The organism is Nocardioides sp. (assembly GCF_014360585.1).
Lineage (GTDB): Bacteria > Actinomycetota > Actinomycetes > Propionibacteriales > Nocardioidaceae > Nocardioides.
The window spans coordinates 1-50989 of record NZ_JACIXG010000036.1 but is presented as its reverse complement, the minus strand read 5'-3'; the positions used below and the strand labels follow the sequence as shown (position 1 = coordinate 50989).

At 69.3% G+C, this 50989-nt stretch carries 41 protein-coding genes and 2 pseudogenes; 29 read left to right on the top strand and 14 right to left on the bottom strand.

Annotated features, from left to right (window positions below; translation table 11 throughout):
- Positions 1-750 precede the first annotated feature (750 nt).
- Complete coding sequence (locus tag H5T77_RS13735) at positions 751-2211, top strand: phospholipid carrier-dependent glycosyltransferase (protein ID WP_292650100.1); 1461 nt, start codon at positions 751-753, stop codon at positions 2209-2211.
- Here the strand turns inward: H5T77_RS13735 and H5T77_RS13730 are convergent.
- From H5T77_RS13730 to H5T77_RS13715, 4 genes are all read right to left on the bottom strand, one after another.
- Complete coding sequence (locus tag H5T77_RS13730; RefSeq protein WP_292650098.1) at positions 2153-3124, bottom strand: lysylphosphatidylglycerol synthase domain-containing protein; 972 nt, start codon at positions 3122-3124, stop codon at positions 2153-2155. The genes H5T77_RS13735 and H5T77_RS13730 overlap by 59 nt on opposite strands.
- Positions 3121-4173, bottom strand: coding sequence for a glycosyltransferase family 2 protein (locus H5T77_RS13725; RefSeq protein WP_292650096.1), 1053 nt, complete (start codon positions 4171-4173; stop codon positions 3121-3123). Before H5T77_RS13725 ends, H5T77_RS13730 begins: the two co-directional genes overlap by 4 nt.
- 203 nt (positions 4174-4376) lie before the next feature.
- Entirely contained in the window at positions 4377-5924 is a 1548-nt protein-coding gene (locus H5T77_RS13720; protein ID WP_292650095.1) for a multicopper oxidase family protein, read from the bottom strand.
- A gap of 47 nt (positions 5925-5971) precedes the next feature.
- Positions 5972-6208 carry a hypothetical protein gene (locus H5T77_RS13715; protein WP_292650093.1) on the bottom strand — a complete coding sequence of 79 codons (237 nt, stop codon included), beginning with the start codon at positions 6206-6208 and terminating at the stop codon, positions 5972-5974.
- 164 nt (positions 6209-6372) lie between these two features.
- On the opposite strand from H5T77_RS13715, the gene pdxR reads away from it, so the two are divergent.
- The 3 genes from pdxR (at position 6373) to H5T77_RS13700 (ending at position 8457) form a co-directional block, all read left to right on the top strand.
- On the top strand, positions 6373-7761 hold the full coding sequence (gene pdxR / locus H5T77_RS13710; RefSeq protein WP_292650092.1) for a MocR-like pyridoxine biosynthesis transcription factor PdxR: 1389 nt from the start codon (positions 6373-6375) through the stop codon (positions 7759-7761).
- Positions 7762-7861: 100 nt separating this feature from the next.
- The gene (locus H5T77_RS13705; RefSeq protein ID WP_292650091.1) at positions 7862-8029 is read left to right on the top strand and encodes a hypothetical protein; all 168 of its coding nucleotides are present in this window, start codon (positions 7862-7864) and stop codon (positions 8027-8029) included.
- A complete protein-coding gene (locus tag H5T77_RS13700) occupies positions 8026-8457 on the top strand; it encodes a PaaI family thioesterase (protein ID WP_292650090.1) in 432 nt (143 codons plus the stop codon). Before H5T77_RS13705 ends, H5T77_RS13700 begins: the two co-directional genes overlap by 4 nt.
- Positions 8458-8584: 127 nt before the next feature.
- Here H5T77_RS13700 and H5T77_RS13695 read toward each other — a convergent pair whose 3' ends face one another.
- From H5T77_RS13695 to H5T77_RS13680, 4 genes are all read right to left on the bottom strand, one after another.
- Complete coding sequence (locus tag H5T77_RS13695; protein WP_292650088.1) at positions 8585-10129, bottom strand: acyl-CoA synthetase; 1545 nt, start codon at positions 10127-10129, stop codon at positions 8585-8587.
- Positions 10130-10195: 66 nt separating this feature from the next.
- Positions 10196-12964: a YfhO family protein gene (locus tag H5T77_RS13690; RefSeq protein WP_292650086.1), complete on the bottom strand. Its 2769-nt coding sequence runs from the start codon at positions 12962-12964 to the stop codon at positions 10196-10198.
- A 69-nt stretch (positions 12965-13033) separates the two neighbouring features.
- Positions 13034-13789, bottom strand: a complete 756-nt coding sequence (locus tag H5T77_RS13685; RefSeq protein WP_292650084.1) for a class I SAM-dependent methyltransferase — start codon at positions 13787-13789, stop codon at positions 13034-13036.
- 53 nt (positions 13790-13842) lie between these two features.
- A complete protein-coding gene (locus tag H5T77_RS13680; protein WP_292650082.1) occupies positions 13843-14943 on the bottom strand; it encodes a glycosyltransferase family protein in 1101 nt (366 codons plus the stop codon).
- Between the two features lie 114 nt (positions 14944-15057).
- Here H5T77_RS13680 and H5T77_RS13675 point away from each other — a divergent pair, with 114 nt between their 5' ends.
- The 21 genes from H5T77_RS13675 to H5T77_RS13575 all read left to right on the top strand — a co-directional run bounded on the left by H5T77_RS13675 (position 15058) and on the right by H5T77_RS13575 (position 43806).
- Positions 15058-15978, top strand: a complete 921-nt coding sequence (locus H5T77_RS13675; protein ID WP_292650081.1) for a lysylphosphatidylglycerol synthase domain-containing protein — start codon at positions 15058-15060, stop codon at positions 15976-15978.
- A 29-nt stretch (positions 15979-16007) separates the two neighbouring features.
- Positions 16008-17390 carry a hypothetical protein gene (locus tag H5T77_RS13670; RefSeq protein WP_292650080.1) on the top strand — a complete coding sequence of 461 codons (1383 nt, stop codon included), beginning with the start codon at positions 16008-16010 and terminating at the stop codon, positions 17388-17390.
- A gap of 40 nt (positions 17391-17430) precedes the next feature.
- Positions 17431-17985 (top strand): YceD family protein, encoded by a 555-nt coding sequence (locus H5T77_RS13665; protein WP_292650079.1) that lies wholly within the window; start codon positions 17431-17433, stop codon positions 17983-17985.
- Between the two features lie 67 nt (positions 17986-18052).
- A complete protein-coding gene (gene rpmF / locus H5T77_RS13660) occupies positions 18053-18238 on the top strand; it encodes a 50S ribosomal protein L32 (protein WP_141781313.1) in 186 nt (61 codons plus the stop codon).
- 20 nt (positions 18239-18258) lie between these two features.
- The gene (gene rnc, locus H5T77_RS13655) at positions 18259-18957 is read left to right on the top strand and encodes a ribonuclease III (protein WP_292650102.1); all 699 of its coding nucleotides are present in this window, start codon (positions 18259-18261) and stop codon (positions 18955-18957) included.
- 10 nt (positions 18958-18967) lie between these two features.
- On the top strand, positions 18968-19852 hold the full coding sequence (gene mutM / locus H5T77_RS13650) for a bifunctional DNA-formamidopyrimidine glycosylase/DNA-(apurinic or apyrimidinic site) lyase (protein ID WP_292650074.1): 885 nt from the start codon (positions 18968-18970) through the stop codon (positions 19850-19852).
- A 108-nt stretch (positions 19853-19960) separates the two neighbouring features.
- Complete coding sequence (locus H5T77_RS13645) at positions 19961-20758, top strand: DUF6576 domain-containing protein (protein WP_292650073.1); 798 nt, start codon at positions 19961-19963, stop codon at positions 20756-20758.
- A gap of 160 nt (positions 20759-20918) precedes the next feature.
- On the top strand, positions 20919-21116 hold the full coding sequence (locus tag H5T77_RS13640; protein ID WP_045548398.1) for a hypothetical protein: 198 nt from the start codon (positions 20919-20921) through the stop codon (positions 21114-21116).
- A gap of 301 nt (positions 21117-21417) precedes the next feature.
- Entirely contained in the window at positions 21418-23538 is a 2121-nt protein-coding gene (locus H5T77_RS13635) for an acyltransferase family protein (protein WP_292650069.1), read from the top strand.
- Between the two features lie 46 nt (positions 23539-23584).
- Positions 23585-25435 (top strand): glycosyltransferase family 2 protein, encoded by a 1851-nt coding sequence (locus tag H5T77_RS13630; protein WP_292650067.1) that lies wholly within the window; start codon positions 23585-23587, stop codon positions 25433-25435.
- A gap of 60 nt (positions 25436-25495) precedes the next feature.
- Positions 25496-27133: a glycosyltransferase family 2 protein gene (locus tag H5T77_RS13625; RefSeq protein ID WP_292650065.1), complete on the top strand. Its 1638-nt coding sequence runs from the start codon at positions 25496-25498 to the stop codon at positions 27131-27133.
- Between the two features lie 79 nt (positions 27134-27212).
- Entirely contained in the window at positions 27213-28247 is a 1035-nt protein-coding gene (locus tag H5T77_RS13620) for a glycosyltransferase family 2 protein (protein ID WP_292650064.1), read from the top strand.
- A complete protein-coding gene (locus H5T77_RS13615; protein ID WP_292650063.1) occupies positions 28240-29370 on the top strand; it encodes a polysaccharide pyruvyl transferase family protein in 1131 nt (376 codons plus the stop codon). Before H5T77_RS13620 ends, H5T77_RS13615 begins: the two co-directional genes overlap by 8 nt.
- A gap of 157 nt (positions 29371-29527) precedes the next feature.
- The gene (gene smc, locus H5T77_RS13610) at positions 29528-33067 is read left to right on the top strand and encodes a chromosome segregation protein SMC (protein ID WP_292650062.1); all 3540 of its coding nucleotides are present in this window, start codon (positions 29528-29530) and stop codon (positions 33065-33067) included.
- Between the two features lie 328 nt (positions 33068-33395).
- Positions 33396-34535 carry a glycosyltransferase gene (locus H5T77_RS13605; RefSeq protein WP_292650060.1) on the top strand — a complete coding sequence of 380 codons (1140 nt, stop codon included), beginning with the start codon at positions 33396-33398 and terminating at the stop codon, positions 34533-34535.
- Positions 34532-36271 carry a glycosyltransferase family 2 protein gene (locus H5T77_RS13600; RefSeq protein WP_292650058.1) on the top strand — a complete coding sequence of 580 codons (1740 nt, stop codon included), beginning with the start codon at positions 34532-34534 and terminating at the stop codon, positions 36269-36271. Before H5T77_RS13605 ends, H5T77_RS13600 begins: the two co-directional genes overlap by 4 nt.
- Positions 36268-38334: an acyltransferase family protein gene (locus H5T77_RS13595; RefSeq protein WP_292650056.1), complete on the top strand. Its 2067-nt coding sequence runs from the start codon at positions 36268-36270 to the stop codon at positions 38332-38334. The genes H5T77_RS13600 and H5T77_RS13595 overlap by 4 nt, the downstream gene beginning before the upstream one ends.
- An 18-nt stretch (positions 38335-38352) precedes the next feature.
- Positions 38353-38805 (top strand): acyl-CoA thioesterase, encoded by a 453-nt coding sequence (locus H5T77_RS13590; RefSeq protein WP_292650054.1) that lies wholly within the window; start codon positions 38353-38355, stop codon positions 38803-38805.
- Positions 38806-38923: 118 nt separating this feature from the next.
- Positions 38924-42079, top strand: a complete 3156-nt coding sequence (locus H5T77_RS13585; protein ID WP_292650052.1) for a glycosyltransferase — start codon at positions 38924-38926, stop codon at positions 42077-42079.
- A gap of 23 nt (positions 42080-42102) precedes the next feature.
- Positions 42103-42723, top strand: coding sequence for a maleylpyruvate isomerase family mycothiol-dependent enzyme (locus tag H5T77_RS13580; protein WP_292650050.1), 621 nt, complete (start codon positions 42103-42105; stop codon positions 42721-42723).
- Positions 42724-42765: 42 nt separating this feature from the next.
- Positions 42766-43806 carry an FUSC family protein gene (locus H5T77_RS13575; protein ID WP_292650048.1) on the top strand — a complete coding sequence of 347 codons (1041 nt, stop codon included), beginning with the start codon at positions 42766-42768 and terminating at the stop codon, positions 43804-43806.
- Between the two features lie 98 nt (positions 43807-43904).
- On the opposite strand, the gene H5T77_RS13570 is transcribed toward H5T77_RS13575, so the two are convergent.
- On the bottom strand, positions 43905-44948 hold the full coding sequence (locus tag H5T77_RS13570; RefSeq protein ID WP_292650047.1) for a methyltransferase domain-containing protein: 1044 nt from the start codon (positions 44946-44948) through the stop codon (positions 43905-43907).
- 23 nt (positions 44949-44971) lie between these two features.
- Positions 44972-45964 (bottom strand): glycosyltransferase family 2 protein, encoded by a 993-nt coding sequence (locus tag H5T77_RS13565; protein ID WP_292650045.1) that lies wholly within the window; start codon positions 45962-45964, stop codon positions 44972-44974.
- 174 nt (positions 45965-46138) lie between these two features.
- Between H5T77_RS13565 and H5T77_RS13560 the strand changes: the two genes are divergently transcribed.
- Together H5T77_RS13560 and ftsY are read left to right on the top strand one after the other, a co-directional pair.
- Positions 46139-46393 carry a hypothetical protein gene (locus tag H5T77_RS13560; RefSeq protein ID WP_292650043.1) on the top strand — a complete coding sequence of 85 codons (255 nt, stop codon included), beginning with the start codon at positions 46139-46141 and terminating at the stop codon, positions 46391-46393.
- 54 nt (positions 46394-46447) lie between these two features.
- A complete protein-coding gene (gene ftsY, locus H5T77_RS13555) occupies positions 46448-47584 on the top strand; it encodes a signal recognition particle-docking protein FtsY (RefSeq protein ID WP_292650042.1) in 1137 nt (378 codons plus the stop codon).
- Between the two features lie 338 nt (positions 47585-47922).
- On the opposite strand, the gene H5T77_RS13550 is transcribed toward ftsY, so the two are convergent.
- The 4 genes and pseudogenes from H5T77_RS13550 to H5T77_RS13540 all read right to left on the bottom strand — a co-directional run bounded on the left by H5T77_RS13550 (position 47923) and on the right by H5T77_RS13540 (position 49485).
- A complete protein-coding gene (locus tag H5T77_RS13550; protein ID WP_292650040.1) occupies positions 47923-48255 on the bottom strand; it encodes a hypothetical protein in 333 nt (110 codons plus the stop codon).
- Positions 48256-48442: 187 nt separating this feature from the next.
- Positions 48443-48579, bottom strand: a pseudogene (locus H5T77_RS25765) (ISL3 family transposase); the annotation flags it as partial.
- Positions 48580-48659: 80 nt separating this feature from the next.
- Positions 48660-48945: pseudogene (locus H5T77_RS13545) on the bottom strand (IS3 family transposase); the annotation flags it as partial.
- A 147-nt stretch (positions 48946-49092) separates the two neighbouring features.
- The gene (locus H5T77_RS13540) at positions 49093-49485 is read right to left on the bottom strand and encodes a hypothetical protein (protein ID WP_292650039.1); all 393 of its coding nucleotides are present in this window, start codon (positions 49483-49485) and stop codon (positions 49093-49095) included.
- Between the two features lie 632 nt (positions 49486-50117).
- Here H5T77_RS13540 and H5T77_RS13535 point away from each other — a divergent pair.
- Both H5T77_RS13535 and H5T77_RS13530 read left to right on the top strand, forming a co-directional pair.
- Positions 50118-50579 (top strand): glycosyltransferase family 2 protein, encoded by a 462-nt coding sequence (locus H5T77_RS13535; RefSeq protein ID WP_292650037.1) that lies wholly within the window; start codon positions 50118-50120, stop codon positions 50577-50579.
- Positions 50471-50989 (top strand): ROK family transcriptional regulator (locus tag H5T77_RS13530; protein WP_292650035.1); only part of this gene is annotated, 519 nt, incomplete at its 3' end. The genes H5T77_RS13535 and H5T77_RS13530, both read left to right, overlap by 109 nt.

Sequence of the window (50989 nt, the reverse complement as noted above, 5' to 3'; positions counted from 1 at the left end):
GCATGATGACCCCAGTAGAGTTCGAAACCGCCCACTACGCGGCCCTCAACCGAGAGCCGCAACCCGTATAGAAGCGGCAGAGAACCTGGGGCGCTTCAGGGTTTGGTGCGGGGGTTTGGGTTGGGCAGGGGCTTGGGCCTGGTGGGCCCGTCGCGTCCGGTTGGAGGGGTTGGTTGGCTGGTGAAAGAAATTTTTCTTTCACCGTCGCGCGCCACTGCCCCGGGGCGAACGAATTTTCGTTCGGGCACCGGGGTCGTTCTCGGCTGGGACTTGGCTGGCGGAGGCGAACGAATTTTCGTTCGCGTAGAAGAGCGCCTTCTCATCAGCTGGTTCTATTGGGCGTAGCGACATAACGGCTATCTCCTGTGGGGCAGTGCTCCGCGGCCACACCCGGGCCGCCGCCCCGATAGCCAGCCAAGTTTTTTCTCGACATGGTCCGGTGTCAAGGATCGCCGAAGGCAACCGGCGTCAGCCGGCGGCCGTAGGCCGTCCTTGATTCCGGGGCAGGTCGAGAAGACCCTCGAAGGAGGGTCGGCGGCCCAGCCCCGAAGCAACAGCCGATTAAGTAGAGATCATGACCACGCAAAGCCCCAAAAGGTCATCAGAACCAAGAAAGACGCCTTCCTCAACGCAAAGAAGAGGTTTCGTGAACTGACATAGGCTCGCACTCGAAAGCAAGCCCGACGGGGGGGGGCGAGGATGCTTCACTCCACCCAAGCGGATCATGTCGACGTCCGCCTTCCGAGGCGTGTGTTCGCAGCGATGGTGCTGCTGGCGATCTTTGCGCTGAGCCTGAGCAGCTACGTCGCGATGACCCGTTCGCTCCAGTACCAGACCCGTGACGAGGGGCCGAACGCCGGCTACGCGGTGGAGCTGGCTTCGGGACGCCTGCCGACGATCGACACGCCCGTGACCACGGACGCGGGTCGACATCCCCTGTTGGTCGGGGGACTGCGGACCATGGAGGACGAGCCACATCGGCACATCTGGACCGCCAACCATCCTCCGCTCTACTACCTGCTGTCGGTGCCGTTCGTGGTCGCGGCCGGTGAACTCGACGCGCCACAGGTGATGGTTGTCGGGATGCGGCTCATCAACGCCGTCGGCTCCGCGCTGGGCGTACTGCTGGTGGGTCTGATCGCCTTCGAGGTGACTCGGCGGGCGGCGATCGCCTTCTTGGCCACGGGGTTCAGCGCCTCGTGTGCGGTGCTGGTGGCGGCCGGCGGGCACATCGCCAACGACGGGTTGGCGGTTGCGGCGTCGTCGCTGACCCTGCTGGCAACCATCCGGATCTTGAACCGTGGCCTGTCCCCGGGGCGCCTGACGCTGGTCGCGCTGGCCGGCGCTGTCGCGGCCGGGACGAAGGCGCCAGGGGTCTTGACCGTCGTCCTGTGCGGCGCGGCCATTGCCATGGCTCTGCTCCTGAGGGACCACTCCCGTCGCGGAGTGATCCGCGCTCTGGCGGCCTCGGCCGTGGCCACCGGTGTTCCGGCACTCGCCACCGGCTGGTTCTACGTCCGCAACATCGTCCTCTACGGCGACCCGACGGCAACCGACGCGCTGCTGGACAAGTTCGACCGGGAGCCGAACGGCTCCTGGTGGCAGATCCTGACCGACGGGTCGCTCTGGGTGGACTGGTACGAGCGCCTGTGGGTGCCGCTGCTGGCGGAGGGGTACGTCGTGGTCGTCGACGTGCTCGCCGTCGTCTCGGCGGCAGGACTTCTCGTGCTGGTCGTGCGGCGAACGGTCGCCGGGCCGGCGGATCAGCCCTCCTCGGCGGCGGGCTGGCTGCTGCTCACGGTCCACGCGGCGGTCATCCTGGCGAACCTGGTCGGGTTCGTCGCGGATGGCGGGAACCCGAACGACCGCTATCTGATGCCGCTCATGCCGCTGCTGGCCACGGCGTTCGCCGTCGGTGTCATGGCGATCGTCGACGTGATCCCGGTCGGCTCGCGCGAGTCGCGAGCCCATCTGGTGGCGGCCGTGACCACCTGCGTGCTGGGCGTCTACGCGTTCTTGATCTTCCATTGGTTCATCAGCTCGGTGACCTACGTGGGGCGACTGCCGAACTCCGAGTCCAGAGGCGCTGAGCTCGTGGTCGCCGCCGGCCTGCTGTGCGGCGTGGTCGCCGTCTTCCTCGCCGCCGGGCCAGTCAGGACGTACGCCGCCCAGCAACCGCCCCGAGGCCGGCCAGCACCACATCAGCGATGAGCAGCAGCACCCGCGAGGCGAGCGCGACGGTGAGCGCCTCGGGGACGCCGATGATCGGCCCCAGGGTGAGAGAGAGCAGGGCCTCGCGGACGCCCGCGCCGGCAGGAGCGGGGATGAACGCGATCCCGGCGGCCCAGGCCAGGGCCATCCCGCCGGTCGCGGCCGCGACCTCGAGCAGTCCCACAGAGGCGTACGAATCCATCATCACGGCCAGGTGGAGACCGAAGGCGACCCAGGCGAGCACGGCCCAGCCGATCGCGGTGGAGAGCCCCCGCGCGGTGAGGCGTACGCCGAGGGATTCTCGGCCGAGCCGGGCGAACATCCAGTCGAGCATCCCCGGGACGACGCGCGGGTGCAGGCAGACGGCGAGGGGGACGAGCAGGAGCAGCAGCCACCAGTAGTGGCTGAGGCCGTCGGGGGAGGACCACGGCAGCAGGAGCGCGCCGACACCGATGCCGCTGGCGACGACGACTCCCATGAAGAGGATGTTGGCGCCGAGCATGGTGCGTCGAGCGACGCCCCAGCGCAGGCCGAACTGCATCTGAGCGACGACCGGCCACACCGAGCCGGGCAGGTACTTGCCCAGCTGGGAGACGTAGAAGACCGAGTGGGAGTCGCGCAGCGACGGCCGGATGCCCATGCCGTGCAGGAGAGCCACCCAGATCTGCCCGATCAGCATGGTGCCGATGACGGCCAGGACCCCGGCGATCGCGACCCGGCCGAGGCTCAGCTCCTGGACGGCGGTGGCCAGGTCCTCGCGTTGACGCCAGACGAGGTAAGCACCACCGAGCACGACGAGGAGGGCGAGGCCGATCTTGAGCAGCCGCTTCGCGAGGCTGGGCTTCGTGAGACCGGGTGTAGCCGACGACCCGGCCTCCACTGCGGAGACCGGGTCGGAGTCGGTCGTCGTCACCGGCTGGTCGTCCACGTCTCGCCGGACGACTGGGCGGTGGTGCGCTTCTGGGCGTGCGGCAGGTCGAACTGCGCCACAGAGGTCTGGTCACGGAGCATCTCGGTGCCGGACTTGCCGAAGCGGGCCTTCTTGGTGTGCTCCAGGTCGTCCTCGATGAGCACGCGGTTGGTGCGGATCAGGTCGGAGATGACGCCGAGCATCGCCGACATGAAGGCCAGGTTGATCAGCACGCCACCGAGCAGCAGCGACTGGATGTGGTTGCCGTTGTCACCGCTCAGCCAGAGCGCGAGATAGCGGACGAACGGGATCGCCCCGAGGACGAAGAAGAACGCGGTGAGCCAGACGAAGATGGCGTACGGCTTGTACATCATGTAGGAGCGCACGATCGCCGCGCCGGACTTCATGATGTGCTCGGGCATCGACTTGAACAGCCGAGACTCACGCGTCTTGGCGTTGGTCTCGATCGGCACCGAGGCGATCTTCATCCGCTTGTTGCCCGCCTGGATGATCGTCTCCATGCAGTAGGAGAAGCGGGTCACGGTGTTGAGCAGCATCAGCGACTCGCGCGAGTAGGCGCGGAAGCCGCTGGCCGCGTCGGGCAGGTCGGTCTCGGCGGCCATGTTGACGACCTTGGAGCCGACCTTCTGCAGCCTCTTCTTCAGTCCGGAGAAGTGCTCGATCCGGTCGACCTGCCGGTCGCCGATGACGATGTCGGCCTGACCGTTGATGATCGGCTGGACGAGATCGGCGATGCGGTCCTGCGGGTACTGGTTGTCGCCGTCGGTGTTGACCACGATGTCGGCGCCCAGCTCCAGCGCGCGGACCACACCGTCGTGGAACGAACGGCCCAGCCCCTGGTTGCGGGAGTGGTGCACGAACTCGCGCACGCCGAGCTCCTTGGCGACCTCGACCGTCCGGTCGGTGCACCCGTCGTCGACGATCAGGATCACGATCTCGTCGATCCCGGGGATCTCCTTCGGGATCGACTCCAGGACGGACGGGAGCGTCTCCTCCTCGTTGAGGCAGGGGACTTGAACGACAAGCTTCACAGGGACCTCAAGGGCAACTAGTGGGACCGAACTGAATCCGGGGTACGTGAAAGGCTTCTGATCGGTCACATTACCGCGTGGATTCTGAGGCTCCACGCCCCCTCGCTGGTGTCACCCGGCGTATGTGCTAGGGCAACCTGGCGTTCAACACCGGTCCACGCCGCCATCACGACGACCCGCCCAGCGGTCGATCCCGCGCCGCGTCAGACGACTTCGAAGTTGCCCATCATCATCATGTCCTCGTGCTCGAGGTTGTGGCAGTGGAAGACGTACTTGCCGCGGAAGCCGTCGAAGCGCACGAGGACGTCGGCACGGCCGCCGTTGCCGAGGTTCACGGTGTCCTTCCACCCGCGGTCGAAGGGGCCTGGCTCGTTGCCGTCGCGCTCGATGATCTGGAAGGGGGAGAGGTGCACGTGGATGGGGTGCTCGACGTTTTTCGCCCTGAACCGCCACCGCTCCACGGTCGCGTGCACGGTCCGGGCGGCGACCGAGTCGGGAGACCACGGTTCGCCGTTGACCGTCCACATCATGGTGCCGTCCTCGGACGTACGCTCGAACACGAACTCGCGCTCGACCTTGACGTCGTCCGTCGAGAGTCGCTCCAGGTCGACGAGGCGATCGGGGACCCGGCTGTCGTCCTCCTCCTCTCGGGTCACCACGAAGCGCATCACCATCTCGGTGCTGTTGTCGCCGTGCTCGTTGACCATGGTGATCTCGTCCCCGACAGAGTGGTCGCTGAAGTCGATGACGACATCGAAGCGTTCGGCTTGGGCGACGTCGAGCTCGTCATGCGTTGCGGGCGCGTCCAGCAGGCCGGCGTCGCTGCCCACCTGCACGAAGCTCGGGCCATCGTCGAGCCGCAGCCGGTACCGCCGAGCGTTGGAGGCGTTGAGGATACGAAAGCGGTATCGGACCGCCGCCACCTCCATCACCGGCCACGGGACGCCGTTGACGAGGATGCAGTCGCCCAGGACCCCGCTGTGGAATTCGTCGGTGACGCCCGGCTGGTCGCGTAGCGCCGGATCCAGTGCGGGATACGGCATCGAGCCGTCGCCGGCAAACGTGCGGTCGGCGATCATCAGAGGTACGTCACGGTCCCCCGTGGGCAGGCCGAGCGCTTCCTCCTCCGCATCGTGGTGGATGTGGAAGCCGGCGAGTCCGCGCCAGACCTGGGGCCCGGTGAAGTCCATTCTGTGGTCGTGGTACCACAGGGTTGCCGCCGGCTGGTCGAGCGGGTAGACGTAGTCGCGCTCGACCTCGGTCACCTCGGCCGGGCTTCCGCTGCCCGGCGTGTGACCCTCGTGCGCCCCTTTACCCTCGTCGCGGGTCGCGTCCCAGCCCGAAGGTACGACGAGGTCCGTCGGGAAGCCATCGTGCTCGGGCGCTGTGACGCCTCCGTGGAGGTGGACGACCGTCGGCACGGGAAGCTCGTTGCGATGCCGAACGACGACCTGGCGACCGCGCTCCGAGACGATGGTGGGCCCTGGGAAGGTTCCGTTGTATCCCCAGATCTCGGTGGTGGCGCCGGGAATGATCTCGGCGTCGGCGACTCGTTGGGTGATCTCGTAGTAGTCGGTCGTGTCGTCCTGCCGAACAGGTTTCAGCACGGCGGGCACTCGGAACGGCAGGGTGAACGGCTCGGGCAGCTCAGCGGTGCTGGCTTGGATCCGTCCGGCGCTGGACTCGGTGGTGGTTGCTGCGCCGCCGTTGTCGACCGCGCAGCCAGTGAACCCTCGGGCCATTCCTGTCATAGCGGCACCGGCAAGCCCGGCGCGAAGAACCGTTCGGCGCGTCGTCGTCACTGCTGCCCCCTGCGGTCCGATTCGCGGCTCCCGCGACGCAGTCGGGCGTCGATCGCCAGGGCCAGACCCACGCAGACGACGACGCTCACGGGCCAGATCAGTCCGAGGCCGATGGCGGTCCCGGTGCCGATCCCTCCCTCCTCGGCAAGTGGGCGGGCCACTGCCTCCTCGATGAGGAGGCCGACGAGCGTGCCGGCGACGGGACCGGCGACGATGACGATGAACGTGCGCATACCTGTTGCCCTTCTGTCGTTCGAGGAGACGCGGGTGAAAGCACCGTGCATAAGCAGATAGCCTACACGTTGCCACGTTATATGTGACTTGTCTACGGCATAGGAACGCGGACGTCGGCTCATGAGCCTGGATCGCGTCTGGATCACGCGTAAGATCCGATCCCGTGCCGGGTTCGTGGACCGATAGCGGGGTCGATCTACACCTCGACCTGCCGCCGGGCCGGGGCCGGCGGGTTGCGCTGGAAGCGGCGCTGCGAGACGCGATCCGGGCAGGCGTCCTGGCTCCGGGGGAACCCCTGCCGCCGTCCCGGGCGCTCGCGGCCGACCTCGGGATGGCGCGCGGCACGGTCGTCGAGGCATACGCGCAGCTGGTCGCCGAAGGCTATCTGCGGTCGCGACAGGGCGTCGGCACCGAGGTGGCGGATGCGCCGGGAGTGAGACCGCGGGCCGGCAGCGAACGGCCGACACAGCGGTTCGAGGCGGACTTCCGGCTCGGCCGTCCCGATCTCAACTCGTTTCCCCGGCAGCAGTGGCAGCGGGCCGTCATCCGGTCGCTCCAGGTCACGCCGCACCTGGATCTGGGCCCTGGTGATCCGCGCGGTTCGCGGCAGCTTCGCGAGGTGCTCGCCGACTACCTGGGCCGGGTCCGAGGAGTGCTCGCCGTTCCCGAGCGGATCGTGATCACCAGCGGCTTCACCCAGGGCCTGCGGTTGGTCTGTGACGCGCTGGTCGGTCTGGGCGCGACCCGGATGGCGCTGGAGGATCCGTGCCTGCCTGACCACCGCGCCACTGCCCGGGCAGCGGGGATGAGCATCGTCCCGGTGCCGGTGAGGCATGACGGGGCCGTCCCCGGGGCGTACGCGGACGCCGTCGTCCTCACGCCCGCTCATCAGGCGATCCTGGGCGCGACGCTGGCCAGTCGCGGGCGCACCGAGTTCGTCCGGATCGCGGCTGAGGGCGGTGGCTACATCCTGGAGGACGACTACGACGGTGAGTTCCGGTACGACGGTCCTCCGATCGGGGCGATGCAGGGGCTCGCGCCGGAGCACGTCGTGTACGCCGGCACTGCGAGCAAGAGCCTGGCCCCGGGACTCCGGTTCGGCTGGCTGGTGGTGCCTGCGGCGCTGCTCGACCCCGTCGTCGAGGCCAAGCGTCGGGCAGACCGGGGCACCGACGTGCTCGCCCAGCTCGCGTTCGCGGATCTCGTCAGCACCGGCGCGTTCGACCGGCACATCCGACGGATGCGGCTCCGCTACCGCCGGCGCCGCGACCTCCTCGTCGAAACACTGGCAGCGGCTCTGCCCGGAATGACTCCGCTGGGAGTGGCCGCCGGGCTGCACCTGGTGGCCGAGCTCCCTGCTTCAGGCGGTTGCACCGAGGCAGACATCGAGGCCGCCGCGCTACGGAGCTCGGTCGGCCTGGTCGGCCTCGAGCGGTTCTGGCACGCGCGGCCCGAGGCCAGCGGGGTCGTCCTGGGTTACGGCACGCCGGCTGAGAACGACTTCGCCCCGGCGGTCGCCCGTCTGGTCGCGATGCTCCGCGACCTGGCTTGATTGGTCCACGAAAGCCGCGCTCGATTGGCACTGCCTGCCAGGCCAACCGGCCCCTACCTTGGAGGTGACCCCGAGGACCGAGACGAAGAGGGACGACGAGATGACCAGCACGCACCCGACGCCGAGGATCGCTCCCGAAGGGGATGAAGGCCTCCGAGAAGCAGATGTCGCCTACTTCAACCCGCTGCCGCTCGTGCTCGCGGTCGTCACCCGGCCGCGGGCCTGGCTCGCGTACCTGGCGGCACAACGGCAGTTGGCGAGGTCATGACCGGCCAGGCAGGCCAGGACGCACCAGTGGATGGCGCCGAGGTCATGCGCGACTTCCTGCCCTCCTCACCGTTCGTGCAGCATCTCGGAGTCCGTCTCGCCGATCTGGGTGCGGGAACCGCGCGGCTCGTCCTTCCGTACGACGAACGGTTGGTCACCATCGGCACCACCATCCACGGAGGTGCGGTCGCCACGCTGGCGGACACGGCAGCGATGGCCGCCGCCTGGTCCGGCGCGCCGGCCCCGGAGTCGCTGCGGGGCAGTACGGTCGACCTCACCGTGCACTACCTCGCGCCGGCGACGGAGACAGACCTGGTCGCCGAGGCACGAGTGCTGCGCCGAGGCCGCAGCATCGTTCACATCGCCGTCGACGTGAGTGCCGGCGACGCGCCTGTCGCGCACGCGGTGGCGACGTACAAGCTGGGATGACACGCCCGGCCTGGAGGCTCAGATGACAGCTCACCACGGCCGGACCGCGTGCCCATCGCTCAGCTCGCCTCGTCGGCGCGGATGGCGTCGGAGACCTCCCGGGCGCGGCGATAGTCGGCCTTGCCGGTCACGTGCCGCGGAACCTTCTCGACGACGTGCACGGTGCGCGGGACCTTGTAGCCCGAGAGCCGGGGCGCAGGTGCGCTCGGACGTCCTCGACATCGAGATCGAGACCCGCCCGTGGCTCGATGAGCGCTGCGACCTGCTGGCCGTAGGTCGGGTCGGGAAGCGCGAAGACCAGGGCGTCGAAGACTCCCGGGTGCGACTTGAGGGCGACCTCGACCTCCTCGGGATAGACCTTCTCGCCGCCGGTGTTGATGCATCCCGATCCGCGCCCGAGCAGCGTCAGCCGGTGGCCCTCCTCGATCTGGACGTAGTCGCCGGGCACGGCGTACCGGGTGCCGTCGATCTCGACGAACGTGCGCGCGGTCTTCTCCGGATCGTTCAGATAGCCGAGCGGGATGGTGCCCGAGCGTGCCATCAGCCCGATCGCGCCGACCTCGTCGGGATCGATGATGCGGTGCTGCTCGTCGATCACGGCGGTTCCGGGTCCGAGGTGCACCAGGGACCCCTTGTCCGAGATCGTCGCGTGCTCGATCCGCCCGTTGCCGGTCATCCCGGTCTCCGAGGAGCCGAGGACATCGAGCACCACGGCGTCCGGGAAGGCCTTGATCCATCGTTCCTTGACCTCGGCGGAGAAGAGCGCGGCCGCGCTGGTCACGGTGGTCAGCGTGCTCGCGTCGTAGGAGCCGCGCTCGAACTCCTCGATCAGCGGTCGGGCCATCGCGTCCCCGACCAGCGAGATCGTGTTGATCCGCTCGGTCTCCAAAGTCCGCCAGATCGTCGGCGGGTCGAACTTGGGAAGAAGTACGCTGGTGTGCCCGGTGATGAACCGCATCAGCATCGCCCACTGCCCGCTGGAGTGCATGAGCGGCCCGAGCTGGAGGGAGACCAGCGGCGAGGGATCCTCGGCCGCGGCCCGCGACGGCGCGAGCTCCTCGATCGGCTTCCGGGTCGCGAAGTCGGTGCCGCCTCCGAGGGCCCGCCAGGCATCCTCGTGGCGCCACATCACGCCCTTCGGGTAGCCCGTGGTCCCACCGGTGTAGATGATGAAGACGTCATCGGCGCTGCGCTCGCCGAAGCCTCTCGTCGTGGGCTCGCCATCGAGAGCCGTCTGCCAGTCGACGGACTCGTACGCCGTGCTCTCGCCGCTGCCGTCGGGGATCGAGACCACGTGCCGGAGGCGCCCGTGCTTCGGTACGACTTCGGCCAGCACCGGTGCGTACCGGGCCTCGTGGACGAGGCCGACCATCCCGGAGTTCTCGAAGAGATGGTCGAGCTCGCTCTCGAGATAGCGGTAGTTGATGTTGATCGGCACCACGCGCGCCTTGAAGCATCCGAGCATCGCGACCACGTGCTCGGCGACGTTGCGGGCCATCAGTCCGACGTGCTCGCCTGGCTCGATCCCCGCGCCGAGGAGGTGGTGCGCGAAGCGGTTGGCCTCCGCGTCCAGCTCGGCGTACGTGTAGCGCACCTCGCCGGCGATCAGCGCCGGCCGCCTCGGGACGACATCGACAACGTGCTCGACCAGGTCGGCGATCTGAACAGCCATGAGCGAAACCTTGGAACGCGAGCGTGCCCGGTGTCACGCCCGAAGTGTCGCTAGATGGAACGTGTTCTAGGAACTCGTGTCGTTCGGCGTCGTGACGTCCCCCCGACCTCGCCGCCACCTCCGGAGCACGGCCGGGACGAGGAGGAGAGCGAGAACGAGGACGCCGCCGGAGGAGATCGCCGCGCCGGCCCGAAGACCGGGCGCGTCATAGCGGAGCGTGACGGTGTGGGTGCCGTCAGGGACCGGCACCGCCGCGAAGGCGTGGTTGCCAGCGACCAGGTCGACGGGGCGGCCGTCGACCGTCGCCGACCACCCCGGGCGGGCGATCGAGTCGGCGACGACCAGGTAGCCGTCTCCGTCCGCGGTGACCTCCGCCGAGATCGTCTCGGGCTCGTCGCGGAGCACCTCGATCTCTGCGGTCGAGCCCGACGCCGCCTGCGTCGAGTCGTCCTCGAGGAGGACTGTGCCAGGGGCTACCCCTTCGGTCAGTCGCCGCACCCGGGTCGGGCCGTCGGCGACGACCTCGCTGGTGCCGGCCCAGCGGATCCGGGGCAGCGCGCTCGCGCGCTCGTAGACGACCGCACCGGCCGAGGTGTGCACCACCCGGAGACCGTCGTTCCTCTCCGGCCTGATCGCGGCGCAGACCGCGGATCCGTCGGAGCGGCCGGCCATCTGGACGGGCTTGCGCTTCCCCGAGAACGTGATGGTCACGGGCACCGGGCCGACGGTGAAGCGGTGGTCGGGCACCGCGACGCGGAGCTTCTCGCCGCGCTTGAGCGGCTTGGTCACGGCCCGCTCAGAGGTGACCGCGTCGGAACCGGTGCCGACGCGCACCCGGACGATCGTGGGCACCTCCCGGCGCGGCTTCAGGCCGTCGGGCACGGTGACCTCGATCCCGCGCAGGCTGCCCTTCGGGACCTGGCAGGTCGTCTTCTGGCCGGGCATCACGGTCAGTGGCCGACGCTGCTTCGGGGGCACCCGGACCGGCTCGGCGGCGCCGATGACCTCCATCGGCTGAGTCGCCCAGTAGCGGACCGAGAGCTGGTCGAGCACCGGCTGGCGGCCCGGGGTGGGCACGTTCGCGGGGAAGTCGCTGTAGGTCCGCGACAGCTGGGCATCGGGGCTGACCGCGGCGATCAGCGCCTTCCACTCCGGCGAGGTGAACTCGTGGCCCGTCGGCGTACGCAGCCGGTAGTGGTCTGCGACGCCCGTGTGCTCCCAGCCGGAGGCTCCGTAGCGGTCCTTGCCCAGGTTCTCCTTCAGGAACGCGTGGGCCGAGGTGACCGGGTAGAAGTCGTCGCGGTCGGTCAGCGGCAGCACCTCACGCGCGAACATGGTGCTCTGCGCGAGCACGGCGATCACGAGCAGCAGCGGGCCCAGCAGCCGCAGGCGGCCCCGCAGGAGCAGCGTCGCCGCCACCGCGAGGACCGAGATGATCAGCAGCAGCGCCGGCGCCCGCAGGTTCGCGGCCAGGTCTGGGATCGGCTGCTGGGCGCTGTCGATGTAGACGTAGGCCGCGTACAGGAAGTACGCAGCCGCCCCGGCCGCCACCAGCAGCACGACCAGCGCCACCACCAGGCGCGGACGCCGCGGTCCGCCCCCGCCGCGGGGCGGGCGGGGCTCCTCGGCCCGCTGGACCAGCCGCTCGAGGCCGATGCCCGCCAGGACCGCGCACAGGAACCCGAAGATCGAGTTCGCCCGCCCGAAGCTGTTGGAGCTGTAACCGGGCAGCTTCTGGAGCAGCTCCAGCGGCAGTCCACCGATCCACAGGAGCCAGACGACCGCACCCAGGGCGACCGCGAGCAGCGCCGGCGTCGACGGCCGGCGACCGCCGGGCAGCCTGATGACCACGGCGCACAGGACCAGCACCAGCGCCGCCACGCCGACGAACGCGATCGACTCGATCGGGTTGTCCTCGCCCACCCAGAGCCCGTCGACACAGGTGCCGTAGACGTCGGGGGCGACGGTGGTGAGCGCGAGACTGGCGGGCTTGACCTCGTTGGGGACGCGCTCGTCGATCCCCAGAGCGCTCATGTTGAGGGCGAACGGAAGCACCTGGACCGCCGAGAGCGCGACCCCGAGCCCGACCCCGCCCGCGGCGACGCCGCCCGCGACCAGGGTGCGGCGCACGTCTCGAAGCAGGAGCGCCCGGACGACCACGTAGATGCCGCCCAGGGTCAGCGCGAACATCGTCACCGCCGGGAACCCGCCTAGCAGCATCGAGGCGACGACAACGCCGACGGCGGCGACGTCGCGCGCCCCGCGCTCGTGCACCGCCCGGTCCAGCGCCCAGAACAGCAGCGGGATCAGACAGGCGACCTTGGTGTGCGGCCAGTTGGTCCACATCATCATGAAGCCCGAGGTGAAGAAGACGAGGCCGGCGACCAGCGCGATGCTGCGCCGCACGCCGAGGCGGCCGAGGAGGAGCACCATCCCGGCCAGCACCAGGACCAGCTCGGTCAGCTTCACCCAAGCCGGCGCCAGCCACATCGGCATCACCCAGTAGGCCCACGAGACCGGGCTCAGCACCGCGTGGTTCGGCAGCGAGGCCAGCGGCGCACCGCCCACCTCATAGGGCGCCCAGGTCTGCCAGTTGCCGTGGCGTACGCCCTCGACGATGTTCTCGACGCCCGGCAGGTAGTAGTCCCAGGTGTCGCCGCGGCACCACAGCGTCCCTTGCGGGATCGGCCCGTCGGCGGCGTACGGCATCATCGCGTGCAGCCAGCCGGTGTCCAGCAGCATCCCGCGCCCGACGAGCGCGGGACCGAAGGTCACCGCGACGAAGAGGACGAGAAGAGCCAGCACGACGCCCGAGCGCCACCGATCCGAGGTCACAGCCGGAAATCTATGAGCAGTCGGCACCGAGCGCGGGGAGCGCACGCGGCAGGTCGGGCATGTGGATGCTCAGTCGAGCCGGGTCGCGACGGCGACGAGACCGGTGCCGGTCTCGGGCCGCAGTCGTTGCAGCGCCATGAACGGGCTGGTCGCCAGGGCGATGACGGCGCCCTTGAGGCGTCCGCTGGGCTGGAACGTACGCCCCGTTGCCTGAGTGAGCTCCTCGGGTGTGAGATCTCCCACCTTGGCCAGCTTCCTGGCGTCGATCCGGTTGCGGACCGCCTCCAGGGCGTAGCCGAGGGGCCAGCCGTAGACGGTGATGTCGACCTCGCCGAGACCGGCCTCCTCGAGGCGGGTGGTGAGCTCCTCGGGGCTGTAGCGGCGGAAGTGGCCGGCATGCCGGTCCATCGGCCCGAACCGCTCCTGGAACGCCGGCACGGAGAGCACCAGGTGACCGCCCGGGCGGACGTGGGTCACCCACTCGGCCAACGCCCCCTTGTCGTCCTCGATGTGCTCGAGCACCTCGAAGGCACAGACGAGGTCGTACGTCGCCCCGGACTCCAGCTCGGAGGACATCGCGTTGAGCACGGTGCCGCCGAGAGCGGTGATGCGCTCGTACGCCACCGTGAACGAGTCCGCGTCGGGCTCGACCCCGAGGTAGTCGGCGCGTGTGGCCAGCCGGGCACCGAAGGCCCCCTGGCCGCAGCCGATCTCCAGCGCCGTCGTCGGTGCCAGCCGGTCGATGATGCGGCTGACGACGTCGTAGCGCAGCCAGGCGCGGGGTGCGAGCGGGGGCAGCGGGCGATCGGTGGCGGTGAGCGTCATCTGGTTCCTGGGTCGGCTTCGCTTCAGCTGTACTCAATGCTTCGGGCTTCGCTTCAGCGAAGACATTCGATGATGGGGGAGGCGACGGCCCGCGCGGTGTAGTGCTCCCGGGCCTGCTCGTAGGCCGCCTCGCGAAGGCGCTGGGCCTCGTCGGGGTCGTCGGCGAGCTTGGTGAGGGCGGCGGCGAGGTCCTCCGGGCTTCCCGGGGTGACCAGCATGGCTGCGCTCTCCAGCATCCGCCGCTGGGGTGCGGTGTCGGAGGTGACGACGACAGCGCCGGCGGCCGCGCCCTGGAACGCCTTGTTGGGCACCACGCGTCGTGCCTGCGGGACGGTGCCGAAGATGCCGAGGCTCACGTCGAACCCGGCGACGAACTCGGGCAGGTCCTCGGCGTCGACCCAGTCGACCCAGGAGACCCGCGGGTTGTGGGCCGCGAGGCGCCGGGCCTCGTCGTACTGCTGGCCCTGGCCCACCATCGTCACCTCGATCCGCTCGTCGTCGGCGAGCATGTCGAGGGCCTCGGCGATCACCGCAGCGCCGTGGGTGGGGGAGAAGAGGCCGACGAAGACCGTCTTCAGCGGCGCCTCGGTCGGCCGGTCGAGCGACTTGGCCCCCGCGTCGAACCACTCCTGGGTCGCACCCACCGGACAGACCACCGAGCGGAGGCGTACGTCCTCGGGCAGCGCCTGCTGCTGCTCGGCCGTGTCCACGATGACCACGTCGGCCCGCGCCAGCGCCATCGCGTCGATCGTCTTCATCAGCCGCAACTTCAGCCCGCCCGAGCCGGCCAGGCGCCGGTTGGTGGCGACCCCGGCCGCGGAGACCATGTGGTCCAGCAGGATGGTCGAACGAGGATGCAGGAGACGAGCCAGGTGCACGTCGAAGTGGCCCAGGTAGCCGACCAGAACGGCATCGGGACGCCGGCGCCGCCGCAGCGACTCCACGATCAGCCCGCTCCAGCAGGTCAGCAGGCGCAACACGAGCAGCGGCAGCCGCCACGGCTGGCGCAGGATCGCCACCCTCGCCGCGGTGTCCAGGCCCAGCGGCCGGTTCACCTCGGTGACCTCGGCACCGCAGGCGCGTAGGCCCTCGATGAGTACCGCGACCCGCGGATGGGAGGTCACGTCGTAGGTGCCGAAGGCGACGATGTGCATCACCTCAACGTTAGGCTCGTCGTCAAGGGGAGATCGAGCAGCACACCCCGTACCTGAGATGTCGGCACCCGAAAGTGCTGCCGGGAAGGACCTGTGGGCCGAGGCTGGACGAAGGTGGTTCCCCTCAAGGCGGTGGTCGTCGCGATCGTCGTCCTGGTGGCTGCGTACGCGATCCACCGCAACTGGGACGCGCTCGTACGCGGCTTCGAGGAGCTGCCGCTGTGGGTGCTCGCGGTCGCCTTCGGACTGACCGTGCTCGCCCAGGGCGTCGCGCTGCTGATGTGGCGGGTGGTGCTGGCCGATCTCGGCTCGCCGCTGCGGCTGGTGCCCGCGGCCAGGATCTTCTACGTCAGCCAGCTGGGGAAGTACCTGCCCGGCTCGTTGTGGACCATCGTGGGCCAGATGGAGCTCGCCCGCGCCGAGCGGGTGCCGCGGCGTACGTCCCTGACCCAGGGTGTCCTCGTGCTGGCGATCGCCGTCGGCGCCGGGGTGATGGTGTCGGTGCTGCTGATGCCGTTCCTCGGACGGGAGACGCTCGCGCGCTACTGGTGGGCGGTCCTGCTCCTGCCGTTGATCCTGGTGATGCTCCATCCGCCGGTCTTCGGCCGTGTGGTCGACACGGGGCTTCGGCTGCTGGGGCGCGAGCCGCTCGAGGTGCTGCCGACCTGGCGGGGGCTCGGCAAGGCGCTGGCCCTGCAGGGTCTGGTCTGGCTTCTGCTCGGTCTCCAGATCTGGGTGGTCGTGGTCGGTCTGGGCGGTGACCCGCTGCCCTCGTTGCTGGCCAGCGTCGGCGGCTACGCCCTCGGGTTCAGCCTGGGCATGGCCGCGATCGGGCTCCCTGCCGGCGCCGGGCTGCGCGAGGCCGTCCTGGTCGTCGCCCTCTCCAGCGTCCTCTCGCCGGGGCTCGCACTGCTGGTCGCCCTGCTCGCTCGCGGCATCGCCGTGCTGGCCGATGTCCTCGTCGCCCTGGTCGCCGCCTTCCTGACCCGCCGCGCCGACGAGGTCGCAGCCCCCGCCCCGTCGTCAGCTCCGTGACCAGCCAACGAACCTCTCGGGAGATCTCTGTGCCAACCGCACGGCCCACCGCAGGACAGCTCTGGACCGCCGGTCTGATCGCCAACCTCGTCACCTGTGCCGGCGTGTGCGCCGGCTACGCGCTCTCCTCGCCGCTCTACGGCTCCAAGGACGAGGTGGCTCACGCCGACCACGCCTACCAGCTCTGGCACGGCACCCTGATCAGCGTCGGCGACCCGATGCGGATGCCGCAGATCTGGGGCTACACGCTGCCCTTCGACTGGACCGGTCAGCATCCACCGCTCTTCTACCTGCTGCTGGCGCCCGTGGTCGGGCCACTCACCGACGCCGGCCACCTGCTCGCCGCCGGGATGGCCGCCCGCGGCATCTCGGCCGTGATCACCTGCCTGGTCGTGGCCGCGGTGATGTGGACGACGCGACAGATCGTCCCGGGCCGTCCCGAGGTGTCGATCGCGGCCGGTCTGGTCACCGCGCTGAGCCCGGCGCTGACCCGGCTCGGCGGCCTCGTCTTCAACGACAACCTGTTCGTGCTGTGGGCCACCCTTCTGGTCGGGCAGACTGTCTGGCTGCTCCGCCACGGGCCGCGGACCCGCGGGCTGGTGCTCTTCGGTCTGTACGCCGCAGCCGCCCTCGGCACCCGGCTGCCCGGTGTCGTCTTCATCGGTCTGTGCGCGACGACCCTCGGCCTGGTCTGGCTCTTCACCGGCCCTCGCCGCGACTGGGCGGGCGTCCTGCGTCTGAGCGTCGCGGTGCTGCTCGCCGTCGCCGTCAACGCGTGGTTCTACATCCGCAACTTCCGTGACACCGGCAACTGGTCCGGCATGCAGACCGACCTCGTCGGCAAGGCCGGTGGGCCGCTGCATGAGCGGGAGGTACGCCCGGTGCTCGACATCGCCACCGACCCGGACATCTGGCGCCAGCTCCTGATCCCGCCGGCGCTCCAGCAGCACGTGGTCATCGGCGCCGCGCTCACGATCGTCCCGCTGGTGATCGGCCTGATCGTCGGGGTTCGGGTGCTCTCCCGCTCGCGCCGCGACGTCGTCCCGGTGGCGACGGCGCTGCTCCTGCTCGCCCTCACGGCCGTCATCGTCGGGATCCAGCTCCGCTACGCGGCCGGAGGCGGGGGAGCGTACTGGCGCTACCTCGTCCCGCTCACCATCGTGGCCAGCCTGCTCACCGCGATCGGCCTCACGGCCAGGCCGCGCCTGGCGGGACCGGCGGTCGCGGTCTGGGCCGCAGGGATGTTCGGGCTCTTCGCGGCTCACGTCGCGCCGCCGAACCCCACCGGGGGCGACCTCGCCAGGGCGCCGGTCTTCCAGACGGCGGCGTGGGCGGCGACGGGGATCGCGGGGGTCGCGGTCGTGGTCGCCGTGGCGACCGTCCTTTTGGTCGCCGTCGCCCGGTCCCGTTAAGATCTGATGGATCTGTCGTGCCCTCATCCGGAAGTGAAACATGACCAGCCTGGACCCGAGAGCGCCGCTCGTGCTCGATACTCGCGAGCTCGGCCGCCGCCCGGGGTCTGAGCGTCATGTCGAGGTGACGGTGCCGGCGCCGGCGGATCTTGGTATCGAAGTCCTCGCTGTTCCCGAGGGATCGCCGGTCGAGCTCGACCTGCGTCTCGAGGCGGTCATGGAGGGCGTGCTGGTCACGGGGACGGCTTTGGTCGGCCTCGATGGCGAGTGCGTGCGGTGCCTGGAGAAGATCGAGGACGAAGCCGAGGTCGACATCCAGGAGCTGTACGTCTACAACGACTCTCGTGACGGCCGGGCGCCTGACGAGGACGACGAGACCAGTCGGACCGAGGGCGACCTGATCGACCTCGAGCCGGTGCTCAGGGATGCGGTGGTGCTCGCACTGCCGTTCCAGCCGATGTGCCAGGACGACTGTCCGGGACTGTGCCCCGATTGTGGGGCGCGGCTCGCGGACGAGCCCGGGCACGACCACGGCGACAAGGTAGACCCGCGCTGGGCGGGGCTGGCTTCGCTCAAGGAAGACCCCAGCAACTAGAGTTCGCCAGATAATTAGGCTTCAGTAGCCGGTCGAGATCCGACCGGCCGAATAAGAGGAGAAAACAGTGGCTGTCCCGAAGCGGAAGATGTCGCGCAGCAACACCCGCCACCGCCGCTCGGCCTGGAAGGCCGTAGCGCCGACCCTGGTGACGTGCGCGAACCCCGCCTGCGACGCCAAGCACATCCCGCACCGTGCGTGCGGCGAGTGCGGTCAGTACGGCGCTCGCGCCGCGCGTCGCCAGGTCCTCTGATCTGACACGCGGTTAGTCTCCTGACCAACTACGCAGAGCTTCGCAAAGCGCTCGGGGATCCGATCCTGGACCCCGAGCTGCTTGAGCGTTCGCTCACTCATCGTTCCTACGCGTACGAGAACGGTGGCCTGCCCACCAACGAGCGCCTGGAGTTCCTGGGCGACTCGGTGCTCGGCGTCGTGGTCACCGAGACCCTCTATCGCACCCACCCAGACCTGCCCGAGGGCAAGCTGGCCAAGCTGCGGGCGGCGGTTGTGAACGCCCGCGCCTTGGCCGAGGTCGGTCAGGCCATCGGCCTGGGCCAGCACATCAAGCTGGGCCGGGGCGAGGAGGCCACCGGTGGGCGCGAGAAGGCTTCGATCGTCTCCGACACCGTCGAGGCGGTGATCGGAGCGGTCCACCTCTCCGGTGGCATCGAGGTCTCCACGGTCCTCGTCCACCGGCTCTTCGACCCGCTCATCGAGGCGGCCTCCGACCTCGGTGCCGGTCTCGACTGGAAGACCTCCCTGCAGGAGCTCGCCGCCGAGCGGGCCCTCGGTGTGCCGGAATACGTCATCGCCGACGAGGGCCCCGACCACATGAAGACCTTCACTGCGAAGGTCCGGGTCGGCGAGCAGCTCTACGGCAACGGTGTCGGCCGCTCCAAGAAGGAGGCCGAGCAGGCCGCCGCGGAGACGGCCTACGGCGAGATCCAAGCCGCTTCCACCACCTCCGCATAAGGGTTCTCGGTTGCCTGAGCTCCCCGAGGTCGAGGTCGTCCGCGCCGGCCTCGAGCGCCATGTTCTCGGCGCTCGGATCGTGGCCGTCGAGGTCCTGCACCCCAGGCCCGTACGCCGCCATCTCGCCGGCCCCTCGGCCTTCGCCGAGGAGCTGGCCGGTCGGGCGATCACCGGCGCCCGGCGCCGCGGCAAGTACCTGTGGCTGCCGCTCGACTCCGGTGACGCCCTCATGGCCCACCTGGGCATGAGCGGCCAGATGCTCGTCCAGCCGCCTGCATCGCCCGACGAGAGGCACCTGCGGGTGCGCCTGCGCCTCGACGGGGCTGCGGAGGGCCGCGAGCTCCGCTTCGTCGACCAGCGCATGTTCGGCGGTCTCTCGATCAGTCCCGGAGGCGCCGAGCTCCCACCGGAGATCGCCCACATCGCTCCCGACCCGCTCGAGCCCGCCTACGACGCGGAGGCGGTCGTCAGACGGGTCCGGAGATCCGCCAGCGGCATCAAGCGGATCCTGCTCAACCAGACGGTGATCAGCGGCGTCGGCAACATCTACGCCGACGAGGCCCTGTGGCGCGCGAAGCTGCACGGCGAGCGGCCGGGGGAGCGGCTGACCGGCCCGAAGGTGCGTGAGCTGCTCGGCCACGTACGCGACGTGATGACCGAGGCGCTCGGCCAGGGCGGCACCTCATTCGACGCGCTCTACGTCAACGTGAACGGCGAGTCGGGCTACTTCGACCGGTCGCTGGCGGCGTACGGACGCGAGGGCGAGCCGTGCGACCGGTGCGGAGCGCCGATGCGGCGCGTCGCCTTCATGAACCGTTCTTCCTTCTTCTGTCCCAAGTGCCAGCCGGCGCCGCGGTCGGCATCGCCGGTGGCCCGAAAGCGTGTCCCCCGCTGACGCGACTACCAATGCGTGGATAGGCTCGGGCCCGTGAGAGAACGTTTCCGGTTGTCCCCAGGCGGTCGTTACCCCCAAGAGCCTTGGTTCCACATCGGCTCCCTGGGGGTGACGACGACGTGGCTCGTGGTCTTCGGGAGCATCGCCGGGCTGGTGCTCTTCGCCTTCCTCGGTGGCGCGGGTGTCCTCGGGCTGGCCCTGATCCAGCCCAACCTCGCCGACCTCAAGCTGTGGACGCTGGTCACCTGGCCGTTCGCCTATCCGCAGTTCAGCATCTTCGACGTCCTGGCGATCTTCTTCTTCTGGTACTTCGGGTCCGACCTCGAGCGCAACGAGCTCGGCCGGGTCAAGTTCGCCTGGCTGCTGGTGACGTTCACCGCGGTGCTGTCGATTCTGGCCGTCTTCTTCGGTTCGGTGCTCGACCCCAACTACGTCCTCGCCGGCCTGGGGATGCTCGAGATGATGGTGGTGCTGCTGTGGATCGCGCAGTGGCCCGATCGGGTGTTCATCTTCAACATCCCGGCGTGGCTCTTCGGTGTGGTCCTGGTGGGCATCCAGCTGATCCAGTACCTCGGCTACCGCAGCTGGGTGATGCTGCTCGTCTTCGTCGTCGGTCTGGTCGTCAATGCGTTCGTCGCGCGCCAGTTCGGGCTGCTCGACAAGTTCGCCTGGATCCCGCAGGTTGCCGGGTCAGGTCAGCCGAAGGCGCCCAAGCCGGCCAAGGCCAAGAAGCGGAAGTCCGGCCCGACCGTGGTCACCGGCCCCTGGGAGTCCTCGACGGTCTCGAAGGACGAGCAGCGGATGGACGAGCTCCTCGACAAGATCCACGCCGAAGGCGCCGACGCGCTGACCAGCAAGGAGAAGAAGGAGCTCATGCAGCTGCGTGAGCGCCGTCGCCGAAGTTGAGTGCGAAGCACTCAAGTTTGGGGCGAGATCGGGCGATTCGTACGGTCGGAGGTCCCGGCTTTGGACGCGCGACGTTGACGCTTGTCGATAACGGTGTCACCCTTGTAGACGGCCCGGTATCGCGGGAACTTCTAGTGATTCCAACGAAGGAAACGTATTCATGGCGAAGGCGCTGATCGGTTACATGAGCAGCGACCTGCGGACTCCCGCCCACCTCACAGCCGAGAATGCTCGGTTGCGTGCGCGTGTGCGTGAGCTCGAGGATCTCGTTCTCTCTCTGAAGACCGAGAACGATGCGTTGGTCGCGGCTCACACCGCTGACCTCGACACCTCGATGCAGGAGATGCAGCCCGCCTGACCTGCGGGCAACTCTGCAACACCACGGGCGAGAGCCCCTTTGTTTGTTCAAGGGGCATCTCGTTCAGGGGGAACCGACTCTGTTGAGGCAGGGTCGGTTTCGACCTTTTCGGAGGTGCGCGAAGTGGCTGCCTACTGTTCATCTCCGCGTCGGCTCATGGAGGCCCGGCGGCACCGGAGATGGTTAGGCTCGCGCGGTCCTACTGCCTGCAGTAGTGCCCCCACTCGTGATCCCCCCACAGGAGCTCAACGTTGTCCCCGTCGCGTACGTATCGGCTTCTGTACGCCCCGAAAGCTGACCGGTGACCGCGCCCCCCACGGTCTCGCTGAGTCCGGCGACGACCGTCACCCCGCAGCCGGCGTCCGCGACCGACCAGGCAGCAGCGGGCCGCCAGGTTCGCGCCGACATCCAGGCGATGCGCGCGCTCGCGGTGCTGCTGGTCGTCGGCTATCACTTCTGGCCGCAGCGGCTGACCGGTGGATACGTCGGAGTCGACGTCTTCTTCGTGATCTCCGGTTTCCTGATCACCACGCACCTGCTCCAGCATCAACCGCGAACCCTCCGCGATCTCGGAGTCTTCTGGGGCCGCCGGATCCGACGCCTGCTCCCGGCCGCGCTGCTGGTGCTGGCCGCTTCGCTCCTCGCCACCTGGTTGATCGCTCCCGCGACGCTGTGGCACGACACCGCGACCCAGGCGGTGGCGTCGGCGTTCTACGTCCAGAACTGGTCGCTCGCCGCCGAGGCCGTCGACTACATGGCCGCCGACAATGTCCCGACGGCCGTCCAGCACTACTGGTCGTTGTCGATCGAGGAGCAGTTCTACCTCGGTTGGCCGGTCATGATCCTTATCGCCGGGGCCTTCATCCGACACCGTGGCGGCCGGGTTCTGCCCGGTGTGGCCTGCGTGATCGTCGTCGTGACCGTGGCGTCCTTCGTCTGCTCGGCGCTCCTGAGCTCGACCAACGACGCTGCGTACTTCCTGTCATGGACCCGGTTCTGGGAGCTCGGCATCGGTGGCATCGCCGCGCTGGTCGTTCTCTGGTTGCCCGGCGCCGGCGACGGCGGTCGTACGCTACGTGCTCTGCTGACCTGGGTCGGACTGGCCGGGATCCTGTACTCGGCCTTCGTCTTCGACGACGCGACGGTCTTTCCCGGCACGGCCGCGCTGTTGCCGGTCAGCGCGACCGCGTTGGTGATCCTGGCGGCTGCCGGTCCCGGGTTCGGCTCGCCGCACCGACTGCTGAGCCTGAGGCCGGTGCAGTGGATCGGTGACATCTCCTACTCGGTCTACCTGTGGCACTGGCCGTTCGTCGTCCTCCTCCCGTACGCCCTGGGCCGCCCGGCCGCCTGGCCGGTCAAGATCGCGGCGGTCGGGGTCGTCGTCGCCCTCGCCTGGGCGACGAAGGTCCTCGTCGAGGACAGGTTGCGCGGCCGCCGTCCGCTCGGGGTGCCGCTTCGTCGCAGCTTCGTCTTCGCCCTCGCCGGCGCGGTCGTGATCGCGGCCCTCGGAGGCGGTCTGGAGTGGCGTACGCAGGAAGCGTCGCGCGGGCCGTCGGCTGCCGTCGGCGATCCCTGCTTCGGCGCCCAGGTCCTCGTCGACCCGGATTGCGGGGCGGTGCATGGCGACGAGCTCTTCACCACGCCCGCCTTTGCGGCCAAGGACGCCAGCCCGGCGGGCGAGGACGGCTGCATGGTGAGCGGCAGCTACGTCGATCGCGAGGTCTGCACCTACGGCGTGCGCAGCGGGCAGGTGCTCGACATCGCCCTGGTCGGAAACTCGCACGCCGACATGTGGCTCCCGGCGTTGGCGGACCTCGCCGAGAAGAACGGCTGGCGGATCTCCACCTACCTGATCGAGAACTGCTACACCGTCGACCGGCGAGTCGACTTCGAGGACAAGCGCACCCGCAACTGCTTCGAGTGGAACCGGTGGGCGATCAGCGAGGCCCGGAACGGCGACTACGACCTGATCATCACCGGGAACCGCTCGCTGCAGCCGCTTCTCGGCGTGCCCGAACCGAAGATGGAGCGGGCCGTGACCGATGCCTACGAGCGGGTTCTGCGCAGCTGGAGCGAGGCGGGCAGGCCGGTGCTGGTGGTGCAGGACGCACCGCGATCGGGCTACGAAGGCGACCCGACCGATCCTGAGTGCGCTGCGCTGCACGAGGACGATCTGGCGGCCTGCGATGCTCCGCTCACCGAGCGTGCGGTGGCGGTCGAGCAGGCCGACGCGGCCCGGCGGCTGGACGATGAGCGCGTCCAGGTCTTCGACCCCACCCCGTACGTCTGTCCGCAGGACGTCTGTCGGGTGGTGGTCGGCGGCGTCATCGTCCACTACGACCTGCACCACCTGTCCGGAACCTTCGTACGCAGCCTCGCCCCGCAGCTCGAAGACGCGATCGCCCGAGTGGTCGAGGGCTGAATCGATGCTGTTCAAGAATCGACCTAGGAGAGCTGTGCAGTCCACGGTGACGAACCAACCGATCGCCCCGCATACCCCCATCGCGCCGGCCGAGGAGATCGTGCTCGCGAGCGCGGCCGAGGTCGGTGCGTTCGTTGCCGGCCTTTCCCGCCCCGGTGGATTCGTGAAGATCGTGGTCGAGGACGTCGACCAGATCCGGGCGCTGACCGTCGCGGACCCGTCGATCACGGTCTCGAGGCTGTCCCTGAAGGTGCGCCGCTGGGAGTGGCCGCACCGGCGGTGGAGCGGCCGGCTCGGCTGGCTGCCCGGGGTCCTGCGCCAGATGGTGCGCTACCCGGCGAGGTCGGTGGGCGCCTCCTGGTGCGACGTCGAGCTGAGGGACGAGACGTCGCTCGCCCAGGTCGCCCGGGCCGTCTATCCGCTGTTCGCCGTCGACCGCGGCCATCATGGCTTCGGTCACGTCCAGCTCGGCACCGACGCAGTCGATGCGGCCGCGCTGGCGCTGCTGCCGACGCGTACGGCTCCGGGGATTCCCGAGCTGCCTGTCAACCAGCTCCAAGGGGTCGGGCTGAGCTCGGCCGACCTGGGCCTGGTCTCCTCGCCGGAGCGATTCGACGAGCTGGTCGAGGTCGCCGACGACCCTCGAGAGACCGTGTTCCGTACGCCGGTGCTCGTGGACGCGTACGGACATCTCTCGGTCAGCGACCGCAGCCGGCGCCCCGTCGTCGACCTGCACGTGCACAACCCGATCGGGCGGCTCCAGGGGTTCGACGAACCGGACGGGTGGCTTGCCCTGACGATCGAGGGCGACCATCTCCGTCTGCGCCCGACCGCGGGGTCGGCCGAGGAGCTCGAGGAGACGGCGCACCCCCTGGCGGCGCCGTTCACCCGTCAGGAGATCGCCCGGCTTCGGCACGTGGAGTCGATCGACCTCTCCGGTCTCGCCGCAGTCCCCGAGGAGGGAGAGCAGGCGCTCCACCGCCGGCTGGCGGAGGTCGCTGCCAGCGGTGCCATCCTGCACTCGATGAGCGCCGGTCTCGGGCTCGCGAACGAGATGCTCGGCGAAACGCTCGCCGATCTTCTGCGCAAGCCCTATCAGCCGGCCCTCGGACTGGTGCGCGAGCTGCGTTCGGTGGGCCAGCGACGTGAGGCGATGGCCCGCTTCGGCGGATTCTTCGAGCTCGCCGGATTCGCCGACGACCAAGGTCGCCGGCTGTTGCCGAAGGTCAGCGCCGTGCTCTCGACGATGCGGCCGGACCGGGTCAGCGCGGTCGTCGAGGCGCTCGCTGCACAGCGGTATCCCCACCTCGAGATCATCGTGGCGGTGCACGGAGCCGAGGCGCCGCTCCCGGGCGAGCTCGAGGACGCGATCAAGGCCGCCGATGCGACCGTTCTGCTCCACGATCGCGCCACCCCGTTCGGCGCGGTGCTCGCGGATGCGGCTCGGCACGCCTCGGGCGACCTGATCGTGAAGATCGACGACGACGACGTCTACGGTCCTCAGGTCATCGGTGATCTGGTGCTCGCCTACCTCTACTCCAGCGCCGACATGGTCGGGAAGACGACCGAGTATCTCTACCTGGAGGCCCTCGGCCACACGGTGCACCGGACGTTCACCACGGAGGCGTACCACTACCAGCTCGCCGGCGGCGCGATGATGCTCTCCACCGCCATGCTCAACGAGGTCGGCGGCTGGCGCCCGACGCCGAACTCGACCGACCGCTCGGTGCTCATCCGGGTCGGGAACGCCGGCGGGATCGGCTATCGCACGACCAGCCTCGGCTACGTCTACATCCGGCACGCCGATGGCCACACCTGGAAGCGGGACGAGTCGAGCCTCGTCGCCGGGGCGTTCGAGCAGTGGCCCCGGTTCCTGCCGGAGATCGTCGACGGCTGAGCCCGAGCCCGCCGCCGCACCTAGCGTCACCAGAGTCTCGCCAGATCCAGAAGGAAACCCATGCCCAAGCAGTTCACAGTCAACCCCGAGCTCAGCCAGGTCGTCTACAAGAACCAGTGGCGCGACGTCTTCGACGGCACCGTCCCCGAAGGCTGGGAGCCGACGCTGAAGGTCTCGGTGGTGACCCCCGCCTTCAACAGCAAGACCCTGGATCTGACCTTGGCGTCCCTGGCCGCGCAGGACTATCCCGAGGACCTGCTCGAGGTCATCGTGATCGACGACGGCAGCGAGCCTGCCGTGGAGATCGGGAGGTACGCCCCCAAGAACACCCGTCTGATCAGGGTCGACGAGGCGGCCGGAGAGGGGTGGGGGCGCTCCAACGGCCTGCACATCGGGATCGAGGCATCCGACGGCGACATCATCTACTGGGTCGACTCGGACATGATCCTCTTCTCCGACAACGTGCGCGAGCACGCCAAGTGGGCTCATTTCATCCCGGAGGCGGCCACCATCGGCCACAAGGGCTTCGTCGAGGAGTGGGACTTCACCCCTGAGCAGGTCTTCGAGGAGGTACGCAGCGGCGAGATCCGTAAGCACCACGACCTCGCCACGCTGCACCGCCACTGGTCCCTGGACATCTTCGAGGAGACCGACGACCTGAACTCCTCCGGCGGCCGCAACTACTCCACCCACATGGGCGCGTGCGCGACCGTGACCCGGTCGGTCTACGCCAGGACGTACGGACAGCGGCCCGAGCTCAAGCTCGGTGACGACACCGAGATCGCCTACCAGATCTGGCAGCGGGGCGCGGTCTTCATCCCGGTCACCTCGGCTCACACCTACCATCTCGGCCGGGCGACGGTGCAGGACAAGGGGCGCGAGGTCGCTCACTTCAACGATGTCCACTTCGCCCAGAAGATGCCCATCCCGCGCTACCGGCGTTCGGCCAGCAACCGCCAGTGGGAGGTGCCCTACGTCACCGCCGTGGTGAAGGTGGACGCCGAGACCGCGGAGGTCGCCCGACGGTGCGTCGACATGCTGCTCAACCAGACCGAGACCGATCTCGAGGTGGTGCTCGTCGGTCCCTGGTCGACGCTGGAGACCGGCCGCCGTCGCGTGCTCGCCGATCCTGACCTCGAGCTGCATCTGCTGCAGGAGTGGTATCGCTGCGAGGGGCGGGTGCGGATGGTGGAGGATGCCCCCGACGACGTCTTCCCCTCGCCCTACCGGCTCGACGTCCCGGCCACCGTCGGCATCGGCTCGAGGGGCGTGGAGAAGATGATGCGCTCCGTCTACGGCGAGGACCTCGGCCGGGTCAGCTATTTCGCACCGGCGGACTCCCACACCGACGAAGCCGTCCGGGTCACGTCGTCGGCCGCGTTCGCGCGCGCCCAGCGGTACGTGGGTCCGACAGTGACCGAGACCGAGGCGCTGGAGGCGGCCTGGGGTGTCGAGTGGCGCTCCAACGCCGGTCTCGGGTTCGTGGATCTCCCCACGACCGAGCCGGTCGCGAAGATCCGTCGTGAGGACGGCCCGATCACCGAGGAGCGTCTGCAGAAGGCACGTCGGCGTGCCGCCAACCAGGCCAAGCGGGCCGAGGAGGCCGAGGCGCGAGTGGCCGAGCTGGAGAACATTCGGCTGCGTACGGTCGTCCGCCGTGAGCTCGGTCGCGCTGCGCGCAGGACTCGTGGCGCCTGAGATGACCTGGTTGCGGCGCCGCGCCGCCGAACCCAACCCTGGCGAACCCAGCCTCGGCGAACCCAGACCTAGGAAAGCCATGCCCGTCTCCTCGCTCACCATCGCCATCCCGACCTTCAACCGGTCAGAGCTTCTCCAACGGTGCGTCGATTCAGTGCTGCTCGACGTCGCGGACCGTCCCGATCTCGAGGGTCGCGTCCGGGTGGTCGTGGCCGACGACCTGTCGACATCGCCTGCCGCCACGGCCACGCTCGACTCGCTGCGGGAGCGGTTCTCCTCGGAGCGGCTCAAGATCGTGCGTCTGCCGCGGCACACCGGCGGTGCGAGCACGCCTCGGAACACCGCGCTCGACCACGTCGAGACGAGTCATGTCTTCTTCGTCGACTCCGACGACTACGTCGGGCGCGGGTCGGTCGAGCGGCTGCTGGACATCTTGGACGAACGACCCGAGCTCGACTACGTCGCCGTCAACAACGTCTCCGATGCCGGCCGGGCCAGGGAGCTCACGATCGACACCGACTTCGAGGAAGTGGACCTCCTGGAGGCGGCGACCTCGCTGTCGTGCAAACGCATCTTCCGAACGAGCACGGTGAACGAGCTGGGTCTGCGGTTCGACGAGTCGATGACGGTCTTCGAGGACTTCCAGTTCACCTTCTCGTTCCTGACGCACGCCAAGAAGCTGGCCTACGTCGGCGGCCACGACTACTACCACTTCAGTGGCCACGGGGACATCGACGCCGCGAAGGAAGACGGCCATCTGTCGCGGCGCGACCACACGCACGGGTACTTCGCGTACCACCGAGTCGCAGACGGGATCCGCTTCCTCGAGCACAGCCTGCTCGAGCTCTCGGCAGCGGAGATCGGGGAGGACGTACGCACCAAGGTGGTCACGGAGGTGTTGCTGCACCGCTTCTTCAAGGTGATGAACATGCAGCGCACGCTCGGCTTCGTGAACAACCGGTCGCGCCAGCGGGGGCTCTTCCGCGCCCTACGGACGCTGCTGCTGTCTCCGCTGTTCGGCAAGGAGTGCGTGGCTGCTGCCCAGGAGACGGCTTATGGCACGCACGTGCAGACGATCTTGGACGATGACCTGAAGGGCTTCCTCGATGCATGAATCCTCCCGTTCGGCGCTGCGCCACAACCCGGTTCTCCGGGCGGCCGCCCGCCGTCTGCCCGACCCGCTCAAGGAGCAGATCAGGGCGGCGCTGGCTCGCCGTGAGCGGCGCGGTCGCAAGCCGGTCATCGGGCTCGCCGGCTTCTTCGGGGCCGGGAACTACGGCGACGAGCTCTTCCTGTCGGTCTATGAGCAGTACTTCGGCGAGGAGTTCGAGCTGCGGGTGCTCGCCGACAACATGACCAAGCCCTACTACGACCGGCCGCTGGCCGAGATCGTGGACGAGGTCGACGCCGTCCTCATCGGCGGCGGGGACATCCTGCAGCCGTGGCAGTCCGACCCCCGTTATTTCAACCACAAGATGCTGGCCAAGCCCATCTTCGTGGTCGGCATCGGGGTGCCGATCTACCGCAACACCCAAATCAAGCCCCAGATCATCGAGAAGCACAAGAGGTTCCTCGAGCACCCGAACGTGAAGTTCATCGGCGTACGCGACCAGCCGACCGCCGACTGGATCCTGGCGAACATCTCCGCGGACCTGGACATCAAGGTCGCCCCCGACATGGTCTGCTCGCTGGACCTCCCCGCCGCCACCAAGCCCGAGGGGGCGCCGATCCTCGGCGTGGTCACCCGCTACCGTCCCAACCTGGACGAGCCCGACGACTACTCACGCGTCGAGGAGATGGCCGGCAAGGCGATCGCGGAGGGCTGGCGCGTACGCCATCTCATCCTCGGCACCATGGCGGTCGGCCGCCGGGACCTCGCCAACGCCGACGACCTCGACATCCCGGGCAAGGAGGTCGTCTACACCGAGGACCTCGACGAGCTCACCCGGGCGATCGGCGAGTGCACCGCGTTCGCGAGCATGAAGTTCCACGGCTCGGTGGTGGCCACGATGTACGAGGTGCCCTCGATCGTCATGATCCCGACCAACAAGAACCGCAACTTCATGAGGCGGATCGGTCTGGACGCCAACGTCTCCGATTTCGTCGCCGCCGATCTCGCCGAGAGGTTCGCCAACCGGGTGGTCCCGGATCCCGAGGCGGTCGCCGGTCTGCGTACCGCCGCGGACGCCCACCTGCGGGAGCTGCGCGCGGAGGTGAAGCAGACGCTGGGGCTCTGAACCGTCGAGATCCCCAGATCGACAGACCCGGCGGGTTATCCTCGACCCGCTGGGGTTCCCCTGAGCAGCGACGATTAGATTTGCTGACTCACCTCAGCCACGCTGATGTGTTGCGAATCATGTATGACCACGTGGTCCTGAGCCGGGGGAGAAGTCGATGTACCTCAAGCGTCTGACGCTGAAGGGTTTCAAGTCCTTCGCCTCCGCGACGACCCTCGAGCTCGAACCGGGGATCACCTGCATCGTCGGGCCCAACGGCTCGGGCAAGTCCAACGTCGTCGACGCGCTCGCCTGGGTCATGGGTGAGCAGGGCGCCAAGAGTCTGCGTGGCGGAAAGATGGAGGACGTCATCTTCGCCGGCACCGCCGGGCGCGCCCCGCTGGGCCGGGCCGAGGTGTCGCTGACGATCGACAACACCGACGGCGCGCTGCCGATCGAGTACGCCGAGGTCACCATCTCCCGCACGATGTTCCGCAACGGCGGCTCGGAGTATGCGATCAACGGCAGCCCGTGCCGGCTGCTCGACGTCCAGGACCTGCTCTCGGACTCCGGAATCGGCCGCGAGATGCACGTCATCGTCGGCCAGGGCCAGCTCGACACGATCCTGCGCGCGACCCCGGAGGACCGCCGCGGCTTCATCGAGGAGGCCGCCGGCGTCCTCAAGCACCGCAAGCGCAAGGAGAAGGCGCTGCGCAAGCTCGACTCCACGCAGGTCAACCTGGACCGGCTCCAGGACCTGCTCGTCGAGATCCGCCGCCAGCTCAAGCCGCTCGACCGTCAGGCCGAGGTCGCCCGGCAGGCGCAGACGGTTCAGATGGACGTACGCGACGCCAAGGCCCGCATCTACGCCGACGACCTGGTCACCGCGAGGACCGAGCTCGACAAGGAGCTCGCCGACGAGGGCGCGCTGCTGGCCCGTCGGGCCGAGGTCGAGGAGACCATCGCGGAGGGGCGTGAGCAGGAGGCGGTGCTCGAGGCCGCGCTGCGCGAGGACCTGCCGGCGCTGGCCGCCGCGCAGGAGACCTGGTTCGCGCTGAACTCCCTGCGCGAGCGGCTGCGCGGCACCCAGTCGCTGGCCTCCGAGCGGGTCCGCAACGCGGCCGGCTCCGAGGACCTGGAGGTGCGCCAGGGGCGTGACCCCGAGGAGCTCGAGGCGCAGGCCGAGGTGGCCCGCGAGCAGGAGGAGACCGCCGACGCCGAGGTCGAGGAGCTTCGCTACTCCCTCGAGGAGGCGGTCGAGGCCCGCAAGGCGGCGGAGGATGCCGCGGCCGAGGAGGAGCGCCGGGTCAAGGGGCTCGAGCGAGCGGCCGCCGACCGCCGCGAGGGGATGGCACGGCTGACCGGCCAGGTCAACGCGCTCAAGTCGCGGGCCGCTGCCGCCGACGACGAGGTCGGGCGGCTGACCTCTGCCCGCGAGGAGGCGCTGGCGCGCGCCGAGCGGGCCCAGCGCGACTTCACCGCCCTGGAGACCAAGGTTGCCGGGCTGGACGCGGGGGAGGAGGGCCTCGACGCCGAGCACGAGGCTGCTGCCGCCACGCTCGAGGACATCGAGGGCCGGCTCAGCAAGCTGCAGGCCGAGGCTCAGCAGGCCGACCGCGACCGCTCCACCCTGGCCGCTCGCAGGGAAGCCCTGGAGATGGGGCTGAACCGCAAGGACGGCGCCGGCGCGCTGCTCGGCTCGGACCTGCCCGGCGTCCTGGGGTCGGTCGCCTCGCTGCTCGCGGTGCGCTCCGGCTACGAGGCCGCGGTCGCGGCGGCGCTCGGCATCGCGTCGGACGCGGTCGTCGTCGAGTCCGCCGAGCGTGCGGTCGGGGCGATCGAGCATCTCAAGACCGAGGACCTCGGCCGGGCCGGGCTGCTCCTGGGCGGATCGCCCGAGGAGACCGGCGGCTGGCCGTCGCTGCCCGCGGGTGCGGCGTACGCCCTGGACGTGGTGGAGTGCCAGCCGGTGCTGCGGCCCGCGGTGGCGCGGCTGCTCGACAAGGTCGCGGTCGTCGACGACCTCGCCTCGGCTCAAGCGCTCGTCGCCGAGGATCCCGAGATCACCGCGGTGACCCGTGAGGGCGACCTGATCGGCGCCCACTTCGCCGCCGGCGGCTCATCCAGCGTACCCAGCCTGCTCGAGGTGCAGGCGGCGGTCGACGAGGCCACCGCCCAGCTCGCCGAGGCCAACGCGGTCTCCGAGCGGGCCACCTTCGAGACCTCCCGCCTGGAGGCGGAGCGGCTGGCCGCGCAGAAGCGGGTCGACGTCGCGCTGGCCAAGCTGCACGAGTCCGACGCGACCCTGGCCGCGGTGGCCGAGGAGCTCGGCCAGTTCGGTGCCCAGGCCCGCGCCGCGCGCGGCGAGGCCGAGCGGCTGCTGGCCGCCGTCGAGCAGGCACAGGAGGCGCGGGAGAACGCCGTCGCCGGCCTCGCCGAGCTCGAGGAGCGGCTCGCGATGGCCGAGGAGGAGCCCGAGGACGAGCCGGACGTGAGCGCCCGCGACGGGCTGGCCCAGGCTGCCCGCGACGCGCGACAGCGCGAGATGGACGCGCGGTTGGCGCTGCGTACGTCCGAGGAGCGCGCCCGCGCGCTGGCCGGTCGTGCCGAGGGGCTGCTCCGCGCCGCCCGGCAGGAGCGTGAGCAGCGTGCCAAGGCGGCCGCCCGCCGTGAGCAGATGCGCCGCGAGGGCGAGGCCGCGCGAGCGGTCGGGACCGCGGTGGCGTACGCACTGGACCGTCTGGAGGTCTCGGTGCAGCAGGCCGCGAGAGCCCGCACCGAGATCGAGGAGTCCCGGGCCGGGCGCGAGCAGGCGCTGCGCGAGTGCCGCTCGCTGTTGCGCAACCTCGGCAAGGAGCTCGAGGAGCTGGTCAACTCGGTCCACCGCGACGAGATGGCCCGAGCCCAGCAGCGGATGCGCATCGAGCAGCTCGAGGAGCGGATCCTCGACGAGCTCGGCCTCGACCCCGAGGCGATCGTCAAGGACTACGGGCCCGACCAGCTGGTCCCGCAGCACCCCGACGAGGAGGGGAACGAGCGCGAGCCGATCCCGTACGTCCGTGCCGAGCAGGCCAAGCGGCTCAAGGTCGCGGAGAAGAACCTGCGAGCCCTGGGCAAGGTCAACCCCCTCGCCCTGGAGGAGTTCGCCGCGATGGAGGAGCGTCACAAGTTCCTCACCGAGCAGCTCGAGGACCTCAAGCAGACCCGCAAGGACCTCCTCGACATCGTCAAGGAGGTCGACAACCGCGTCGAGCAGGTCTTCACCGAGGCCTGGGAGGACGTACGCGTCGCCTTCGACCACGTCTTCTCGCGGCTTTTCCCGGGTGGCGAGGGCCGTCTGGTTCTCACCGACCCGGAGAACATGCTCACCACCGGCATCGAGGTCGAGGCCCGGCCCCCGGGCAAGAAGGTCAAGCGGCTCTCGCTGCTCTCCGGTGGCGAGCGGTCCCTGGTGGCCGTCGCGTTCCTGGTCTCGCTCTTCAAGGCGCGCCCCTCGCCGTTCTACATCCTCGACGAGGTCGAGGCCGCGCTCGACGACACCAACCTCGGCCGGCTCCTGGAGATCTACGAGGAGTTGCGCGAGTCCTCGCAGCTGCTCGTCATCACCCACCAGAAGCGCACCATGGAGGTCGGCGACGCTCTCTACGGCGTGACCATGCGCGGCGACGGGGTCACCACCGTCATCTCGCAGCGGCTGCGCGACATCCAGCCTGCTTGATCCGTCAGATCTGTCGGGTACGCGGCGCGTTGGCGCAGGTCCGGTCTCCTGCCACGAGCCTGAGAATGGTCCTGTCCGCTGAAAGAAATTTTTCTTTCAGCGGTGGGGCCTCCGCTCGTGCCGGGGCCCTCGACCACCAGCGAGGGTGGGTTGGATGAACCATCGATGAACCCGTGATGAAGGCATGCAGGGATGCCTTCCGAGTGGTCATGGTGGCGTCTTTTACCTGCCTAGAATCCACCGGTCACCGGCAAACCGGGGCACCGTCGAGACTGCGTCTCGACACTCGGGGGATCGTCACGGTTAAGAACTTCAAGGACCCCCCCACATGTCTTCGACCCTGCTCTCATTTCCCTACTACCGGAGCAACCCATACCTCACGATGCTCACCGTGGCACCGCGCGCGGCGGGCTGGGACGTGGTCGAGGGAGTGCGGGGTCTGCGTCGGCTCGAGGCCCGCGCCGAGCACCTCGGCCGGGGCGACGTCCTGCACGTGCACTGGACCTCGCCGGTGACCAGCGGCTGCGAGAGCCTCGAGGAGGCCTGGGCAAACGCCGCCCGGTTCGAGGACGTGCTGAGCGGCGTACGCGACCGGGGTGGCGACGTGCTGTGGACGGTGCACAACTCGATCGCCCACGAGGCCGACTACGTCGACGTCGAGCTCGCGGTCGCCAAGGCGCTGGCGAGCAACGCGACCCGGATCATCCAGCTCAACCCGGCAACGGTCGAGGAGACCGCGGCCTACTACGCGCTCCCGCCCGACAAGGTCGTCGACCTGCCGCACTCCTCCTACCTCGGCGTCTACCCCGACGGTGGCGACGACGCTGCCTCGCGCGAGCGGATCGGGGTCCCGCAAGGGGTGCCGACGGTCGGGTTCATCGGTCAGATCCGGGCGTACAAGGGCCTCGACGTCCTCTGCCGGGCGGTGGAGATCGCCGCCGAGCAGGTGCCCGACCTGACCTTCGTGGTGGCCGGCAAGGTGGTGCCTGCGACCGACGTGGAGGCGGTCGAGGAGATGCTGTCGGCGCCCAACATCGTCAAGCGGATCGGGTTCGTCGAGACCGCGGACTTCTCCGACTGGATGCGGGCCAGCGACGTCGTCGCGCTGCCCTACCGACGCATCCTCAACTCCGGCTCGCTGCTGGCCGCCGGCACCTTCGGCCGGACCGCTCTCATCCCCGAGGACACCGCGGTTGCGCGGCAGTTCGCCGACCAGCCGTGGGTGGTGAGGTACGCCCCGGAGCCAGACGAGCCGGCGGCGCTCGCCGCGGCGATCCTGGAGGCCCTCGACGGGCAGAAGGCGCGGCACCGCGCCGCGCACGAGTTCACCCGTGCGTACACGCCCTATGACATGTCGCGCGACTACCTGCGGCTGCTCGACTGTGTTGGTCTCGACACGCCTCCGCCTAGCGGCTCCGGCGGCTCGACCAGCGGTGGCCGGAGCGATCTGGAGGGTGCAGCCCGATGACCACGCCTGAGCTCTCCGTCGTCGTCCCGGCCCACGACGTCGGCCTGTGGGTCGGCGAGCTGCTCTCCTCGATCCTCGAGGACCAGTCGACCGCCGCCGAGCCGCTCGACCTGGAGGTGATCCTCGTCGACGACGCCTCCACCGACGACACGTTCGAGATCGCCGAGGCGTACGCCGCCCGCGATCCGCGCCTGACGGTGGTCCGCTCGCCCGGAAGGGGCGGGGGACAGGCCCGCAACCACGGGGTCTCGCTGGCGCGGGGCCGCTTCCTCGCCTTCGCCGACGGCGACGACCTGGTGCCCCGCGGGGCGTACGCCGCGATGCTGCGCAAGACGCGGGCGACCGGCTCGGACATGGTGGTCGGCCGGTTTTTCAAGCTCTTCAGCGACCGCGTCTGGTGGCCGGTGCGGGCCTGGCCGGCCTTCGACGAGGAGCGCACGCTGGTGCGGCTGGCCGACGTCCCGTCCGCCCTGCGCAACCGGGCCTGCTGGAACCGGGTCTTCCGGCGCGACTTCTGGGACTCGGCGCAGATCTCCTTCCCTGACGCGAGCCGGTCCAACGACATCGAGCCGATGGTGCACGCGCTGACCACGGCCCGCTTCGACATCGTCACCGAGACGGTCTACGTCTACCGCGACCGGCCCGGCCCGGGGTCGATGACCGCGAGGTCGCACTCGCCGGCGGGGATCATCAGCTATCTCGAGCAGGAGCTGTGCTGCGCCCGCCGGATCGTCGAGCTCGGCGACCCGTTGGTGTGCGCGGAGTACGCCTCGCTGATCTTCGACGCCGACGGCTGGATGGCGATCGTCCGGGCGCTTCGCGGCATGGCTGTGGTCGACCCGAAGGCGCTCGAGCCGGCCCGGGCGCTGGTCGCCGAGCTGGTCGGGCTCCTCGACGAGGGCGTCGTCGACGACCTGATCGACGGTCTGGAGCGCGACAAGCGGTGGGGCTGGCGCCTCGTCAGGGCGGGACAGTGGTCGACTGTCGCCCGGCTGATCGGCGAGGACGTCCGCTGGGGTGACCGGACGGTCGCCGACATCCTGGAGACGTTGCAGCTCGTCGCCGACAGCGGTGTGGTGCCGCTGCGTACGCTCCAGCGGCCGCTGGTCAACGTCGTCTCGACCATCTCGCTGAGCGACGAGACGCTGATCGGGGACGACCTCGCCGACCTCGTGCTCAAGCATCGCGACCTCTTCACCGCGGTCGCCGGGGCGTCGGCGACCGACGAGGCGCGCGACTGGCGGCTGGACCGGATCATGGCCGCCCTGGACGACGGCCCTGAGCTGCTGCGCCGGGTGGTCTCGGGTGCCACCGATCCGGTGACCGCGACCTCACTCTCGCTCGTCGACGGCCGCGCCCACCTCCACCTGGCTCATACGATGGTCGATTCCGCTACGCTCCGCGTCGTGTTTCTCCACGACCGTTGGCGCCGGACGCTGGACTACGACGCCACCGAGCTCGCCTCCGGCAGTCTCGAGGTCGCGCTGCCGACCGCAGCGCTCTCGGGCGGGCGCTGGCGGGTGTGGTTCGAGGGCCGTGACGCGCTCGGCGAGTTCGACGGGCCGGTGATCATCCACGAGGACGTCATCGGCGAGCGGATCGGCGAAAGGGCGCAGATCGTCGAGCTCGACGGCCGCCCGCGCCACGGGATCGAGATCCCGCTGAGCTTCGGCGAGCGCGGCGTCCGCAAGGCCCGCCGGGTGGCGGGCCGGATCGTCCGCCGGGTACGCCGGTGACCGCTCTCGCCGTCGCTCCGGTCGGGGCGGGGGAGCCTGGGCAGTCCGGGCCGGTCCGGGACAGGCGCTCGGAGATCCAGGCGCTGCGTACGGCCGCGGTGCTCGGGGTGGTGCTCTTCCACCTGTGGCCCGGAGCGGTTCGGGGCGGCTATGCCGGGGTCGACGTCTTCTTCGTCATCTCGGGCTTCCTGATCACCTCCCACCTGGTGCGAGAGGCCGCCAAACCCGGCGGAGTGCGGTTGGGTGCCTTCTGGGCCCGCCGGATCCGGCGGCTGCTGCCGGCGGCGCTGCTGGTGCTCGTGTGCAGTGCCGCCGCGACGTACGTCCTGGTGCCGGAGGCACTGTGGCAGCAGTTCCTGCGAGAGACGGTCGCGGCCGCGTTCTATGTGGAGAACTGGCAACTGGCCTGGTCCGCCGTCGACTACCTCGCCGCCGAGGACCCGCCATCGCCGGCGCAGCACTACTGGTCCCTCTCGGTCGAGGAGCAGTTCTACTTCATCTGGCCTCTGCTGATCGTCGCCGTTGCGTTCCTGACCCGGCGACGGCCGAAGGTGCGGCTGACGGCGATCCGGGCGGTCTTCCTCGCCGTCTTCGTGGTCAGCTTCGTGGCCTCGGTCTATGTCACCGCGACGGACGGCGCCGACTCCTACTTCGTCACCTACGCGCGCGCCTGGGAGTTCGCGGTCGGCGGTCTCATCGCTGTGCTGCCGCTCTCCCTCGAGCGCGTGCCCGGGCGCTGGGCGCCGTACGCAGCGGTGGCCGGCTGGCTCGGGGTGCTCGGCACGCTGCTGCTCTTCAACGACACGCTGCCGTTCCCTGGCTGGGTGGCGCTGCTGCCGGTCGTCGGCACCGCGCTGGTCATCTGGGCGGGCGCGCCCCGCGGCCTCGGGCTTCGGGCTGTCGGCCATCCGGTCGTGCAGTGGATCGGGACGGTCTCCTACTCGCTCTATCTGTGGCACTGGCCGCTCGTGGTCGTGCTCCCCGAGACCGGCCCCGTGCTCGGCACCTGGCTCCGCGAGCCGCTGATCCTCCTGGTCACCGTCGGCCTCGCGGCCCTGACCTACCGGTTCGTGGAGACGCCGTTCCGCACCGGACCGATCCTGGGGACCACCCCGCGGGCCATCCTCTTCGCGGTGCTCGGAGCGGCCCTGGTCGCCGCCGTCGCGGTCCCCGGGATCCTGCATGGACGCAACCTGGTCGAGGAGAGTCGCGCCCAGGCTGAGGCGCTCGCATCGGGAGACACCGAGTGCTTCGGCGCCGCCGACCTGATGGAGGGGTGCCGGAACCCGGAACTCGACGGCGTGCTTCTCCCTGCGCCGATCGCCCGCAAGGATGACACCGGCCGGGCCTACCGGTGCTATCTCCCCGAGATCGAGACGTACGCCGCCGACGCCCGCCCCGAGGTCTGCCACCTCGGCTCCGACGACCCGGATGCGCTCCGGGTCGCGCTGGTCGGTGACTCGCACGGCGCGTCGCTGATCCCCGGCCTGACCCGGGTCGCCGAGAGCTCAGGATGGTCGGTCGACACGTTGGTCGCCAACGGCGGTGGGCTGCTCCCGGCCACCGCGGGTGACCCGCGCCGCGCCTACCGCGAGGCGCTGATCGAGCAGCTCGACCAGGAGGCGTACGACGTCGTGCTGGTCACCCAACGCCGCAATCCGAACCTCGCGGCCGGCGAGCCGGACCCGGTCGCCGACCAGCTCGCGCAGGCCTGGAAGCCGATCCTCGAGCGGGGCACGAAGATCGTCGCGCTCGCCGACAACCCGTACCTCACCCCCGAGGCGGCGACCTGCCTCGACGAGATCGAGACGCTCGCGGACGCCGGCGCGTGCGAGATGACCCGCCAGGAGGCGTACGCCACCTCTGACCCGCTCGCCGAGGCGGTTCGCCTGGCAGGGCCGGGCGCTTCGCTGATAGACCTCTCTGCGGCCTACTGCGACGAGGACCGGTGCCCCCTGGTGATCGGCCACGTGCAGGCCTATCGCGACCGGAGCCACATCACCGCGACCTTCTCGATGACGCTGGCGCCCTATCTGGTCCGTGCGGTCGAGGACGAGCTCTAGGATCTAAGATCAGCCGCGATGAGCACTCCTGACCGCAAGGCCCCGACCCGCGCCGACTACGTGCACTGGCGCACGATCACCACCCGTTGGCGTGACGACGACGCCTACGGTCACCTCAACAACGCGACGTACTACGAGTACTTCGACACCGCCGTCAACGCCTACCTGTTCGAGACGACCGGCCTGAACGTGCGGAAGCTGCCGAAGATCGGGATCGTCGCGGAGACCTCGTGCCGCTACCTGCGCGAGATCGGGTTCCCCGAGCCGGTCGAGGCCGGACTGGTCGTCGACAAGGTGGGGAGCTCGTCGGTCATCTACCGGATCGGGCTCTTCCAGGGGCCGGGCGAGGAGGCCGCCGCCGAAGGCCGGTTCGTGCACGTCTATGTCGACAACACCGACCCGTCGCGCCCGGTCTCGCCGATGCCCGACGAGATCCGGGAGGCGGTCATGCCGCTGTGGCGGCAGAATTGACCTTGACAGTTGGGTGAACGTGCGTGGCGCCGTTCACCGCCACTCGGCACTGTGACAGTCTGACCCACTGCCGAAGCACGATCTAGAGCGTCTTGGGGGACCTTTAGTGGACGAAGAGTTGAAGCGCATCGCACGTGGCGGACTGCGCAGGGGGCGAGACCTTGCCCGCAAGGTCTACAACGACTCGCCTCTCTACAGCCGGGCCGACGACGTGCGTCTGCTCGTCGACTGCCCGCTGTTCGACCACGAGTGGTACGCCGAGCAGGTCGGTGAGCGCCTCGACCGCAAGCGGGCGGCTCGTCACTATCTCGAGCAGGATCCGGCCAAGCCGCTGGCTCAGCCCAGCCCGCTCTTCGACCCCGAGTTCTTCGTCGCGCGGCTGACCCCGCGGCTGCGCAAGCAGATGGGCGACCAGGACCCGTTCCTCTACTGGCTGCGCGCCGAGCTGTGGCTGCAGCCGACCCACCCGCTCTTCGACACCGACGGCTACACCGAGCGGCGCAAGACCGAGAGGTTCTACGGAGGTGCGATCGGCCACTACGTCGACCGGGGCGCCCGCAACGGACGCCGCGCCAACGACTGGCTCGCGGAGGTCGACGGCCGGTTCCCCGACCTGCGCGACTGGATCCGTGATCGGCGTGCGGAGTGGCAGGCCCGGCAGGGCGGTCCGCAGACCTGGCGTCCGGCCATCGACCGCGGCGCGGCCACCCCGGCCACCCCGGCCGGTCGGGCGCCGGTCGGCACGGTCAGCGTCATCGTGGACCTCGGTGCCTCCGAGGAGCTCGCCCACGCGACCCTGGAGAGCGTCGCCGCCCAGACCGGGGTGAGCACCGAGATCATCGTCATCGACCGCGGCCTGACTCCCTCGGTCGCCGGGTCGGTCGCCGACCTCGCCCCCGGCGCGCGGGTCGTGCCCGGGGACCCGGACCGCGGTGAGCCCGGTGTGGTCGCGGCGTTCACCCAGGTGAGCGGCGACTTCGTCGCGTACGTCGCCGGGGGAGACGTCTGGAATCCTGGTCGCCTCGCGCGGCTGGCCTCGGTGGCGGAGTCGGCCGGGAGGCCGCTGGTCGCCGACGTGCTGGAGCGCCCGTGGCAGCCGGAGCAGCGGTTCGCCGTCGACGCACCTCCGCTCGTGCCCGGGCCCGATGTCCCCGGCCCGCTGATGCGGGTCCTGCTCTCGCGGCTGCTGATCTCCGCGCCGCTGCTGAACGAGGTCGGCGGGCCCCGTGCCGGCATCGGCGTCGGCTGGGCCTACGACCTCGCGCTGCGGCTGACCGCGAAGGCCGAGGTCGAGGTCGTCCCCGAGGTCGGTGTCGAGCGGCGCCAGGGCATCAACCCGCGCCGTCCGCGCCAGGACCGGCTCCCGCTGGACCCCTACGACCTGGAGTCGTGGGAGGACGTCGTCCGCAACGGGGCGTTCGTCGACTGGGCCGCGCTCGCGGAGCGGGCGCCCGACCCGGACGTGGTCTCGGTCGTCATCCCGACCTACGACGACTCGCTGCTGACCGTGGGTGCGGTCGAGGCCGTGATGGAGCACGGAGCGGGGGCGAAGCGGCTCGAGATCGTGGTCTGGGACAACGGCTCCTCGGCCCGGGTCTCGGCGGTGCTCGACTCGCTGCCGTTGCGGTTCCCCGAGGTGAAGGTGGTGCACAGCACCGTCAACCACAACTTTGCGCTCGGCAACAACTTCGCCATCCCGTACGTCACCGGGGAGACCGTGGTCTTCCTCAACAACGACACCACGGCGCTGGCCGGCTGGCTGGAGCCGCTGGTCTCGGCTCTCGAGGATCCCGAGGTGCTCGCGGCGCAGCCGCTGCTGCTCTACCCGAGCGGCTCGGTGCAGTCGGCCGGGGTCGTCTTCCCGCCCTACGGCGGGCTGCCCTACAACATGCTCGCCGAGTATCCGCCCGAGGACGCCGCCGGTCTCGAGGGTCACCGGTTCTCGGCGTTGACCGGTGCCGCGCTGGCGATGCGCTATCGCGACGTCGTCGCGCTGCAGGGCTTCGACCCGATCTTCACCAACGGCATGGAGGACGTCGACCTGTGCCACCGGCTCGCCGCGCTGCGGCCGGGGTGGTTCCGGGTGGTGAACTCCGCGGAGGTCGTCCACCACGAGTCGAAGTCGAAGGGCCGCTTCGCGCGTGCCCCACGCAACCGGCTGATCTACCTCGACCGCTGGGCCGGACGGGTCGAGCCGCGCGACGACGTGGCCGCCTGGGCGGCCTGCGGTTACCAGGTCGTCGGGCGGGCCACGGCCGGGGAGCCGACCGGCCCCGCGAAGACGTACGCCGCCACCCGCCCGATCCTCGCCCCGATGCCGCGCGCGTCGATCGTCGAGGGTGTCCCGCAGCTGCGCTGGTCGATCAAGATCTCCGCCCCCGGAGCGCCGGAGGGGGAGCGGTGGGGTGACACCCACTTCGCGCGTGCGCTGGCGCGGTCGCTGCGCAAGCTCGGCCAGTCGGCGGTGGTCGATCACCACTACGAGTGGGAGCGACCGAGCGCTCTCGACGACGACGTCGTGCTCACCCTGCGTGGCCTCTCGCGCTACTTCCCGGCCCCCGACGGCCGGATCAACCTCGGCTGGGTGATCTCCCACCCCGACGCGGTCACCCGCGCCGAGGCGGCCGGTTTCGACCGGCTGCTGGCTGCCGGGCCGGCGTGGGCCGAGCGGATGTCGGCACGCTGGGGGATCCGCATCGACCCGTTGCTGCAGGCCACCGACCCCGAGCTGTTCAACCCCGACCGGGCGCTGCCCGACAGCGGACACGCGGTGCTCTTCGTCGGCACCTCGCGTGACGTCGAGCGCCCCATCATCCACGACGCGGTCGCCGCGGGGCTGCCGCTGTCGGTCTACGGCCACGGCTGGGAGCCCTACATCCCGCGCCACCACGTCAAGGCTCAGCACATGCCCAACGTCCGCCTCGGCGCGGAGTACCGGGCCGCCGGGGTCGTGCTCAACGATCACTGGGCCGACATGCGCGACTACGGCTTCATCTCCAACCGGCTCTTCGACGCCGTCGCCTCCGGCGCCCGGGTCATCTCCGACGACGTCGTCGGCCTCCGCGACGTCTTCGGCGACACCGTCCAGGTCTACGAGACGCCCGAGGACCTGGTGAAGTGGTCATCGATGCCCGACCCCTCGGTCGTCTTCGGCCCCGACGAGCACATCCGCGCCGAGGCCGCCCGCATCCACCGCGACCACGGCTTCGACGCTCGCGCCCGCACCCTTCTCGACATCGCGCTCGAGGAGAGGACCAGACGCGAGCGTCTCTAGCAGGGGGCTGTCAGAGTGTCCGCATGACGAAGCCTTCCGTGATCCAGCGGCGCGAGCGCGATGCGCTGGTCGAAGACCTGCGAGCGCTCTCGCGCGACCAGTGGCGATCGGCCACGCTCTGCGGCGACTGGGATGTCGAGGAGGTCGTGGCGCACCTCGGTGCCGCGTCCAGGCTCTCGTTCCCGGGCTGGCTGCGCAGCATGATCGGGGCGCGGTTCGATCCCGACGTACACAACCGCAGGCGGCTGGAGGAGTTCCGCGGGTCCTCGGCCGAGGAGACGCTGGAGCGCTTCGCGGAGATCGGCCCCATCCGGCTGCCGCGCAAGGAGAGCGTCGGTGGGCTGGGGGAGATGATCGTGCACGGTGAGGACATCCGGCGCCCCCTCGGCATCCAGCACGACCCCGATCCTGAAGGTCTGATCGCGGTCGCGAGGTTCTTCGCCACGAAGGACTTCGCGGTCAACAGCAAGACGCTGGTCGAGGGCCTTCGGCTCCGAGCGGTCGACGCGGAGTTCGTCGCCGGCGACGGTCCCGAGGTAGAAGGACGTCTGCTCGACCTGGTCATGGCGATGGCCGGACGGGATGTGGTGCTGGCCGGCCTGGAGGGGGAGGGGGCTCCCGAGCTCCGCCGCAGGATGGGCTGAACTACCTGGTGAGTCCAGGTGGCCGTAAGGTGCTGGATGGCGATGACGGCAGTACGGCGCGGAGGAGAACGGTTGGGCAGCGAGGGGAGCCGGCTCGAGCGGCTGGTGCAGGAATCCGTTCGTATCTCTCCGGCGCCGGGAAGTGGCTCGCCCGCCTGGCGGGCGAGCGTGACGTTGCTGGTCGCGCTGGTGGCGTTGGCCGGGGTCGGTCACATCGAGCTCGCGGCGTACGCCTGTTTCGGCACCTTCGCCTCGATCTACGGTGGTCGTCAGCCGCTGCGCGGCCGGTGGCGTACGCAGGCCGCGGCCGGGGCGCTCATGTGCGCGGCGGTCCTGTCCGGTGCGCTCGTCGCAACCTCGCCGCATCGGGCCTGGCTCGTCATCCCGATCGCTGCGGTATGGGCAGCGGCCGGGGCGATGCTGTCCGACCGGTTCGCGCTGCGGCCGCCAGGGCCGATGTTCCCGGTGTTCGCGGTGGCGACCTGTGCGGCGCTCCCGGTGACACCGGCCGGGGTCGCCGTCGCCGTCGGGGTGTCCGCGGCAGCGGCCGGACTTGCGGTGCTTCTCGGACTGCTCGAGGAGCGGCTGGCCGATTCCGGCGAGTCTGTGGAGGCCGTACGTGGTGAGATCCGGCTCGACAACGTGACAGCAGTCGTCGTCGCGGTCGTTCTCGCCGGCACGGTCTCGACCGGGCTCGGACTGAGCCACACGTACTGGGCGATGGTGGCCGCGGCAGTACCGTTCGGAGTCACCGGGCTGCTGGCCCAGACGACCCGCGGGCTGCAGCGGGTGGTCGGCACCCTGGTCGGCCTGGTCGTGGCAGCAGTGCTGCTGTCGATCTCGCTTCCCGCCCTGGTCGTCGCGGTCGTCGTCGCCGCGCTCCAGGCGATCACCGAGCTCCTCGTCGGGCGCCACTACGGCCTCGCGCTCGTCGCCATCACCCCGCTCTCGCTGCTGATGGTCCAGCTCGGCCACCCGCAGCCCCTCGACGCGCTGCTGTGGTCACGCCTGACCGAGACCTTCCTCGGAGTCGTCGTCGGCCTCGCCGCCGCCTTCGTCCTCCGTGAGGTCCGCCGCCGCTGAGGTAGAGGATTGCGCGCCGAGTCGGCGCAACCGCACGCCTCGCTCGCTTCGCTTCGCTCCAAGGCGTGCAGTTGCGCCGACTCGGCTGCACCAGATAGCTACTTCTCGAAGACTGCCTGGTCCAACACTCGGCGCTCGTCGTCGGCTAGGACGAGGAGGTCCTCACGGGATAGGCCGGTGCCAACGCCTGAGGGGGAGAGGTTGATGAAGAACTCGTGCTTGACGGTGTCGTGGAAGGAAGTCTCCCGCAACGAGATGAAGTCGAGGTCGGCGAGGTCCTGGAGGAGCAGGCGGAGGTGGTTGGGGGTGCAGACCCAGTTGTGGGTGTCGATGTAGCGCTCCCCGCGTCGCGCCTCCTGGCCGCTGGCCTTCACGGTCTCCAGCCCGTTGGCGAAGGTGTAGTCGCCCTTGTGGCGCGGGCCCCAGGCGGTGATGCCGCCGTGCTTGGCCGCGTTGAGCCGCTCCTCGATGACCGCGCCCATGGTGTGCACCGACGACGGGTAGAGCGAGGCGTCGATGACCCGGGAGAGCGAGGCCCGCTCCCGGAACCGGTCGAAGCAGTAGCGGTGGTCGGGGATGACCAGGGCGAGCACGCCGTCGGGCTCGAGCAGCTTCTCGCACTCGTTGAGGAAGTCGATCATCGAGGTGGTGTGCTCGATGACGTGGGAGGCGACGATCAGGTCGAAGCGCTCCGGGATCACCTCTGACCAGGGAGTTCCCGGCTGGAAGACGTAGTCGACCTCCTCGATGTCATCGGGGTCGTACTGGGAGAACCCGGAATACCGCTGAACCAGACCCTCGCGGTCGAGATAGTCGACGATGCGTACGTCGTAGCCGTCGCGCTTGGGCAGGATCGCGTTGTGGGCGGGGCCGATCTCCAGGATCAGGGCGTCGGGCTTGACCCCGGCGAGCACCTGCTCGCGCCGCAGGCCGAGCCGGTCCTGGCCCGGGATCGCAGGCACCGCGGTGGTGCGGTTGCGGTCGCCCTGCAACCGGTCCACCTTCGTACGGAGCTTCTGGTTGCGCTGCTTGAGCTCGTCGATCCGGTGGTGCAGGCGCGCGGCCTCGGCGTCGGCGGCACGGACGGTCTGCAGACCCGCTGAAGCGAGGCCGCGGCGTACGGCGCCCCTGAAGGTGGGCAAGACAGGTCCTCCTGAAGAGAGTTTCAGCTTTTGCGGGGTGGGATGTAGGGCTCGGCGGCAAGGGCGGCCCGGCCGCGCTCGGCACCGCGGGCGTGCTCGTCGTCGGGCACGGCCTTGTCGTTCTCGGGGTCGAGCACGTCGCGGAGCAGGTCGGGGATCAGCGCGCGGGTGAGCACGATCTGCAGGTGGTTGGTCAGCCAGTCGTCGAAGGAGTATTCGCCCGAGAAGGCCCCCGCGGCGAGCTCGGCGCGGGTGGGCGTGCGGGCGAGATAGGCGTCCTGCAGCGTCCCGGCGAGGTAGCGCTGGTAGTCACGCATCCCGTGGTGGCGCGGGCTCGGCTTGAGCCCCGGGTTGGCCTCGTAGCCCTTGCCTGCGTTGATCACCTTGCGCTCGAGCTGGGACCAGGAACGCCAGGGGAGGTGGAGCACCTCCATGGCGACCTCGTCGGCTGGCTGGCCGTTGCTCTTCAGCGAGACGAAGTGGTTGCCCTGGACGACCTTGATGTCGGACTCGCCGCGGTGGATGGCGTTGGGCGTGGGGTGGGCGTGCAGCCCGGCGGCCTCGAGGCGCTCGTCGGAGCGCCGGTCGCGCCACTGGAGCCGGTTGATGCCGCCGCCCTTCCAGGCGGGCGGGCCGATGAGGTTCTCCACCTCGACGGTGAACGCGTTCAGGGACAGGGGAGTGGCCTCGAGCGCCTGGCGTACGCTCAGGCCCTTGTCCTTGGGCACGAGGAACTCGTCGGCGTCGAGGTTGAGGACCCAGTCGGCGCGGAAGTGGGTGCGCGCCCGGCGGGCCATCGCGGTGACGACCTTGCCCTGCTGCTTCTCGTGGACGGGGTCGTGGTGGAGCTCGACCTGCCCCGTCTCGGCGTAGCGCTCGAGCACCTCCGTGGTGCCGTCGACCGACGCGTTGTCCGTGACGATCAACGTGTCGACACCCTGGTCCAGGTGGTGCTCGATCATCGCGGCGACGATATCGACCTCGTCCCGGACCATCATTGTCCCGATGATCCTCATGCCGCGAAACCCTACCGGCCCGGTGGACGTTGTCGAGATCCCGCGCCGTACGACGGACGCCAGTCGCCCGGTCCCACGTCGCCGTGTTGGCCGCGTGGCGTTGTGGGCTCGGGGCGCGGGTTGTGCAAGGGTTGAGGTCGTCCGTGCGTATCCAGAAGGGGGCTGGCCGAGCCAGTGCTGACCATCTTTGTCATCTTCGTGGCGATGTTTCTCATCGTCGCGCTGGCAGGCCTGGTGATCGTCTACACGGTCTTCCCCCACCGCGGACAGAAGATGCCGTACGTCTCCAAGCTGGGTGAGGCGATGGAGCGGGCCGTCGACACGGCCCCCACGCTCAGCCCGGCCTCGCGGCTGCAGGAGCGCCGGGAGGACCATCTCAGCGAGCTGCTCGGTGAGCACAACCCGGGAGCCACGGAGAAGAACGCGTAGCGTCGCGATGGCAGGACTCTCGGTTTGGACCGGGAGTTTGATTGGATGAGGCCCATGGAAACGGTCACCCTCATCGTCATCATCGCGGTCGCCGCTGTCGCGATCATCGGCGGCGGCATCGCCGGTCTGGTCACCACCACCCGGCGTCGCAAGGGCCGTACGCTTCCGCCGCAGGCGGAGACCGATGTCATCACCCGCCCTGAGGCGCCGACGGTCGAGGAGACCGCCGAGCCGGAGACGGTGCCGTCCGAACCCTCCGCTCCGGTCATCGAGAAGCCGGAGAGCACCGCTTCTCGCCTGGTGCGGCTGCGCCAGCGCCTGGCCGGCTCCAACGCGCTGGGCCGAGGTCTGCTCAACCTGCTCTCGACCGACCGGCTCGACGAGGACACCTGGGAGGCGATCGAGGACCTCCTGCTCACCGCCGACATCGGCGTCGCGCCGACCCAGGAGCTGGTCGAGGGGCTGCGCACCCGGCTGCGCGTCGAGGGCGGCAAGGCGAGCCCGAAGGCGGCGCTGCGCGAGGAGCTGATCAAGCTGGTCGACCCGGAGATGGACCGCCGGCTCCAGGTCCGCGGCGCCGACGGCGCTCCCGGCGTGGTGCTCATGGTCGGGGTCAACGGCACGGGCAAGACCACCACGACCGGCAAGCTCGCCCGCATCCTGGTCTCCGAGGACCACAAGGTCGTCCTCGGCGCGGCCGACACCTTCCGTGCCGCCGCCGCCGAGCAGCTCACCACCTGGGGCGAGCGCGTCGGCGTCGAGGTCGTCCGCGGCCCGGAGGGCACCGACCCGGCCAGCGTCGCCTTCGACGCGGTCAAGGAGGGCCTCGACAAGGGCGTCGACACGGTCATCGTCGACACCGCCGGACGGCTGCAGAACAAGGCCGGCCTGATGGACGAGCTCGGCAAGGTGAAGCGAGTCATCGAGAAGCAGACCCCGGTCACCGAGGTCCTGCTCGTCCTCGACGCGACCACCGGCCAGAACGGCCTCATCCAGGCTCGCGTCTTCAGCGAGGCCGTCGCCGTCACCGGCATCGTCCTGACCAAGCTCGACGGCTCCGCCAAGGGCGGCATCGTCGTCGCCGTCCAGCGCGAGCTCGGTGTTCCGGTCAAGCTCGTCGGCCTCGGTGAGGGGCCCGACGACCTGACCCCGTTCACCCCCGAGGCCTTCGTCGACGCGCTCCTGGGATAGGCGATGACAGGGGTCAGTGCGTGACTTGAGTGGTTGCGGGCGCGCCTTGGCTTATGACATTCGAGGGCTTTCGATGGGTCCGCGTACTCGACCCTATTTGGGTTGCCTGCTCGGGCCAGCAGCGATCTACTAGGTCGGGCCAGGAGGATTCGCGCTGATCTGTTCACTCAAGGACGCCTAGATGTGATGGCCCGGGACGTATCAGCATCTCGCCGCGGTGACGCTGGTTACGCTTCGCTGGATCTCACGGCGGCTCTTCGTTGAGAGTCTCAGGTAGGCGGTGAGGAACTTCCATCGTTGGACCCTCAACACGTACTCGACGGTCCTCCCTGCGCCGATCACGCCGTTCGCTGGCCCTTCACATCCAGGTTGTAGCTGCGGTCTGAACCCGCCGGACTCGAGCAGGCTTCTCGCGAGTAATCGGTCAGATCGAGGAAGCCGAGGATGAAGTCGCGTAGGTGCTCGAGTCCTCGCTGATGGATCGGTGCTCCGTTGCTGGGTGCGGGGCCGGTCGAAGTAGACCGCATGTAGGCAGCGCGCTGTTTCAGAGTGCAGCCAAGCTCGCGGACCTCTTTCAGCCAGGCCGGGATACCATCGCTGACTGAGTCGATCGGTGCTCCCATCAACTCAAGTCCCCTCGCGCGGTCCGGCTCGCGGTAGGCACCGATCATGCGCTTGTGAAATTCTTGGTCGCCTTGACCGCGACGTTCTGGTCGCTTGCGAACAGGTCCCGCTATCGGTCGGTTTGCTTATCGTGAGGAGGCAGTACCGCGTGCGACGGGTGTGGTAGAGCGGATCGCCCCTCGCGGCCGCTGCGGCGGTGAAAGTGTTGATGGATGTGGCGCCGGCACTCATCGAGCGGGTGGTGAGACAGACGTTGTAGACCTGGTTCGAGCGGCCCTCGACCATGTCCAACAACCTGGCAGGGCCGGTGCCGTCACGGACGGGGTGAGTTCGATGACCTCGGTGACATACATGTCGCCCTTGCGGGTGTGGCACGAGCGATTTTCACCCCGACGGCCTGACCGGTCGAACCGGCCGGAGGGACTGCTGCAGGATCGGGTGACAGGTCGGGTCACGCAGCCAGAATGGCTGGTGCGGTCTTGATTGTCTCGTACTCGATGGGTGTTAAACGTCCCGGGGTCGCCTGTCGTCGTCGACCGGGTGGTAGGTCTTCTCGATCCAGGTCACGATCGCGATGCGGAGGTCCTCGCAGGCTTCCCACGTCTTGCGGCCGAGGACGTTCTTCTGGAGCAGGCTGAAGAACGATTCCATGGCGGCGTTGTCGCCACATGGCGGACGCGCCCCATCGATCCGACCAGCCCGTGGCGGTTGATCGCGCGGACGAATTTCCGGCGGCGCGTGGCGCGTGCGATCGGCGAAGGCATCCGGACGGTGGACCTGAGCGATATCAGTCGTATTTCGGATATCAAAGGGTGTCCGGCCGCGGCGTTGTTCGCAGCCCAACGATCTCCGTCGTTAGGCTACGAACACACGCCTTCCGTGAATCACTCACATTCCGCTATCTCGATGCCAGCCTCCGTGAACTGTATCGCCATTTCGTCCATCGTAGTTGCCGGCTCTATACCGTGATGCTGTAAGCATTCTTTGACAAATTGTGCTGTTTCGGAATGCTTTTCGACCTCGTCCGAGGTTTGCCAGAGCATATCCACAACATGGAACTCCGACGAGTAGCAACGGTCATTGGTGCCATTTTGGGCAGCCGTATCAGGAATGCCAAACTCATAAACGAGCCCAGTCATATCCAAATCGATCAACTCGAAACCGGCGGCTCTAACGCATTCTCGATAACGATTGAATGCTTCTCGGTACTCGTCCGAGGTGATCTTGCGATCCCCGTACTCTTCGGCCTGGGCAGCCGACGTACTCGAGAGATCCATCCCAGCCAGCGGATCCTTATCGGTCTCGATGACTGGCGCAGAGCCGGAAGAGCATCCGCTTAGCGAGAGTGCGAGCAAGAGGGGAGGTATCGACCTCCACATGCGCCCCAACAGCCTGACCTAATCGGCTATCGGTACGAGAGGAATCGAAGACCTCCGACCGACGTGGAGTGCTCGGACCTGTTCGAGTTGTAGATCTGGCGAGTTACTTGGCCTCCACCCCATGAGCTGTACTTCCAGCTGGACCAGCTACTACCGCCTACGTGGTTGTAGTGGACACGAATTCCCAGCGTTCCGCAGTGACCGAAACTAGCTCCTGCGAGGAACGTGATCTGCTTCTCGGATCCGGTCCAGCCAGTCACTCCGGCGTCGCCGGAGCAGTTGCGGTGTACCTCGGTACCGGCACTAGCTGGTGCTGCAGCCGCGACGAACAAACCGGCCGTCATGGCGACTGCTGCGAAAAAAACGGCTATCAATCGTCTGGTCATAACTAACCTCCGAAAATCTGGTTGTAACAATGTGACTCGCCGAAATTATCAGGCGGGGGACGTAAGCCGCACGGTTTTGGCAAAGTGACATCACCGGTCCCACGTTTGCTTTCGAGAACTCCGGCACCGACTACATCTACGGCAGTGGCACCATCACGCACGCCTACTACCGCGCGCGTGGAGGAGCGGGGCAACCACGGTGAGCTGCACATCAACCGGGAGACTTCCGCGCTCACCGGGTTCAGCGAGCGCCTGTCGATCAACTACAACGACGTCGACCTGTCCTTGAAGGTCCGTCGCTCGCTCGGCCTGCGGCTGGTCTGGCTCCACGACGTCGTCCTCTTCCACTTCGAGTCGGTCAGCCGCGACAACGCGGTCCATGACTGGGAGAAGGACTTCATCAACAGCCGCTGGGGCAACTACCTGCAGGCCCGCGAGGGATACTCCAACGGCGCATGTTGCGGTTCACCGTGCCACGCCGTGGCAGGATCGCCGGTATGCGCCACTCACTCGCCGGCCGGGCCGAGACCTCCATGCAGGCACGGCTGCTCGCTCAGCTCCGTGACGAGGGCCCCCTCTCCCGGGTGCAGCTCGCCGACCGGCTGAACGTCTCCCGCACCACGATCGCGGCCGAGGTCGGCCGGCTCACCGAGCTGGGCATGGCCCACGAGGTCGGCCCGGCGGCCTCCCGGGGTGGGCGGCGCTCGACGCTGGTCGACCTGGCGCCGGACATCCGGTTCGTCGGCATCTCCATCGGCGCCACGAGCATGTCCGTCGGCCTCACCGACGGCCGACTGTCGGTGATCGAGATTCGCACCAGAGCGTGCGACATCCGCAGCGGTCCGGAGAAGGTGCTCGCGACCGCGCTCGACGAGGTCCGTGCGCTGCTGGACGACCACGGCGTCGCCGAGCCGATGGGCGCGGGCGTCGGCGTACCCGGCCCGGTCGACTTCCACCGCGGCGTCTCGGTGTCTCCGCCGATCATGCCAGGTTGGGACGGTTACCCGGTGCGGGAC

What these genes read in the sequence shown, in the direction of transcription:
- H5T77_RS13720 (WP_292650095.1), bottom strand. Translation starts at nt 5,924, where the DNA reads ATGACAGGAATGGCCCGAGGGTTCACTGGCTGCGCGGTCGACAACGGC.
- H5T77_RS13715 (WP_292650093.1), bottom strand. Translation starts at nt 6,208, where the DNA reads ATGCGCACGTTCATCGTCATCGTCGCCGGTCCCGTCGCCGGCACGCTC.
- H5T77_RS13705 (WP_292650091.1), top strand. Translation starts at nt 7,862, where the DNA reads ATGACCAGCACGCACCCGACGCCGAGGATCGCTCCCGAAGGGGATGAA.
- H5T77_RS13700 (WP_292650090.1), top strand. Translation starts at nt 8,026, where the DNA reads ATGACCGGCCAGGCAGGCCAGGACGCACCAGTGGATGGCGCCGAGGTC.
- H5T77_RS13695 (WP_292650088.1), bottom strand. Translation starts at nt 10,129, where the DNA reads ATGGCTGTTCAGATCGCCGACCTGGTCGAGCACGTTGTCGATGTCGTC.
- H5T77_RS13685 (WP_292650084.1), bottom strand. Translation starts at nt 13,789, where the DNA reads ATGACGCTCACCGCCACCGATCGCCCGCTGCCCCCGCTCGCACCCCGC.
- H5T77_RS13680 (WP_292650082.1), bottom strand. Translation starts at nt 14,943, where the DNA reads ATGCACATCGTCGCCTTCGGCACCTACGACGTGACCTCCCATCCGCGG.
- H5T77_RS13665 (WP_292650079.1), top strand. Translation starts at nt 17,431, where the DNA reads ATGACCAGCCTGGACCCGAGAGCGCCGCTCGTGCTCGATACTCGCGAG.
- H5T77_RS13640 (WP_045548398.1), top strand. Translation starts at nt 20,919, where the DNA reads ATGGCGAAGGCGCTGATCGGTTACATGAGCAGCGACCTGCGGACTCCC.
- H5T77_RS13625 (WP_292650065.1), top strand. Translation starts at nt 25,496, where the DNA reads ATGCCCAAGCAGTTCACAGTCAACCCCGAGCTCAGCCAGGTCGTCTAC.
- H5T77_RS13620 (WP_292650064.1), top strand. Translation starts at nt 27,213, where the DNA reads ATGCCCGTCTCCTCGCTCACCATCGCCATCCCGACCTTCAACCGGTCA.
- H5T77_RS13615 (WP_292650063.1), top strand. Translation starts at nt 28,240, where the DNA reads ATGCATGAATCCTCCCGTTCGGCGCTGCGCCACAACCCGGTTCTCCGG.
- smc (WP_292650062.1), top strand. Translation starts at nt 29,528, where the DNA reads ATGTACCTCAAGCGTCTGACGCTGAAGGGTTTCAAGTCCTTCGCCTCC.
- H5T77_RS13605 (WP_292650060.1), top strand. Translation starts at nt 33,396, where the DNA reads ATGTCTTCGACCCTGCTCTCATTTCCCTACTACCGGAGCAACCCATAC.
- H5T77_RS13600 (WP_292650058.1), top strand. Translation starts at nt 34,532, where the DNA reads ATGACCACGCCTGAGCTCTCCGTCGTCGTCCCGGCCCACGACGTCGGC.
- H5T77_RS13590 (WP_292650054.1), top strand. Translation starts at nt 38,353, where the DNA reads ATGAGCACTCCTGACCGCAAGGCCCCGACCCGCGCCGACTACGTGCAC.
- H5T77_RS13580 (WP_292650050.1), top strand. Translation starts at nt 42,103, where the DNA reads ATGACGAAGCCTTCCGTGATCCAGCGGCGCGAGCGCGATGCGCTGGTC.
- H5T77_RS13575 (WP_292650048.1), top strand. Translation starts at nt 42,766, where the DNA reads ATGACGGCAGTACGGCGCGGAGGAGAACGGTTGGGCAGCGAGGGGAGC.
- H5T77_RS13565 (WP_292650045.1), bottom strand. Translation starts at nt 45,964, where the DNA reads ATGAGGATCATCGGGACAATGATGGTCCGGGACGAGGTCGATATCGTC.
- ftsY (WP_292650042.1), top strand. Translation starts at nt 46,448, where the DNA reads ATGGAAACGGTCACCCTCATCGTCATCATCGCGGTCGCCGCTGTCGCG.
- H5T77_RS13550 (WP_292650040.1), bottom strand. Translation starts at nt 48,255, where the DNA reads ATGATCGGTGCCTACCGCGAGCCGGACCGCGCGAGGGGACTTGAGTTG.
- H5T77_RS13540 (WP_292650039.1), bottom strand. Translation starts at nt 49,485, where the DNA reads ATGGATCTCTCGAGTACGTCGGCTGCCCAGGCCGAAGAGTACGGGGAT.